At 41.1% G+C, this 57,671-nt stretch carries 40 protein-coding genes, 9 tRNA genes and 3 rRNA genes (2 of these 52 running past the window's edge); 38 read left to right on the forward strand and 14 right to left on the reverse strand.

What is annotated here, in order from left to right; genetic code table 11:
* The 10 genes from uvrC to PISS_RS05685 form a co-directional block, all read left to right on the forward strand.
* Positions 1 to 1,756, forward strand: partial view of an excinuclease ABC subunit UvrC gene (uvrC, locus tag PISS_RS05640; RefSeq protein ID WP_058154408.1) — the 3' portion only. It extends 68 nt beyond the left edge of the window; only the last 1,756 of its 1,824 coding nucleotides appear in the window; the start codon falls outside the window, past its left edge; it ends in the stop codon at positions 1,754 to 1,756.
* Between the two features lie 42 nt (positions 1,757 to 1,798).
* Positions 1,799 to 2,344: a CDP-diacylglycerol--glycerol-3-phosphate 3-phosphatidyltransferase gene (pgsA, locus tag PISS_RS05645; RefSeq protein WP_013464594.1), complete on the forward strand. Its 546-nt coding sequence runs from the start codon at positions 1,799 to 1,801 to the stop codon at positions 2,342 to 2,344.
* Between the two features lie 139 nt (positions 2,345 to 2,483).
* Positions 2,484 to 2,559, forward strand: a tRNA-Gly gene (locus PISS_RS05650).
* 28 nt (positions 2,560 to 2,587) lie between these two features.
* A tRNA-Cys gene (locus tag PISS_RS05655) sits at positions 2,588 to 2,661 on the forward strand.
* A gap of 36 nt (positions 2,662 to 2,697) precedes the next feature.
* Positions 2,698 to 2,784 (forward strand) — tRNA-Leu (locus PISS_RS05660).
* A gap of 66 nt (positions 2,785 to 2,850) precedes the next feature.
* Positions 2,851 to 2,926: transfer RNA gene (locus PISS_RS05665), tRNA-Gly, on the forward strand.
* 39 nt (positions 2,927 to 2,965) lie between these two features.
* A tRNA-Leu gene (locus PISS_RS05670) sits at positions 2,966 to 3,052 on the forward strand.
* A gap of 129 nt (positions 3,053 to 3,181) precedes the next feature.
* Positions 3,182 to 3,257, forward strand: a tRNA-Gly gene (locus PISS_RS05675).
* 18 nt (positions 3,258 to 3,275) lie between these two features.
* A tRNA-Cys gene (locus tag PISS_RS05680) sits at positions 3,276 to 3,349 on the forward strand.
* A 37-nt stretch (positions 3,350 to 3,386) separates the two neighbouring features.
* Positions 3,387 to 3,473, forward strand: a tRNA-Leu gene (locus PISS_RS05685).
* A 672-nt stretch (positions 3,474 to 4,145) separates the two neighbouring features.
* Here the strand turns inward: PISS_RS05685 and PISS_RS05690 are convergent.
* A complete protein-coding gene (locus PISS_RS05690) occupies positions 4,146 to 5,564 on the reverse strand; it encodes an alanine/glycine:cation symporter family protein (protein WP_058154409.1) in 1,419 nt (472 codons plus the stop codon).
* A gap of 621 nt (positions 5,565 to 6,185) precedes the next feature.
* Here PISS_RS05690 and PISS_RS05695 point away from each other — a divergent pair.
* The 8 genes from PISS_RS05695 (at position 6,186) to ihfA (ending at position 17,006) form a co-directional block, all read left to right on the forward strand.
* Positions 6,186 to 7,719: ribosomal RNA gene (locus PISS_RS05695) — 16S ribosomal RNA — on the forward strand.
* A gap of 294 nt (positions 7,720 to 8,013) precedes the next feature.
* Positions 8,014 to 10,900 (forward strand): 23S ribosomal RNA (locus PISS_RS05700).
* 133 nt (positions 10,901 to 11,033) lie between these two features.
* Positions 11,034 to 11,148: ribosomal RNA gene (gene rrf, locus PISS_RS05705) — 5S ribosomal RNA — on the forward strand.
* The 16S, 23S and 5S rRNA genes sit together here, the layout of an rRNA operon.
* A gap of 327 nt (positions 11,149 to 11,475) precedes the next feature.
* Positions 11,476 to 12,531, forward strand: coding sequence for a DUF2066 domain-containing protein (locus tag PISS_RS05710; protein WP_058154410.1), 1,056 nt, complete (start codon positions 11,476 to 11,478; stop codon positions 12,529 to 12,531).
* Positions 12,531 to 13,241, forward strand: a complete 711-nt coding sequence (gene hda, locus PISS_RS05715) for a DnaA inactivator Hda (RefSeq protein WP_024603126.1) — start codon at positions 12,531 to 12,533, stop codon at positions 13,239 to 13,241. The genes PISS_RS05710 and hda overlap by 1 nt, the downstream gene beginning before the upstream one ends.
* An 82-nt stretch (positions 13,242 to 13,323) precedes the next feature.
* The gene (gene pheS, locus PISS_RS05720; RefSeq protein WP_013464600.1) at positions 13,324 to 14,304 is read left to right on the forward strand and encodes a phenylalanine--tRNA ligase subunit alpha; all 981 of its coding nucleotides are present in this window, start codon (positions 13,324 to 13,326) and stop codon (positions 14,302 to 14,304) included.
* 15 nt (positions 14,305 to 14,319) lie between these two features.
* Positions 14,320 to 16,707, forward strand: coding sequence for a phenylalanine--tRNA ligase subunit beta (gene pheT / locus PISS_RS05725; RefSeq protein ID WP_058154411.1), 2,388 nt, complete (start codon positions 14,320 to 14,322; stop codon positions 16,705 to 16,707).
* A 2-nt stretch (positions 16,708 to 16,709) separates the two neighbouring features.
* On the forward strand, positions 16,710 to 17,006 hold the full coding sequence (gene ihfA / locus PISS_RS05730; protein WP_008114070.1) for an integration host factor subunit alpha: 297 nt from the start codon (positions 16,710 to 16,712) through the stop codon (positions 17,004 to 17,006).
* 41 nt (positions 17,007 to 17,047) lie between these two features.
* Here the strand turns inward: ihfA and PISS_RS05735 are convergent, their stop codons facing one another.
* Complete coding sequence (locus PISS_RS05735) at positions 17,048 to 17,845, reverse strand: DUF2989 domain-containing protein (RefSeq protein ID WP_058154412.1); 798 nt, start codon at positions 17,843 to 17,845, stop codon at positions 17,048 to 17,050.
* Positions 17,846 to 18,017: 172 nt separating this feature from the next.
* Here PISS_RS05735 and PISS_RS05740 point away from each other — a divergent pair, with 172 nt between their 5' ends.
* From PISS_RS05740 to ccoG, 10 genes are all read left to right on the forward strand, one after another.
* Positions 18,018 to 19,460 (forward strand): glyceraldehyde-3-phosphate dehydrogenase, encoded by a 1,443-nt coding sequence (locus tag PISS_RS05740; RefSeq protein ID WP_058154413.1) that lies wholly within the window; start codon positions 18,018 to 18,020, stop codon positions 19,458 to 19,460.
* Between the two features lie 193 nt (positions 19,461 to 19,653).
* Entirely contained in the window at positions 19,654 to 20,781 is a 1,128-nt protein-coding gene (locus PISS_RS05745; RefSeq protein WP_013464604.1) for a M14 family metallopeptidase, read from the forward strand.
* A gap of 375 nt (positions 20,782 to 21,156) precedes the next feature.
* Positions 21,157 to 22,659, forward strand: coding sequence for an alanine/glycine:cation symporter family protein (locus tag PISS_RS05750; RefSeq protein WP_013464605.1), 1,503 nt, complete (start codon positions 21,157 to 21,159; stop codon positions 22,657 to 22,659).
* A 123-nt stretch (positions 22,660 to 22,782) separates the two neighbouring features.
* On the forward strand, positions 22,783 to 23,109 hold the full coding sequence (locus PISS_RS05755; RefSeq protein ID WP_013464606.1) for a hypothetical protein: 327 nt from the start codon (positions 22,783 to 22,785) through the stop codon (positions 23,107 to 23,109).
* A gap of 1 nt (position 23,110) precedes the next feature.
* Positions 23,111 to 23,392, forward strand: coding sequence for a YeaC family protein (locus PISS_RS05760; protein ID WP_013464607.1), 282 nt, complete (start codon positions 23,111 to 23,113; stop codon positions 23,390 to 23,392).
* On the forward strand, positions 23,382 to 26,066 hold the full coding sequence (locus PISS_RS05765) for a DUF349 domain-containing protein (protein WP_058154414.1): 2,685 nt from the start codon (positions 23,382 to 23,384) through the stop codon (positions 26,064 to 26,066). The genes PISS_RS05760 and PISS_RS05765 overlap by 11 nt, the downstream gene beginning before the upstream one ends.
* Positions 26,067 to 26,165: 99 nt before the next feature.
* Positions 26,166 to 26,720, forward strand: coding sequence for a YceB family lipoprotein (locus PISS_RS05770; protein ID WP_024601178.1), 555 nt, complete (start codon positions 26,166 to 26,168; stop codon positions 26,718 to 26,720).
* Between the two features lie 64 nt (positions 26,721 to 26,784).
* On the forward strand, positions 26,785 to 28,086 hold the full coding sequence (locus PISS_RS05775; RefSeq protein WP_024601177.1) for an ABC1 kinase family protein: 1,302 nt from the start codon (positions 26,785 to 26,787) through the stop codon (positions 28,084 to 28,086).
* A gap of 55 nt (positions 28,087 to 28,141) precedes the next feature.
* Positions 28,142 to 29,560 (forward strand): sigma-54 interaction domain-containing protein, encoded by a 1,419-nt coding sequence (locus tag PISS_RS05780; protein WP_058154415.1) that lies wholly within the window; start codon positions 28,142 to 28,144, stop codon positions 29,558 to 29,560.
* A 153-nt stretch (positions 29,561 to 29,713) separates the two neighbouring features.
* On the forward strand, positions 29,714 to 31,096 hold the full coding sequence (gene ccoG, locus PISS_RS05785; RefSeq protein WP_024601175.1) for a cytochrome c oxidase accessory protein CcoG: 1,383 nt from the start codon (positions 29,714 to 29,716) through the stop codon (positions 31,094 to 31,096).
* Positions 31,097 to 31,140: 44 nt separating this feature from the next.
* Here ccoG and PISS_RS05790 read toward each other — a convergent pair whose 3' ends face one another.
* The 3 genes from PISS_RS05790 to PISS_RS05800 all read right to left on the reverse strand — a co-directional run bounded on the left by PISS_RS05790 (position 31,141) and on the right by PISS_RS05800 (position 33,164).
* The gene (locus tag PISS_RS05790) at positions 31,141 to 31,548 is read right to left on the reverse strand and encodes a hypothetical protein (RefSeq protein WP_024601174.1); all 408 of its coding nucleotides are present in this window, start codon (positions 31,546 to 31,548) and stop codon (positions 31,141 to 31,143) included.
* A gap of 51 nt (positions 31,549 to 31,599) precedes the next feature.
* Entirely contained in the window at positions 31,600 to 32,514 is a 915-nt protein-coding gene (locus tag PISS_RS05795) for a M14 family metallopeptidase (RefSeq protein WP_036956142.1), read from the reverse strand.
* A gap of 122 nt (positions 32,515 to 32,636) precedes the next feature.
* Complete coding sequence (locus tag PISS_RS05800; RefSeq protein WP_024601172.1) at positions 32,637 to 33,164, reverse strand: helix-turn-helix transcriptional regulator; 528 nt, start codon at positions 33,162 to 33,164, stop codon at positions 32,637 to 32,639.
* 183 nt (positions 33,165 to 33,347) lie between these two features.
* Here PISS_RS05800 and PISS_RS05805 point away from each other — a divergent pair, with 183 nt between their 5' ends.
* The 4 genes from PISS_RS05805 (at position 33,348) to PISS_RS18955 (ending at position 40,167) form a co-directional block, all read left to right on the forward strand.
* Positions 33,348 to 34,400: an RND family efflux transporter gene (locus tag PISS_RS05805; protein ID WP_232311340.1), complete on the forward strand. Its 1,053-nt coding sequence runs from the start codon at positions 33,348 to 33,350 to the stop codon at positions 34,398 to 34,400.
* Positions 34,401 to 37,475 (forward strand): efflux RND transporter permease subunit, encoded by a 3,075-nt coding sequence (locus PISS_RS05810; protein WP_036956145.1) that lies wholly within the window; start codon positions 34,401 to 34,403, stop codon positions 37,473 to 37,475.
* Positions 37,468 to 37,773 carry a DUF3240 family protein gene (locus PISS_RS05815; RefSeq protein ID WP_013464618.1) on the forward strand — a complete coding sequence of 102 codons (306 nt, stop codon included), beginning with the start codon at positions 37,468 to 37,470 and terminating at the stop codon, positions 37,771 to 37,773. The genes PISS_RS05810 and PISS_RS05815 overlap by 8 nt, the downstream gene beginning before the upstream one ends.
* A gap of 120 nt (positions 37,774 to 37,893) precedes the next feature.
* Positions 37,894 to 40,167 (forward strand): EAL domain-containing protein, encoded by a 2,274-nt coding sequence (locus tag PISS_RS18955; protein ID WP_016899758.1) that lies wholly within the window; start codon positions 37,894 to 37,896, stop codon positions 40,165 to 40,167.
* A gap of 117 nt (positions 40,168 to 40,284) precedes the next feature.
* Here the strand turns inward: PISS_RS18955 and iadA are convergent, their stop codons facing one another.
* The 3 genes from iadA to PISS_RS05835 form a co-directional block, all read right to left on the reverse strand.
* A complete protein-coding gene (gene iadA / locus PISS_RS05825; RefSeq protein WP_058154416.1) occupies positions 40,285 to 41,451 on the reverse strand; it encodes a beta-aspartyl-peptidase in 1,167 nt (388 codons plus the stop codon).
* A 12-nt stretch (positions 41,452 to 41,463) separates the two neighbouring features.
* Positions 41,464 to 42,867: a putative basic amino acid antiporter YfcC gene (gene yfcC / locus PISS_RS05830; RefSeq protein WP_058154417.1), complete on the reverse strand. Its 1,404-nt coding sequence runs from the start codon at positions 42,865 to 42,867 to the stop codon at positions 41,464 to 41,466.
* 141 nt (positions 42,868 to 43,008) lie between these two features.
* Positions 43,009 to 45,936 (reverse strand): TonB-dependent receptor domain-containing protein, encoded by a 2,928-nt coding sequence (locus tag PISS_RS05835; protein WP_058154418.1) that lies wholly within the window; start codon positions 45,934 to 45,936, stop codon positions 43,009 to 43,011.
* Positions 45,937 to 46,286: 350 nt separating this feature from the next.
* Here PISS_RS05835 and PISS_RS05840 point away from each other — a divergent pair, with 350 nt between their 5' ends.
* Positions 46,287 to 47,987 (forward strand): cyanophycinase, encoded by a 1,701-nt coding sequence (locus PISS_RS05840; RefSeq protein WP_058154419.1) that lies wholly within the window; start codon positions 46,287 to 46,289, stop codon positions 47,985 to 47,987.
* Positions 47,988 to 48,099: 112 nt separating this feature from the next.
* Positions 48,100 to 48,651, forward strand: a complete 552-nt coding sequence (locus tag PISS_RS05845; RefSeq protein WP_058154420.1) for a flavodoxin family protein — start codon at positions 48,100 to 48,102, stop codon at positions 48,649 to 48,651.
* Positions 48,652 to 48,698: 47 nt separating this feature from the next.
* Here the strand turns inward: PISS_RS05845 and PISS_RS05850 are convergent, their stop codons facing one another.
* Positions 48,699 to 49,295 (reverse strand): hypothetical protein, encoded by a 597-nt coding sequence (locus PISS_RS05850; protein WP_058154421.1) that lies wholly within the window; start codon positions 49,293 to 49,295, stop codon positions 48,699 to 48,701.
* A gap of 388 nt (positions 49,296 to 49,683) precedes the next feature.
* Here PISS_RS05850 and PISS_RS05855 point away from each other — a divergent pair, with 388 nt between their 5' ends.
* The 3 genes from PISS_RS05855 to PISS_RS05865 all read left to right on the forward strand — a co-directional run bounded on the left by PISS_RS05855 (position 49,684) and on the right by PISS_RS05865 (position 52,327).
* Positions 49,684 to 51,177 (forward strand): acetyl-CoA hydrolase/transferase family protein, encoded by a 1,494-nt coding sequence (locus tag PISS_RS05855; RefSeq protein ID WP_058154422.1) that lies wholly within the window; start codon positions 49,684 to 49,686, stop codon positions 51,175 to 51,177.
* A gap of 169 nt (positions 51,178 to 51,346) precedes the next feature.
* Entirely contained in the window at positions 51,347 to 51,595 is a 249-nt protein-coding gene (locus PISS_RS05860; RefSeq protein ID WP_008114111.1) for a hypothetical protein, read from the forward strand.
* 147 nt (positions 51,596 to 51,742) lie between these two features.
* Positions 51,743 to 52,327 (forward strand): class I SAM-dependent methyltransferase, encoded by a 585-nt coding sequence (locus PISS_RS05865; RefSeq protein ID WP_232311341.1) that lies wholly within the window; start codon positions 51,743 to 51,745, stop codon positions 52,325 to 52,327.
* Positions 52,328 to 52,344: 17 nt separating this feature from the next.
* On the opposite strand, the gene PISS_RS05870 is transcribed toward PISS_RS05865, so the two are convergent.
* The 5 genes from PISS_RS05870 to PISS_RS05890 all read right to left on the reverse strand — a co-directional run bounded on the left by PISS_RS05870 (position 52,345) and on the right by PISS_RS05890 (position 57,433).
* Positions 52,345 to 54,072, reverse strand: coding sequence for a GGDEF domain-containing response regulator (locus tag PISS_RS05870; protein WP_058154423.1), 1,728 nt, complete (start codon positions 54,070 to 54,072; stop codon positions 52,345 to 52,347).
* Positions 54,073 to 54,090: 18 nt separating this feature from the next.
* A complete protein-coding gene (locus PISS_RS05875) occupies positions 54,091 to 54,513 on the reverse strand; it encodes a response regulator (protein ID WP_058154424.1) in 423 nt (140 codons plus the stop codon).
* Positions 54,510 to 55,991, reverse strand: coding sequence for a PAS domain-containing sensor histidine kinase (locus PISS_RS05880; RefSeq protein WP_058154425.1), 1,482 nt, complete (start codon positions 55,989 to 55,991; stop codon positions 54,510 to 54,512). The genes PISS_RS05875 and PISS_RS05880 overlap by 4 nt, the downstream gene beginning before the upstream one ends.
* Before the next feature lie 625 nt (positions 55,992 to 56,616).
* Positions 56,617 to 56,693, reverse strand: a tRNA-Pro gene (locus PISS_RS05885).
* A gap of 116 nt (positions 56,694 to 56,809) precedes the next feature.
* Positions 56,810 to 57,433 (reverse strand): arylesterase, encoded by a 624-nt coding sequence (locus tag PISS_RS05890; protein ID WP_058154426.1) that lies wholly within the window; start codon positions 57,431 to 57,433, stop codon positions 56,810 to 56,812.
* On the opposite strand from PISS_RS05890, the gene PISS_RS05895 reads away from it, so the two are divergent.
* Positions 57,434 to 57,671, forward strand: partial view of an ABC transporter ATP-binding protein gene (locus PISS_RS05895; RefSeq protein ID WP_008114127.1) — the beginning only. The gene runs 476 nt beyond the window's last position; only the first 238 of its 714 coding nucleotides appear in the window; the start codon lies at positions 57,434 to 57,436; its stop codon lies off the right edge, out of view.

Here is a 57,671-nt window from a genome sequence, read left to right on the forward strand (position 1 = left end):
CGATAATGACAACCAAGTTATTTATGTCGGTAAAGCTAAAAGTTTAAAAAAACGGGTGAGCAGTTACTTTCGCAGCAACATTACCGACAGCAAAACCCGTGTTTTAGTGAGTAATATTTGTAATATTGAAGTCACACTTACTAATACAGAAACAGAAGCGCTTCTGCTCGAAAATAACCTCATTAAGAAATATCAGCCACGTTATAATATTCTGTTACGTGATGATAAATCGTACCCGTACATATTACTCACGAATCATAAGCACCCTCGTTTAGCCTTTCATCGTGGTAGCAGAAAAGTAAAAGGCGAATATTTTGGCCCGTTTCCAAGCGCTGGAGCCGTATCAGAAAGTTTGCGCTTAATGCAAAAAATATTTCCGGTACGTCAATGTGAAGACGCTTACTACCGTGCGCGTAGTCGGCCATGCTTGCAATACCAATTAAAACGTTGCTCTGCGCCGTGTGTTAATAAAGTCTCTGAAGATGAATACGCGCAGCAAGTTGATTATGTCCGTAAATTTTTAACCGGTAAATCCCATGAAGTAATAGCCGAACTTATCGCTAAAATGGAAAAAGCCAGTGAGCAGTTTAACTTTGAACTCGCAGCTAAAGTTCGCGACCAAATTATGCTATTGCGTAAAATGCAGGAACAGCAGTCTATCTCAGGTAATTTTGCTGAAATGGATGTTGTAGGTTTTGCCCATTTAAATGGCTTAAATGGGATTCATCTACTAATGATCCGCGATCATAAAGTGCTGGGTAGTAAGACTTACTTTCCAAAGGTGCCTAAAGACTCACAGGAGCAGGAAATCTTAACCTCTTTCTTAGGCCAATATTACTTAGCACCGGGAGCAACAGGACGCATTGCCAAAGAAATCATCTTACCATTTGAAATTGAAGAAAGTGATGCGCTCAGCGAAGCACTAACTCAAATTAGTGAACGTAAAGTATCGCTTAAAGTGGTTACCCGTGGTGAGCGAGCACAGTACTTACAGTTAGCCAATAAAAACGCATTAAATAGTATTACGGTTAAGCAAAGCACTCAAGACTCTATAAACAAGCGTTATGCTCAATTAAAGGCTACCTTGCGTCTTGATGACATTAATCGCATGGAATGTTTTGATATCAGCCACACCATGGGCGAAAACACCGTGGCCAGTTGTGTTGTTTTTGATTCTCAAGGGCCTAACAATAAAGAATATCGTCGTTACAACGTCACGGGCATAACCGGTGGCGACGATTACGCCGCTATGGAATTTGCACTAAACAAACGTTATAACAAGTTAGTGGATGAAGATAAAATTCCTGATGTTATTTTTATTGATGGTGGTAAAGGCCAATTAGGTAGGGCAGAACAATACTTTGAAAACTGGCCGCATGCAAAAATGCCACTATTAGTTGGGGTTGCAAAAGGCACTAGCCGTAAACCAGGCCTTGAAACTTTACTTATTGACGGTGGGCGTAAAACTATTCCTATGGATTCGGATGCACCCGCACTGCATTTAATTCAGCATATTCGCGATGAGTCGCATCGCTTTGCTATTGCAGGACATCGAAATAAGCGTCAAAAACAGCGAACTCAGTCGCTATTAGAAGAAATAGATGGCGTTGGTTCAAAGCGTCGACAAACATTATTAAAATATTTAGGGGGCATGCAAGGCGTAAAAGCTGCTAATATAGAACAGCTAAAGAAAGTTCCTGGGATCAGTCCTGACATGGCTGAGAAGATATTTAACCATTTGCATGACAAGGGCTAGCCCTATGTGCGAATATAGAAAAAAAGACATATCCAAGTAGTTATGTGGAATATTCCAAACACACTCACAACGTTTAGACTCTTTCTTATCCCCATTTTTTTGGTGATATTTTATATGCCTTATTCATGGGCATTCTTTGTTGCTGCCTTTATTTTTTGGCTTGCTTCAATCACTGACATACTCGATGGCTATTTAGCGCGTAAGCTTGAACAATCAACGCCTTTTGGTGCGTTTTTAGACCCTGTTGCTGATAAAGTAATGGTGTGCGCTGCCTTGGTTGCTTTATCTGAGCATTATCAATCTTTGTATATGACTATTCCTGCACTTATTATTATAAGCCGTGAAATTGTTATATCGGCGCTACGAGAATGGATGGCTGAGCAAGGCAAACGCGGCAATGTAGCTGTATCCGATATGGGTAAGTTAAAAACCGCAGCGCAAATGTTAGCCATTATTGGCCTAATTTGGCAGTACGATACCTGGATGATGTATTTAAGCTATGGCTTACTTTATATAGCGACGTTTTTAACGCTCAGTTCTATGGTGCAATATTTAGTTGCAGCATGGGCAGAATTGACCAAAAATTGATTGTAAACGTCTAATAACGCACCATTTTAGATAAAAAATAATCAAACAGTTCAAAAGTAGCATTTTTTGTGTTGACGCGTTTAATAATCTCTGTAGAATGCGTCCGTGTTGAGAGGGCATAGCCCCCTAGATAAACAAAGCGGCACTAGCTCAGTTGGTAGAGCGCGACCTTGCCAAGGTCGAGGTCACGAGTTCGAGCCTCGTGTGCCGCTCCAGTTTATCTTAAAGCTAACCTAGTATTGAGGCGGAATGGCAGAGTGGCCATGCACCGGATTGCAAATCCGTTTACCCCGGTTCGACTCCGGGTTCCGCCTCCAATCAACACTCCACACGCTTTAATTAGCAAACTCGATGCCCGAGTGGTGGAATTGGTAGACACAAGGGATTTAAAATCCCTCGACTAACAAGTCGTGCCGGTTCAAGTCCGGCCTCGGGCACCACGTTGTGGTTTGGTTACATACACCAATATGTAACTTATAAAAAATATTATTTAGAATTAATATGATGCGGCACTAGCTCAGTTGGTAGAGCGCGACCTTGCCAAGGTCGAGGTCACGAGTTCGAGCCTCGTGTGCCGCTCCATATTAGTTTTATCCACTTGCTTTAAATAGCAAACTCGATGCCCGAGTGGTGGAATTGGTAGACACAAGGGATTTAAAATCCCTCGACTAACAAGTCGTGCCGGTTCAAGTCCGGCCTCGGGCACCACTTTTAATTATTGACCAAGTTAATTAAAAGTTGATAAATACTTATTTTATGAGGCACTAACTCAGTTGCCAGAACGTTTTACCGCGACATGGTCGCGGACCAACGTACAAATTACTGATAAAGTTTTATGCGGCACTAGCTCAGTTGGTAGAGCGCGACCTTGCCAAGGTCGAGGTCACGAGTTCGAGCCTCGTGTGCCGCTCCAAATTATTTGATATGTTTAGGCGGAATGGCAGAGTGGCCATGCACCGGATTGCAAATCCGTTTACCCCGGTTCGACTCCGGGTTCCGCCTCCAAATAATTACTCCACACGCTTTAACTAGCAAACTCGATGCCCGAGTGGTGGAATTGGTAGACACAAGGGATTTAAAATCCCTCGACTAACAAGTCGTGCCGGTTCAAGTCCGGCCTCGGGCACCACTTTATATTCTTTCCGTAAAATCTAATTAAATCATCATATCTTTATTACTAAGTCCCTTGAAGCACACTAATTTACTACCCCCTGTTGTTAGCAATAATGGTTTGTTGCAAGGTCTGATACATACTCTTGGCTCACCAATAGACTGTCATTGAACACTTCAGACTTTTTTACAAGTTAATCAAGGTGTAGTGTAGGTCGTTAGCTAAATCATAAACTAGACTTTTTAATACCAATTCGCTTAATTAAGCGGTCTATTTTGAGGCAGGAAAAACGGGTTGATAGCTAGGCAAAAAATTCGCTATTTAGTTGTTCTAAATGAGAATTTTTTAACACAGATAGCGACACGTTTAGCCCCGCAAAATGATTGAGTATTATTGCGGATTGGTATAATAAGCGCAGTGTTAGTTATTATGGTTATGCAGTAATGTATATAAACCTAAGCAGGGATGTCGTTATAAGCATTCAGACCTACTACATAGGTTATTAAATTTACTTGTAGGATGCTTATAATGTTTGGATAAGGTGAGCTTATAGGTAGGTTGGGCGGCTTTAATAACGTCTATATTCACACTAGTAATTTATCAGTAACTTTTAGATTAAAGTTAAATCAATAAAAAACCCGAAATGACAATGGCCGTTTCGGGTTTTTAACTTGAAGTTATAAAAACTAATTATTTATGCCAAATACCTTTTGGAATAGTTTTATTGAGTTTGTCGTTCTTACTTGGATCAAACGTCGGTAACTTTCCGGCGCGTCGCTGAGTGTTATAATCTTTAGCAAGCCACACGACAACACCTGAGAGCATAAATAATGCGATTACGTTCACTATTGCCATTAAGCCCATAGATACATCAGCTAATGTCCACACTAGTGGTAATTCGCCCAATGCACCAAACATTACCATACCTAACACTAATAACCTGAAGATCAACATGCCAGATGCGTGGTTATGTTCTAAGAATAATAAGTTCGTTTCAGCATACGAGTAGTTAGCCACAATTGATGTAAATGCAAAAAACAAAATAGCGACTGCTACAAATATGGCACCCCAGCTGCCTACATGTTCTTCAAGGGCTGCTTGTGTAAGCGCTATACCCGTTACATCTGAGCCTGGCACTAATTGCTCTGATAATAAAATAAGAGCAGCAGTTGCAGTACAAATAATAATAGTATCTACAAATACACCCAGCATTTGTACATACCCCTGTGAAGCAGGGTGAGGTGGGTTTGGTGTTGCAGTTGCTGCAGCATTCGCAGCACTACCCATACCGGCTTCGTTTGAGAACAAGCCGCGCTTGATCCCTTGGATCATCGCTTGCATTACACCATAACCAATTGCCCCCGCACCCGCTTGCTCAATACCAAAAGCACTTCTGATCACATGCATAAATACATTAGGTAACTCAGTGTAATTTACAGCACATATATAAAGTGCAACCACAAGGTAAGCAGCAGCCATAAATGGAACGGCTAATTCAGCAAATCGAGAAATGGTTTTTAGACCGCCAAATATAATAATACCTGACCCAATAACAAGAGCGATACCGACTATATAGTTAGGTATACCAAAGGCGACTTCAAAAGCCGCAGCAATAGAATTTGACTGTACTGCGTTAAAAACTAAACCAAAGGCTAAAATTAAGCACAATGAAAAGACAACACCCATCCAACGCTTACCAAGTCCGTACTCCATATAATAGGCCGGACCACCACGGAAGTTACCTTCTTCATCTCGTGTTTTATAAGCTTGTGCCAATGTACTTTCAGCAAAGCTAGTAGCCATACCAATTAAAGCAATTAACCACATCCAAAAAATAGCACCTGCGCCACCTAAATAAAGTGCAACGGCAACACCTGCCATATTACCAGTACCAACACGGGCTGCTAAAGATGTACAAAATGCTTGGAAAGAAGAAATGCCGCCGTCAGAGCCTTGACGACTTTGAAACATGACTTTAATCATATGTGGAAACTGTACAAATTGGATAAAACCAAGACGTATTGTAAAAAATAGCCCTGCTGCTATTAATAAGTACACTAAAATATGACCCCATAAGAGACCACTTATACTATTTATTATATCTGTCATGTGCGTTACCTAGTGAACGAGTTGTAAATATCGGGCGCAACTTACCACAAGCACAGTAAATAGTTTAGTAAACAGCGTAAAAAAATGAGTTATCCACAGGGTTTTGTGGGTAACATGTGTGTCTAGGTGGGGTATCTTTGGGGTAAAAATTAAATGCAAAAAAGCCTTTAAAAACGCTTGCGTTAAAATCGATTCTCCCTATAATGCGACCCCACTGAGACGGCAGAGCGCAACGCATAGCGAGGCACGAGCTACTCAGTGAGTCGAGTAAAACTTAGTTTCGAAAACTTTCAAGTTTAACAAAATTAAGTGTTGACAAAAAAATAGGAAAGCGTAATATGCGCAGCCCTAGCGAGATAAAGTTAAGCGCTTTAATCGCAACGTTCTTTAACAATATAAAGCAATCATCTGTGTGGGCACTCGTACAGATTGAGTTCTAACAGCCAAGCTACTTAGGTAGTGAGGCAAACAAATTTAGAGTCTCAATGTGATTTCTCGAAAGAGAAGCTGAGTGACCAACAGAATAGTTACTCAGGTAATTATTCAGCACAGTCAATTCAATATCGAAAGATATTAAATAAATTCAGAATTCATTGAGCTGTCGAAAGACATAAAACTTTTTAATTGAAGAGTTTGATCATGGCTCAGATTGAACGCTGGCGGCAGGCCTAACACATGCAAGTCGAGCGGTAACATTTCTAGCTTGCTAGAAGATGACGAGCGGCGGACGGGTGAGTAATGCTTGGGAACATGCCTTGAGGTGGGGGACAACAGTTGGAAACGACTGCTAATACCGCATAATGTCTACGGACCAAAGGGGGCTTCGGCTCTCGCCTTTAGATTGGCCCAAGTGGGATTAGCTAGTTGGTGAGGTAATGGCTCACCAAGGCGACGATCCCTAGCTGGTTTGAGAGGATGATCAGCCACACTGGGACTGAGACACGGCCCAGACTCCTACGGGAGGCAGCAGTGGGGAATATTGCACAATGGGCGCAAGCCTGATGCAGCCATGCCGCGTGTGTGAAGAAGGCCTTCGGGTTGTAAAGCACTTTCAGTCAGGAGGAAAGGTTAGTAGTTAATACCTGCTAGCTGTGACGTTACTGACAGAAGAAGCACCGGCTAACTCCGTGCCAGCAGCCGCGGTAATACGGAGGGTGCGAGCGTTAATCGGAATTACTGGGCGTAAAGCGTACGCAGGCGGTTTGTTAAGCGAGATGTGAAAGCCCCGGGCTCAACCTGGGAACTGCATTTCGAACTGGCAAACTAGAGTGTGATAGAGGGTGGTAGAATTTCAGGTGTAGCGGTGAAATGCGTAGAGATCTGAAGGAATACCGATGGCGAAGGCAGCCACCTGGGTCAACACTGACGCTCATGTACGAAAGCGTGGGGAGCAAACAGGATTAGATACCCTGGTAGTCCACGCCGTAAACGATGTCTACTAGAAGCTCGGAACCTCGGTTCTGTTTTTCAAAGCTAACGCATTAAGTAGACCGCCTGGGGAGTACGGCCGCAAGGTTAAAACTCAAATGAATTGACGGGGGCCCGCACAAGCGGTGGAGCATGTGGTTTAATTCGATGCAACGCGAAGAACCTTACCTACACTTGACATACAGAGAACTTACCAGAGATGGTTTGGTGCCTTCGGGAACTCTGATACAGGTGCTGCATGGCTGTCGTCAGCTCGTGTTGTGAGATGTTGGGTTAAGTCCCGCAACGAGCGCAACCCCTATCCTTAGTTGCTAGCAGGTAATGCTGAGAACTCTAAGGAGACTGCCGGTGATAAACCGGAGGAAGGTGGGGACGACGTCAAGTCATCATGGCCCTTACGTGTAGGGCTACACACGTGCTACAATGGCGCATACAGAGTGCTGCGAACTCGCGAGAGTAAGCGAATCACTTAAAGTGCGTCGTAGTCCGGATTGGAGTCTGCAACTCGACTCCATGAAGTCGGAATCGCTAGTAATCGCGTATCAGAATGACGCGGTGAATACGTTCCCGGGCCTTGTACACACCGCCCGTCACACCATGGGAGTGGGTTGCTCCAGAAGTAGATAGTCTAACCCTCGGGAGGACGTTTACCACGGAGTGATTCATGACTGGGGTGAAGTCGTAACAAGGTAGCCCTAGGGGAACCTGGGGCTGGATCACCTCCTTATACGATTTAGAACTTATTTGTTCGTAGTGTCCACACAGATGATTGTTAGTTAGTTTGCTCTTTGAGTTTACTAATTAATATGCTCTTTAAAAATTTGGAAAAGCTGATAATAAAATTCGTATGAATACATTGTATTTGTACAGAGTTTTCAAAAGTAAAAAAGAATGATAGCAGTATCATTCAGTGCCATTTAATAAACGTTTAACGTTTGTTGATTGGTATCTACTTTAGTATTCAATATTAACTTCTGGCGAAGTTAAACTGTCACAAAACAAAGACCCGTTTGGGTTGTATGGTTAAGTGACTAAGCGTACACGGTGGATGCCTTGGCAGTTGGAGGCGATGAAGGACGTATTAACTTGCGATAAGCCTAGTCAAGCTAGTAAAAAGCACTTGAGACTAGGATTTCCGAATGGGGAAACCCACCTGCTTGCAGGTATCGTTAACTGAATACATAGGTTAACGAGGCGAACGCGGAGAACTGAAACATCTAAGTACCCGTAGGAAAAGAAATCAACCGAGATTCCGATAGTAGCGGCGAGCGAAATCGGAACAGCCCTTAAGCTTATTATGTGTTAATGGAAGGCTCTGGAAAGTGCCACGATACAGGGTGATAGTCCCGTACATGAAAACGCATTTTAAGTGAAATCGAGTAGGTCGGAGCACGTGAAACTTTGACTGAATATAGGTGGACCATCATCTAAGGCTAAATACTCCCAACTGACCGATAGTGAACCAGTACCGTGAGGGAAAGGCGAAAAGAACCCCTGTGAGGGGAGTGAAATAGAACCTGAAACCGTGTACGTACAAGCAGTAGGAGCCCACTTGTTGGGTGACTGCGTACCTTTTGTATAATGGGTCAGCGACTTATATTTTGTAGCGAGGTTAACCGATTAGGGTAGCCGTAGGGAAACCGAGTCTTAACTGGGCGAATAGTTGCAAGGTATAGACCCGAAACCCGGTGATCTAGCCATGGGCAGGTTGAAGGTTGAGTAACATCAACTGGAGGACCGAACCCACTAACGTTGAAAAGTTAGGGGATGACCTGTGGTTAGGAGTGAAAGGCTAATCAAACCGGGAGATAGCTGGTTCTCCCCGAAATCTATTTAGGTAGAGCCTCGGACGAATACTTACGGGGGTAGAGCACTGTTAAGGCTAGGGGGTCATCCCGACTTACCAACCCTTTGCAAACTCCGAATACCGTAAAGTAATATCCGGGAGACACACGGCGGGTGCTAACGTCCGTCGTGAAGAGGGAAACAACCCAGACCGCCAGCTAAGGTCCCAAAGTCATAGTTAAGTGGGAAACGATGTGGAAAGGCCCAGACAGCCAGGAGGTTGGCTTAGAAGCAGCCATCCTTTAAAGAAAGCGTAATAGCTCACTGGTCGAGTCGGTCTGCGCGGAAGATGTAACGGGGCTAAACTATGCACCGAAGCTGCGGATTCAGAATTTATTCTGAGTGGTAGGGGAGCGTTCTGTAAGCGGTTGAAGGTGTACCGGGAGGTATGCTGGACGTATCAGAAGTGCGAATGCTGACATGAGTAACGATAATGCGGGTGAAAAACCCGCACGCCGGAAGACCAAGGGTTCCTATCCCATGTTAATCAGGGTAGGGTAAGTCGACCCCTAAGGCGAGGCCGAAAGGCGTAGTCGATGGGAAACGGATTAATATTTCCGTACTTGGTATAATTGCGATGGGGGGACGGAGCAGGCTAAGCAAGCATGGCGATGGTAGTCCATGTGAAAGTGTGTAGGCTAGCGACTTAGGTAAATCCGGGTTGCTGTTAGGCTGAGACACGAGACGAGTCACCAAGGTGATGAAGTTGCTGATGCCATACTTCCAGGAAAAGCCTCTAAGCTTCAGATTATACCGAATCGTACCCCAAACCGACACAGGTGGTCAGGTAGAGAATACTAAGGCGCTTGAGAGAACTCGGGTGAAGGAACTAGGCAAAATCGTACCGTAACTTCGGGAGAAGGTACGCTCCGATTGGTGATGGGACTTGCTCCCTAAGCTGATTGGAGCCGCAGTGACCAGGTGGCTGGGACTGTTTATTAAAAACACAGCACTGTGCAAAATCGCAAGATGACGTATACGGTGTGACACCTGCCCGGTGCCGGAAGGTTAATTGATGGGGTTATCTTCGGAGAAGCTCTTGATCGAAGCCCCGGTAAACGGCGGCCGTAACTATAACGGTCCTAAGGTAGCGAAATTCCTTGTCGGGTAAGTTCCGACCTGCACGAATGGTGTAACCATGGCCACGCTGTCTCCACCCGAGACTCAGTGAAATTGAAATCGCAGTGAAGATGCTGTGTACCCGCGGCTAGACGGAAAGACCCCGTGAACCTTTACTACAGCTTGGCACTGAACATTGAACCTACATGTGTAGGATAGGTGGGAGACTTAGAAGCAGAGACGCTAGTTTTTGTGGAGTCGTCCTTGAAATACCACCCTTGTAGTTTTGATGTTCTAACGTTGGCCCCTGAATCGGGGTTACGGACAGTGCCTGGTGGGTAGTTTGACTGGGGCGGTCTCCTCCCAAAGAGTAACGGAGGAGCACGAAGGTTGGCTAAGTACGGTCGGACATCGTACGGTTAGTGTAATGGTAGAAGCCAGCTTAACTGCGAGACAGACACGTCGAGCAGGTACGAAAGTAGGTCATAGTGATCCGGTGGTTCTGAATGGAAGGGCCATCGCTCAACGGATAAAAGGTACTCCGGGGATAACAGGCTGATACCGCCCAAGAGTTCATATCGACGGCGGTGTTTGGCACCTCGATGTCGGCTCATCACATCCTGGGGCTGAAGTCGGTCCCAAGGGTATGGCTGTTCGCCATTTAAAGTGGTACGCGAGCTGGGTTTAGAACGTCGTGAGACAGTTCGGTCCCTATCTGCCGTGGGCGTTTGAGAATTGAGAGGGGTTGCTCCTAGTACGAGAGGACCGGAGTGAACGAACCGCTGGTGTTCGGGTTGTCATGCCAATGGCATTGCCCGGTAGCTACGTTCGGAACTGATAAGCGCTGAAAGCATCTAAGCGCGAAGCAGGCCTCGAGATGAGTTCTCACTAGACTTTTAAAGTCTCTGAAGGGCCGTTGAAGACTACAACGTTGATAGGCAAGATGTGGAAGTGGTGTGAGCCATTAAGCTAACTTGTACTAATTACCCGTGAGGCTTAACCATACAACGCCAAACGCGTTTTATGTGATAGTTTAAGCGCAGAAGTTAATATAACTAAAGTAGATTTACGATACTCTTTATTATCAGAATTCCAAATTTTAGTAAGCTTGATTAAATCGAACTTACACCAAATTTGCTTGGTGACAATAGCGTTTTGGACCCACCTGACCCCATGCCGAACTCAGTAGTGAAACGAAACAGCGCCGATGATAGTGTAGCATTTGCTATGTGAAAGTAGGACATTACCAGGCTCCAAATACAAGAAAGCCCGATTCGAAAGAGTCGGGCTTTTTTACGTCTGCAGAAAAGTGAAAATGCAGATGCAAGATAAAAGGTAACAGGTTAAAGGAAGAGAATTGATCAGAGACTAATGCCTACTCCATGCATCGGTTATGCATTCTCTATCGTTGTCGGCACCATGATATTCTACTGCCTTATAGCTACGAAGTAGCGCAGCGACTCTTAATACAAGAAAGTTCGACTTAATCAGCAGCTTTAGTCACTGTAAAAATATAATTTTGCTTTGTTAGTGGCTTTGATTTAGGATCAAAACAGTTTAAACCAATATTGATTTGCCTGTGTATAGATTATTAATTAGCGCCTTATCCATTTTCTTTTGTATTTCTGTATCTGCAGTTGAAGTAACTGATCTATATCAAGATATTTTGGTTGTAGAAGATAAATCTCGTGATGCGCGTTTAGACGCTAGTCGCAAAGCGCTTCTTAACGTACTAGTAAAAGTGAGTGGTGATAAAAGTGCAGATGAAAATCAGATAGCACAGCAACGCACCAAAGATATATCTGATTATATGCTTAAATTTGAATACGATGAGCGTATTCCCGGAACGCTTAAGTTACTAGTTAAATTTGAAGCGCGAAAGATCAATGCACTAATAAAGGATCTTAATTTGCCGTTGTGGGGAGCTCAACGCCCACTGGTTGCTATCTGGTTAGGCATTGAAGATAACAGGCAGCGAGAGCTGGTTACTCAAGAGAGTTATCCTCAGTTAGAGCAACTGATTTACGACAAAGCAAGCCGCCGCGGTTTACCGGTTGTTGTGCCTTTACTCGATTTACAAGACAGACGGCTTGTTGGTGTCCCTGAAGTTTGGGGAAATTTTTCTGGGCCTGTAGAAGAGGCATCTAAACGCTACAGTGCTGAGCGAAGTATTACTGCTAGAATGTATCAAGCGTTTAACTCTGATAATTGGGTACTAGATTGGCGCTTTACAAATGATGAAATGTTTGAATCTAACCGTATCACTGGCTATAGACAGCAAATTGTTGCGCAAATGATTGATGATTTAGCACAAGGTTTAGCTGGTGAATATGCGATTGATCCTAATGCTTATTATGAGCAGCGTACTGCCAATTTAACTTTAAAAGGGACTGAGAGCTTTGTTGATATTGAATTGGCTAAGCGCCGCTTAATGAATTTAAGCGTAGTAACTCAAGCTGTTATTTTACGCAAAACACCCGATTCGGTTGAGTTTGAGCTTCATCATACGGGGACTGTGAGTGACCTTAAAAAAGCCCTTGGCCTGGATAACGCCTTTAAAGACTATGTTGATCCTCGTGCTTTTTATCACATAGTTGATGAGCAAAGCCTAGAGTATCAATGGGTTGTAAATTAATGCTAACTCAAGAGCCAATACAAATGGCATTGCCGGTTACTTTACCGGACGATGAAACATTTGCATCCTACTTTGGCGGTGAAGACTCACTCGAGGTAAATCATCTCAAAGATAGCTTTTCTAAGCTTGCTCACTCTTTTCAGTATACCTATTTGTGTGGCTTAGGAGATTCTGGTAAATCTCACTTACTATATGCCACTTGTATTCAGGCACAAGAGCGTGGCTTATCTAATATGCTGCTTTCCATGCGCGAGGTCATTCATTTTGGACCAATGGTTTTAGATGGGCTTGAAGCATTGGATGTATTGTGTATTGATGATGTGCACTTGGTAGCAGGCAATGATGCATGGGAAAAAGCGTTATTTAACTTTTTTAATCGCTTTAATGAGCCCAATAAAATGCTGGTAGTGACTGCCGATTTACTGCCTAACATGCTTAATATTAGCTTGCCCGACTTAGAATCCCGTTTAAAGTGGGGCACTACGTTTCAAATTCGTTCTATGAGTGACGATGATAAAGCACAGGCGCTGGTTAAGCGTGCAAATATGCGTGGGCTTGAACTGAGCGATGAATGTGCGCGATTTTTATTAACGCGTTTGAGTCGTGATATGCGTGCTTTATTGGATGTATTAGACAAATTAGATCACGCATCCATGGCTGCACAACGAAAATTGACTATTCCTTTTATAAAATCAACGCTAAAGCTGTAGTAGGTCTAGAATCTAGACCCTGCTTTCAGTTATCATTAGCTAACTAAATTGTAATCACCTTCTGTGAAAGATCAGGTATCGAATGAACTTAGAAAACATATTAGCGCAAGCACTTGAGGCGGTAGCCAGTGCCAGTGAAATCGCGCAGCTAGAAGAGATCAGGGTTAACTATCTTGGTAAAAAAGGCGAAATTACCAGCTTACTTAAAACGTTAGGTAAAATTGCCCCTGAAGAACGTAAAGAAGCAGGCCAAGTAATTAACCAAGCTAAGCAAGACGTGCAAGTTGCGATTAATGACAAGCGTGAATTGTTAGCAAGTAAAGCATTAGAAGAAAAACTAGCAGCAGAAACAATCGATGTAACTTTACCTGGGCGTGTTATGCCATCGGGTGGTTTGCACCCAGTAACTCGCACCATTGAGCGTATTGAAAGCTTCTTTGGTGAACTTGGCTTTGCTGTTAAATCAGGCCCTGAAGTTGAAGATGATTTTCATAACTTTGATGCGTTAAATATACCAGAGCATCACCCAGCTCGCGCCGATCACGATACCTTTTACTTTAATCCTAAGCTGGTTTTACGTACTCAAACCAGTGGTGTACAAATTCGTACTATGGAAACTGAGCAACCGCCACTGCGTATTATTTCGCCAGGGCGTGTATACCGTAATGACTACGACCAAACACATACGCCTATGTTCCATCAGGTGGAAGGGTTGATGGTTGATACTGATGTAAGCTTCACTGAGCTTAAAGGTATTTTACATGACTTTTTACGTAACTTTTTTGAAGAAGACATGGAAATTCGTTTTCGTCCTTCATTCTTCCCGTTTACAGAGCCTTCAGCCGAAGTGGACGTGATGGGTAAAGACGGTAAATGGTTAGAAGTATTAGGCTGCGGCATGGTTCATCCTAACGTACTTAAGTCTGTAGGCATCGATCCTGAAAAATACACAGGTTTCGCTTTTGGTATGGGTGTTGAGCGCTTAACCATGTTGCGTTACGGCGTAAACGATTTACGTGCGTTTTTCGAAAATGACTTAAAATTCCTAAACCAGTTCCGTTAAGAGTGAAGAGATAAAATGAAATTTAGTGAAAAGTGGTTAAGAGAGTGGGTAAATCCTGCAATTGATACGCAAGCTCTTTCGGAACAGCTTTCAATGGCTGGTTTAGAAGTAGATGGCGTTGAGCCGGCAGCAGCCAAATTTAATGGCGTTGTGGTAGGTGAAGTGGTTGAGTGTGGCCAACACCCTGATGCAGATAAACTACGTGTAACAAAAATTAATGTTGGTGGTGATGAACTGCTTGATATTGTTTGTGGTGCACCAAATTGCCGCCAAGGTACTAAAGTTGCAGTTGCCACTGTTGGCGCAGTGTTACCAGGCGATTTCAAAATTAAAAAAGCCAAACTTCGTGGTCAGCCTTCACACGGCATGTTATGTGCGTTTGATGAGCTAGGTATTAGTGAAGAAGGCGATGGCATTATGGAATTGCCACTTGATGCGCCTATTGGTGCCGATTTACGCGAATATTTAGCGCTTGATGACAACATTATTGACGTAGATTTAACACCTAACCGTGGCGACTGTTTAGGTATTAAAGGGCTTGCCCGCGAAGTCGGCGTACTTAACAGTATTGATGTAAATACATTAAGCATTCCAGCGGTAACCCCGACAATTGAAGACAAAGTATCTATTGAGTTGGTTAACGATGATGCCTGTCCTCGCTATTTAGGGCGTGTTATTAAGGGCATTAACCTAGACGCTGAGACGCCATTATGGATGGTTGAAAAGCTACGTCGTAGTGGTGTACGTTCAATCGATCCGGTTGTTGATGTGACTAACTTTGTATTATTAGAGCTTGGCCACCCAATGCATGCATTTGATTTAAATGCGATTGATGGTGGAATTAAAGTACGTAGTGCAACCCCAGGTGAAGAGCTGGTTTTATTAGACGGTAATACGGCTAAATTAAATGAATCGACATTAGTGATTGCCGATCATCATAAAGCGCTAGCAATTGCTGGTATTTTTGGCGGTGAGCAATCGGGTGTTACTGAAAAAACAACTGATATTTTACTAGAAAGTGCATTCTTCAACCCAGTGGCTATTGCAGGACAAGCACGCAGCTATGGTTTGCACACTGATGCATCTCATCGCTATGAGCGTGGCGTCGACTTTGCACTACAACACGATGCCATGGAGCGCGCTACAGCGTTACTTCTGGAGATTGTAGGTGGTAACGCAGGTCCAATCGTTGAAGCTGTTGCTGCAGATAAACTACCAAAAGTAACTGAAGTGCGTTTACGTCGTTCACGTTTAGACCGTGTTATTGGTCATCACATTGACGATGCTAAAGTAACCGATATACTTACGCGTTTAGGTCTTGATGTTAAATTTGACAATGATAGCTGGAGCGCTGATGTACCAAGCTACCGTTTTGATATTCGTATTGAAGAAGATTTAATTGAAGAAGTAGCACGTGTATACGGTTATAACAGTATTCCTAATGTGGCACCAACTGCAAAACTTAAAATGACCACACATGATGAGTCAACTGTTGCACTGAGCCGTTTTCGTAATGCGCTAGTAACCCGTGGCTATCAAGAAGCCATTACTTACAGTTTTGTTGATCCTAAAGCGCAAGCTATTTTACACCCTGAGTGTAATGCATTGGTATTGCCGCACCCAATTTCAATTGAAATGTCAGCGATGCGTGTAAGTTTAATGCCTGGCTTATTAGCATCTGTTGCCTATAACCAAAACCGCCAGCAACCACGTATTCGCTTATTTGAACATGGCCTTAAATTTATCAGCGATGAAAGCGCAGAAAATGGCGTTTACCAAGTGCCGGTTATTGGTGGTGTTATTACTGGGCTTGTGCATGGCGAGCATTGGGTTGAAGAAAAACGTAACGTTGATTTTTACGACCTAAAAGGGGATGTTGAAGCATTACTTGCTATTACCAATGATGTTAGCCGCTTTGAAATTAAAGCCGAGCAATCAGATGGCCTTCATCCTGGTCAATCAGCTGTTATTTATGTTGATGGCAAAAAAGTAGGTTTCTTTGGTGCATTACACCCTCAGGCGCAAAAATCGTTAGATATCAATAACGCTACTTTTGTGTTTGAAATTGAAATGTCAGCATTAGAAAAAAGAAATTTACCGCAGGCTGTTGGGGTGTCTAAATTCCCATCAAATCGCCGCGACATCGCTATTTTAGTACAAGACAGCGTTAAAATAGGTGATATTTTAAACGTCATCGGAAAAGTTGGCGGAAATCAATTGGTTGACCTAAACTTATTCGATGTGTATAAGGGCAAAGGTATTGAGCCAAATTATAAGAGTTTGGCGATTGCTCTAACACTGCAAGCGGTTGATAGAACACTCGAAGAGAAAGATATCAATCAGGTAGTTGATAACGTGGTGGCCGCACTGGCCGAAAAGTTTAATGCATCGTTGAGGGACTAGATATGGCGCTTACTAAAGCCGACATAGCTGAACACCTATTTGAAAAGCTCGGGATCAATAAAAAAGATGCCAAAGATTTAGTTGAAGCGTTTTTTGAAGAAATCCGCTCAGCGCTTGAAAAAGGCGAGCAGATTAAGCTCTCTGGATTTGGTAACTTTGATCTTCGAGATAAGAAAGAAAGGCCGGGACGTAATCCGAAAACGGGAGAAGATATCCCAATTTCAGCACGTCGCGTAGTTACCTTTAGACCGGGGCAAAAGTTAAAAACCCGTGTCGAAGTAGGCACTAGCAAAAAATAAACAAAAAGGCAGCGTAAGCTGCCTTTTTTGTATCTGTTTTATTATTTCCGGGGGGAAATAAACGTTCCTTGATCTATTTGCTGCAAAGTCTGCTCGGCTAACCTATCTAAACTCTCTAAATTCTTTCCTTGTGCTATTAACTGCTGCTCAATTAACAGTATATCAATATGTTCAATACCAGAAAGCTGAGCTATTTTGGCAAAAATATAAGCATGTTTATATTGTTGATGTTTATAAAACAGGCTGATCAAAGACATATATATTTCAGGGTTCGGTTCATGCTTGGCTTTATTCAGTGCTAGCGTGTTGTATAAAAAATTAATCGCTTTTTCTTCATCAACTTTAATGTAATAAGACGCCAAGTAAAATTGCATCTCAGCACTTTGTTCAACTTCTGCAGTATGTTCTAAAGCGAGCAAACGTGTTAATGCACTTTCGTCATTGTTTCTTGACCAATGATAATAAAGCAAGCCCGGGTGGCTGGTGTGTTTTGTCTGTTGATAAATCCGCGCTATTTCCCTCATGCTCGTTAAGTGGGCACGTCGGCGAGCCGTGGTTTTGCTTTTTAGTTTTATGTGCTGAATGTTGGCTGCCAAAGCAATACATTGATTGTAATGCTCAAACGCTTTAAGTAATTGATATTTGCGTTCATCGGTTGGTTGTAAAGATTCAAGGTGACGAGAAACAATAGTACGTTCTCGCTGCGCTTTACAGTGACTATCTTGGTTAAGATCATTACACATGGCCGGCGATTGAACGCAAATATCTTCAACGGTTAAAGATTCTTCACAGCCTGTAAGCAACATTGCAAAGGCGAGGATTATGCGCTTAAAAGCCATCCGAGTCTCTCAATTATCAATAAAGTATTATTCTAGCCTAAACTTTAGTCTCTAACAGTAGAGAATAAAATGAGATTAAATTAGAATAGGCCTGCCCGAAGGAATGCGTTGCTCTCAAAATTCGATGCATTCTTAGGCTATCCGTTCAAAATTGTTTAATTAGGTAAAAAAAATGACCTCATCTCACGAGTTAGAATACACAAGTAGCTGGCAAGAACGTCAAGATTACGCAGAAAGCATGCAGCCTATTATTGGTAAATTGTACCGTAATCGTGGTATCGAAATCGCTGTTTACGGCCGTCCATTAGTAAATTCAAGCACTATTGATATTATCAAGTCTCACAAATCAGTAGCTCAATTTGAAGGGACTAAACTGCGCCTACGTGAAAGCTTCCCATTCTTAGAAGCTATCAGCAAAATGGAATTAAATTCTGCCCGTATCGATATTGGTAAATTAGCATACAGCTATTTATACACAGATGCAGCGAATGGTCGTTCAGTAGAAGAGTTTGTTAAAGATGAACTTGCTGAAATTGTTAACTCTAAACCAAAAGCACCACGTGACGTTGTACTTTATGGTTTTGGTCGTATCGGTCGCTTATTAGCGCGTTTATTAATTGAAAAATCAGGCCCGTATGCCGATTTAAACCTTCGCGCTATTGTTGTGCGTGGCGGTAAAGATGGCGATTTAGAGAAACGTGCAAGCTTATTACGTCGTGACTCTATCCATGGTCCATTTAATGGTTCTATCACTATCGATAAAGAGCGTAATGCAATTAAAGCGAACGGTAGCTACATTCAAGTTATCTACGCTAACTCGCCAAGTGAAGTTGATTACAGCGCCTACGGCATCGAAAACGCATTAGTCGTTGATAACACAGGTATCTGGAAAGATGAAGCCGGCCTTGGTCAGCATTTAGAATCTAAAGGGGCTGCAAAAGTATTATTAACAGCGCCTGCTAAAGGTAATATTAAAAATATCGTTTACGGTGTAAACAACCAAGATATTTTACCGGAAGACAAAATTGTCTGTGCAGCAAGCTGTACAACCAATGCGATTACGCCAACACTTAAAGCATTAAACGATCAGTTTGGTATTAAGAATGGTCACGTTGAAACGGTTCACTCGTACACTAATGACCAAAACTTAATTGATAACTACCACAAAGCGGAACGTCGTGGTCGTGCTGCGGCGCTAAACATGGTTATCACTGAAACAGGTGCTGCGAAAGCGGTTTCTAAAGCATTACCAGAGCTTGAAGGTAAACTAACAGGTAACGCAATCCGTGTACCCACACCAAACGTATCGTTAGCTATCTTAAACTTGAACCTTGAAAAGAGTACAACGGTTGAAGAGCTTAATGCGTTTTTACGTGAAACAGCACTTCACTCAGACCTACGTGATCAAATTGATTACACAGCATCAACTGAAATCGTCTCTACCGATTTAGTGGGTAGCCGTTACGCAGGTGTTGTTGATTCTCAAGCAACGATTGTTGATGATAACCGCGTAGTACTTTACGTATGGTACGACAATGAGTTTGGTTATAGCTGTCAGGTAGTTCGCTGTATGCGCGACATGGCAGAAGTCTCATTCCCAAGTTTACCTCGATAAACATATGAGCAATTAAGAAAAGCCAGCACTTGCTGGCTTTTTTAGGCCTGAAGATTTTTAAAGTGAAGCGGTTATGGTACGCTTTATTAAATTGGGTACGCGTTTATACACTTTTAAAGTGCAGTGACACGTATTTACCTCTTGGCTAAATGCCTTAGTCAAAGACACACAGTTAACTAATAGGTTTGTTGTAATGAAAATCAGTAGCAATTTCGACAGTGGTAATATTAAAGTTATTGAAGCCACCGATCCGTTAAATATTCAGCTAGAAATTAATAAAGATCACCAGTCTGAGTTTTATCAGTGGTTTCACTTTCGCCTTGAAACAACGCCTTATCAACTTCATCAGTTAAATATTAATAATCTTGATAAGTCTGCATACCCTGATGGTTGGGTAGACTACCAAGCTGTCGCTTCATACGACCGTCAAACATGGTTCCGTGTACCGTCTTCGTATGAAAATGGCACATTAACATTTGAGCTTGAGCCTGAGTGCAGCAGCGTTTACTTCGCCTACTTTGCTCCTTACAGCTACGATCGTCATTTAGACTTATTAGCATGGGCACAAAGCCAAGAAATTTGCCAACTAGAAACACTAGGCCAAACACTTGATGGGCGTGACATGAGCGTGCTTAAAATTGGTCAGCCAAGCGCCGATAAAAAAGTAATTTGGATCACTGCTCGTCAACACCCAGGTGAAACAATGGCAGAGTGGTTTGTAGAAGGCTTAGTACACAAGCTACTTGATGATGAAGACCCTCATGCAGCAGCGTTACTATCAAAAGCGGTATTTTATATCGTGCCAAACATGAATCCAGATGGCAGTGCACGCGGTCACCTACGCACTAACGCTAAAGGGGTTAACTTAAACCGTGAATGGCAAACACCCAGCATGGAAAACAGCCCAGAAGTTTACTTAGTGCTTAATAAAATGCGCGAAGCCGGCTTAGACATGCACCTAGACATTCATGGTGATGAAGCCATTCCATATAATTTTGTTGCCGGTAGCGAAGGCATACCAAGCTATGATGCACGCCTAAAAGGCTTAGAGGATAGCTTTAAGGCCGCGCTTTTAACTATTACTCCAGAGTTTCAAGATACGCATGGCTACGATAAAGACGAACCAGGTCAAGCTAACCTAACAGTAGGTTCATCAGCGACAGCAGAAGAATTTAAAGCACTAACTTACACAGTTGAAATGCCATTTAAAGATAATAATGACTTACCCGATCCAGATTATGGTTGGTCAGATCGTCGTTCATATCAATTTGGTCAAGATACTTTAGCAGCCATTGTTAATGTTGTAGACAACTTAAGATAAAACGTTTGTTTCAAAGGGTATCAATAAATATTGATACCCTTTTTACTTTTAGCTAAACCAACCGTACCAAAAAATAAGAATCATTTACCCACCACAGCACTAAAACGTTTCAATACACCTTCTCGACAGATTTAATACCATATAGTCTAAATCAATTTGCACTTAGTTAAACGTTGATCTGGAAGGCTCAATATAAATAAACAATAAGTTGTTTTGAAAATTAACTGTTAACAAGGTTGGTCACTTAAGTTAATATCGATTGAACAATAAGAAAAACGGAAAAGATTAACCCCTTATTTCGTAAAGCTTATGACAGGTATTCTGAGTAGCAGAGTATGGTAATTAATAATAATAAATATAACTGTGAGGATGTTCATGGAAGCTTTTGTAAGCGCCGTTAATGATGTTGTTTGGAGTGATGCACTCATCTATTTATGCCTAGGCGCAGGTTTATTTTACTCCGTACTAACTCGATTTGCTCAAGTTAGACATTTTAAAGAAATGTGTAAGCTATTATTTAGCCCTAACACCTCAGAAAAAGGAATTTCATCTTTTCAAGCTCTTGCTGTTTCATTATCTGGCCGAGTAGGGGTTGGTAATATTGCCGGTGTGGCAGCCGCAATTGGTTTTGGAGGCCCTGGCGCTATTTTCTGGATGTGGGTTGTTGCTTTTTTAGGTGCAAGTACTGCATACGCGGAGTCAACATTAGGTCAAATTTATAAGTTAGAAGAAGACGGCCAATACCGCGGTGGTCCAGCGTATTATTTTGATCGTTGTTTAGGGCAAAAGTGGCTGGCTGTATTATTTGCTGTGTCGGCAATTATAGCATGTGGGGTTTTCCTGCCGGGCGTGCAAGCAAATGCTGTGGGCAACGCATTCACTCAAGTATTTGGCAATGGCACTATGGTGTCTACAAGTTTTGGTGACGTAGGTAGTTTTAAACTGGTTGCGTTGGCCATTATTCTAATCGTTTTAGCGTTTATTATCTTTGGTGGTATAAAGCGCATTGCTAATTTTACGCAAATTGTAGTGCCATTTATGGCGCTTGGTTACATCGTATTGGCCTTAATTATCGTATTTTTAAATATAGACAAAGTCCCGGGTATTTTCTCGCTCATTATTGGTGATGCATTTACAGCCCAAGCAGGTTTTGGTGCTGCAATTGGCTGGGGTGTTAAGCGTGGAATATACTCTAATGAAGCCGGCCAAGGTACAGGTCCTCATGCTGCTGCTGCGGCAGAAGTTGATCACCCTGCACAGCAAGGTTTAGTGCAAGCTTTTTCTGTTTATGTTGATACACTTTTTGTATGTACAGCAACGGCATTAATGATTTTAATGACGCAGCAATACAATGTAGTCGGTACTTTGCCAGAAGGGCAATTCATTATACAAAATGTGGATGCGGCAACTGAAGTGGGATCAGCAGCATTCACCCAAATGGCGTTGTTTAGTGTATTTGGTAGCTTTGGAGAAGCGTTTGTAGGTATCGCTTTATTCTTCTTTGCTTTTACCACCATACTGGCTTATTACTTCATTGCTGAGACAAATATCGCGTACTTAAATCGCTACTTTAAAGGAAGTATTCCGCTTGTAGTGGTAAAACTTATGATTATGTTTATGGTAGCCTACGGCATGGTTAACAGTTCCGGTTATATTTGGACTATTGGCGACATAGGCGTTGGCTTAATGGCGTGGATCAACATATTGGGTATATTAGCCATTTTCTTTGTCGCTAAACCGGCCTTAACATGTTTGAGTGATTATGAAGACCAGAAGAAAAAAGGTGGCCAAATCACATTTGATCCCGTTAAGTTAGGGATTAAAAACGCCACCTTCTGGGAAAAACGTCTTGAAAAGCAATCTAAAGACGCTGAATAAACAGATCCCAATAACCTAATATCATCTATTGGGTTAAATTCAAAAAAGACAAAGAGCAATAAAACAAGTACAATGAAAAGCGCCGAAAGGCGCTTTTTTTATGCGTAGTATGGAGAGAGATGTATGGCGATTATTCGTTGCCCCAAATGTGCAAAATCAATTTCAGATAAACATTCGCAGTGTCCACATTGCCAAAGTAACGTTGCTGAATTAAATGCCGAGCAAGTTCAACAACTTCAACGTGAGCAGCGAATTAAAAAGCAGCAAATGTTTATGAACCACTCCTTTTTAGCGCTGATCTTATTTTTAGGTGGCTTCTTTTGTTTGTACTTCCTACAACCTCAAGAAAAAACACTTCAGTGGTATGCGTATACCTCGGCCATTGGCATTGGCTGTATTTGGTACCTTATTAACCGTATTATTTTAGTGACTCTGAAAAAGAAAAAATGACATGAATATTGACAACCTAGTACAGAATATTACTCCAGAATTATTTGAGCGCTTACAGTATGGCGCGGCAACGGGAAAGTGGCCAGATGGCACGCCTTTATCAGATGAGCAAAAGCAACAAACAGTGCAACTAGTGATGTTGTACCAAGCAAAAGTAGCACAATCAAACGAGCAGTTTACCATTGGTGCAAATGGAGAAATGATCCAAAAAACCAAAGCGCAACTACAAAAAGAATTCAAATCAGATAACGAAATAGCTAGGTTCAGTGAAAATGATCTTTAAACACCTTTTTACACCAAAATGGAAACACCCAAAGCAACAAGTTCGTTTAGATGCGATTGAAAAACTTGATGTGGCACGTGACGTAACAATTTTAAGCACCTTAGCCCTTGAAGACTCATCGGCTGAAATTCGTCGTAAAGCACTGCAAAAAGTAAACGACTTACCACTGTGGTGGAAAGCTTACAAACAAGATCAGGCATTGAAAGATGTTGCTGAACAACAAATCTCATCGGCTGTATTAAACAGTGAAAGTAGCTTGTCGGCGCAGATTAAAAATGAGTACATTGAACGCTTTGCACCGGTTAAAACCCTTGAAAAACTAGCATTTGCTGAAAAAGAACTGCAAGTGAGAGTTAAGCTATTAAAACGCCTAGCTAACCCTAAACTGATTGAAAAAGCCTTTAAAGAAGCAAATGAAGAGCTGCAAAAACAGTTAGTTGATTTAGTCATTACTCAGCAGTTAACTAAAGCACTGTTAAAGCATGCTCAAGGTGAAGCCAAAGTTGCGCTAGAAAGTCATCTTGAAAACGAGCGTTTAGCGCTTGAAATGCCATCGCAAGTTGAAAACGCAACCCGTGTTATTTTAGCCAAGCTTAATGCACTTCGTGATAAAAATGACTACGCTATTGTTGACCCACAAGCTGCAGAACTCATGGCGCAGTGGCAAGCTCTTGAATTAAAATGGCTAAGTGAAGAACATGTAAAAACCCTTGATGCTAAATATATATCAATTACTGATAAGCTTGATGCTCACATTGCAACATTAAAAGCGCAACATGAAATAGAGCAGCAACGTTTAGCGCAGCAACAGCGCCAAGTGTTAGCGTTAGCTACGTTAGAAGCATTAAGTGAAGAAATTGAAAATGCATTGCAACTTGGATTAGAAACCCCAGAGCAAATTCAGCAAGATTGGCTTAATGCAAAAGTAGCACAAGCAAAAGACACACTAGATAAAACGCAATTGATGGCTGATCAGCAATCAAAACAAGTGATTAATAAGCTTGAGCAACTATTTTTACAAGTAGCCAAGTTACCTGAGCTAACTACGGCGATTAAAGAATATAAAATTGCTTATAGTGCGCTGTGCGAAATAAAACCCGCCGAGCAGCTCAGTGATTACGATCAACAACTAAGTGCCTTTAATCACACATATAAAGAGGCACGCAGCCATTTAGATGTACTTAGCACTGATTTACAAGCGTCATTTAAAACCCAACTTAATGCGCATAAAAAGCAATTTTTAGCTGCAATGAGCGAACTCACTAAGCCGCTTGAAAAAACGCAAAGCCAAGCTAAACGCAAGGCACGTGATGTAAAACGTTTAATTGAAGGAGGGCGCTTTAACGTTGCATTTGGTGTATTTAAAGGCTTCGAAGAGTTATTTAATGCCCTAACTGAGAAATACCAACAGCCGCTGGTTAACTTAAAAGCAGACCTAGAAGCGCAATTAGCCGATGCTAAAGATTGGCAAAAATATGCGGCCGCACCAAAACGTGCAGCACTTTTAGAAGAAGTAACAGCGTTAGTTGATGAGCCGTGTAACGATCCACAACAGCGCGCTGATCAAGTTAAAGTACTTCGCAAGCGTTGGAACGAGCTAGGACGCCTTGATACAGAGCAAGAGAAACAACAGGGCAACGAGTTTGATGAAAAAATTGAGCTTTTATTTGCTCCTTGTCGCAGCTACTTCGCGGAGCAAGAAGTGCAACGTGAGGCAGCAAAAGCAGAGCGCGAGCAATTGATTGCTGATATGCATGCACTGCATTTACAAGCAACTGATACGGCTGATTTAGATTGGAAACAACTAGAAAGCAACTATAACCGTTTGCAAAAAGCATGGCGAAGTGTGGGTAAAGTTGACCCGAAAACATACCGCGTATTAAACGAGCGTTATAAGGCAGAGCAGCAACAGGTTGTAGCGTCACTTAACGCGTTTCATAAAGGCAATGCCGCACTTAAAAATGAGCTCGTTGAACAAGCACAGCAATTATCACAAAGCGATAATTTAGCAGACGCTTGTCAACAGCTAAAACAGTTACAGCAACAGTGGCAAACTATAGGGTTTGCAGGCTTAAAAGCTGAAAACGCATTGTGGCAAAAATTCCGTCAGTTTAATGATGCAACTTTCACTAAACGAAGCGAAGAATTTGAACAGCAAAAACGCGAACAAAGTGAGTCAGATAAGCTGGCAACAACTGAACTGAATGAGCTTGAAGCAGCATTAAATAGTGTAGAAGGTAAAGCCCAATTACTTGATTTACAAACCAAAGTTAAAGGGTATACACAGTTTAAATCGTTAACCCCTAAAGTGTCTGCTTTGTTATCAGCCATAGATGAAAAACTGACAGGCTTAGCGGCTAAAAATGAGCAAGCTAATTTAGATGCTTTATTTGTTGCACTTGAAAACAACGAGCCAGTCCCGAGTCAATTTAATGGTGCAGTTAAAACAGCATTGAGCTGTGAGCAGCTGTTAACGCGTATGGAAATACTTGCGAGCGTAAGTTCGCAAAACTCAGCGCAAAGAATGGTAGAGCAAGTAGCCATGCTTGATGATAAGCACCGTGGCGAACACGCTGATTTAAATTATTATTTAAAGCAGTTATTAGCACTCAGCGAGGGTTCAGTCACAGCTGACACACTAGAAAGGTTAAAAGTTATTTTTGCTGTAAATTAAGCGCAATCACTTTTATCAACTAAAATGAAAAAGCCGCTATTAAAGCGGCTTTTTATTATGGTTACTTACTGCCTATACGATTAACCAATAGGGTTTTGCATGAAAATTTTTGTTTTTATTTCACTACTATTTTTAACTGCCTGTAACAGTACGCAAGGTATTTCGGTTTATTCATTTACAAATTCAGAGGTTGAGTCGTTACTAAATAAAGAGTTACCTAAATTAAGTGAAAAAGTTAGCCTGATGGGCTTACCTGTGCAGTTTGATGTGAATGATTTAAGCGTTAATATTGGCCCAGATAATAGTGATTATGTTTTATTAGGTGCAGATTCTAGCGCCGAGATTAATGCTTTTGCATTAAAGTACCCAGTGCGCTTAAAGCTGCAAATACAGGGCACCCCTTTTTATGACAGCGAGAAAAAAGCGGTATTTTTACGTAATGTTAAGTTACTCGACTCAAGCATCGATGCCGGTGGCTTTAAAGGTAATTTAGAAGTGCTGGATAACGAGGCCATGGATGTAATGAATGCTTTTTTAGCCGTTAACCCCGTTTATAAGTTAAATATGAACGATCCTAAAATGGCATTATTAAGTAATTTACCTTTAGATTTAAAAGTAGTAGAAGGCGCTATTAAGCTAGTCCCTCGGTTATAATTTAGATCCAATAGGCGTAATAAAACGTATTAGTTGACCTTATTATTAATAGATTAGGTTAATTATGGCTAATGAGCGATCCGTTCCCACATCTCGACTTTCACGTTTTGCAAAGTTAGGCTCATTAGCCACTGGCGTCGCCACGAATATGTTAGTGGGCGGGGCTAAAAGTGCGCTTTCTGGTAAAGGCTGGGATAATAAAAGCTTATTGCTTCAGCCTAAAAATATTGAAAACCTAGCCACTCAACTCTCACACCTGCGCGGTGCGGCAATGAAGCTTGGGCAGCTGCTTTCAATGGATGCTGGCGACTTACTAACCCCCGAACTTGCTCAATTGCTGTCTTTACTGCGCTCAGATGCCAACCCGATGCCACATAAGCAACTGGTTAGTGTTTTAAAAGAGCAGTGGGGAGAGGATTGGTTATCGCGTTTTTCTCATATTGAGCTTAGGCCGTTTGCGGCGGCGTCCATTGGCCAGGTTCATTTAGCTTATAAAGAAAATGGCGCGCAGCTGGCAGTTAAAATTCAATATCCTGGAATTGCAAAAAGTGTGGTGAGTGACGTAGATAACGTGATCACTTTACTTACCCTATCGCGGTTATTACCTAAAGAGCTGGATATTAAACCCTTAGTGGCAGAAGCCAAGGCACAGCTATTAGCAGAGGCCGACTACACTCGAGAAGCTGAGTATTTAGCACGTTACAAAAATCTGTTAGCAGATAACGCGCATTTCAAAGTCCCTAGCGTGTATCCTCAGCACAGTACTGCGCAAGTGCTAACCATGGAGTATGTAGATGCCAAGCCGATAGAGGGCATTACATATTTACCACAATCAGAGCGAAGTCGGGTTGCTGAGCAACTGATTGATTTATTTTTTAAAGAAATGTTTGTCTTTAATTTAATCCAAACCGACCCTAACTTTGCAAATTTTCATTACCAACCTGAATCACAAAAAATAGTATTATTTGACTTTGGTGCCACACGAGAAATTACCCCAGCACTAAGTAATGCCTATCTAGCTTTATTTAAAGCTGGTAGTAATAACGATCGTGAAGGGGTGCTCAATGCCGCCACCGATATTGGCTATTTTAAAGATTCCCTCAAAGACAATTACAAAGAAAAAGTGATTGATTTATTTTTAATGGCCTGCGAGCCACTGCGCTATAACGGCGAGTTTGATTTTAAAAATAGCGCGCTTGCTAGCAATATTAAAGATGCAGGCTTGCAGTTAAGCGCACAGTCGCAGCAATGGCATACGCCTCCTGTTGATGCGTTGTTTATTCACCGTAAGCTAGCGGGCTTGTATTTAATCGCAGCACGGCTAGAAGCAAAAATAGATATTAAGGCATTATTTAGCCATTACTAGGTGCTAAAGCAAGAGAGAACTGGCATAATACTCGCGATATTTCGCGAGGTCTGCAATGATAAAAAACTTTTTAAACGATCCTACTTTATTACTTAATGCGGTAGGTGAGGGCATATATGGATTTGATTTATCTGGTAATGCGGTATTTGTAAACCCAGCCGCAGAGCGAATGACGGGTTGGACAGCCGATGAATTGCTGGGTAAAAAAATACATCAATATCATCATCACAGTCATGCAGATGGCACGCCTTACCCTGCCGATGAATGCCAAATTTACTGCACCATGTTTGATGGTAAACGCCGCGAGGTTAAAAACGAAGTATTTTGGCGTAAAGATGGCAGCGCCTTTGCTGTTGAATATACCTCCACGCCTGTTTATAAAAATAGCCAGCTTATTGGTGCCGTGGCCGTTTTTCGCGATATATCAGCGCAGCAGCGAACCCAAACCGCGCTCCAAGATGCTTTAGCGCAAGTAAAGCATTTAAGCGAGCAGCTCAAAGATGAAAACGACTACCTTACTGCCGAGCTAAATCAAGATTGGCAAGACTCAGGGCTAGTAGGGCGCAGTGATGTATTTCAACGTATGTTGCAGCAAATACAGTTAGTGAGCGAAACCGACAGTACGGTGTTGATACTTGGCGAAAACGGTACTGGCAAAGAGCTGGTGGCGCGTAACTTACATAGATTAAGCAAGCGCAATGAGCAGGCGTTTATAAAAGTTAATTGTGCGGCGTTTACCCCTAGCTTATTAGAATCAGAGTTGTTTGGACACGAACGAGGCTCGTTTACCGGCGCAAATGAGCGACGTAAAGGGCGTTTTGAACTTGCTGATAAGGGCACTCTATTTTTAGATGAAGTGGCAGAGCTGCCGTTAGAGTCACAAAGTAAATTATTACGAGTATTACAAGAGCGCGAATTTGAGCGAGTAGGGGGCAGCCAAACCCTAAAAGTCGATATTCGTATCATTGCTGCAACCAATCGTAACTTGTGGGAAATGGTACAAGCAGGGCTGTTTAGAATGGACTTATATTACCGTTTGAACGTGTTTCCTATCAAAGTGCCAGCACTAAAAGAGCGAAAAGAAGATATACCTTTTTTATGTCAAAACTTAATTGCTCAAATAAACAAGCGGCTAGGTAAGCAATTACAGGGGTTAAGTAACAAAGCTATCAGGCAACTACAGGCCTATGACTGGCCAGGCAATATCAGAGAGCTGCAAAACGTGTTAGAGAGAGAAGCTATTTTATCTACACAGCCCACACTGCAGTTAAGTCAGCCGCTAAAAGCTGGTGATGCGAATGCTGTTAACCCAACGCTTACACTGGATGAGGCGCAAAGACAGCATATTATCTCCGTACTGATGTTATGTAACTGGAAAATTGCAGGCGAACAAGGCGCGGCAAATAAGTTGGGCTTACCAGAGAGTACGCTTCGCTCAAAAATGCGAAAATTAGCAGTGCATCGTACTCGTTAACTCGCGATATATCGTGCATGTCGTTAAATGTCGCGAATTTTCGCTTGGTTAGTATATGTAAAATCAATTAATATCAATAAGTTAAATTAACTTTCACTGTGGTCTGAAAGTTGCAAAATCGTACTTAATACCCGTCACTATTAAGTAAGTAACATGAAGTTTGATATTAAAGAAGAAGACATGATCATTAAGCCCTACAAAGAAGAAGGGCCGATTTATATACGCGAGCAAAAAGGGTTTTTTCAGCGTATACGCCGTAATTTAGGTTGGCTGCTAATGCTCAGCTTTATCGCCATTCCTTGGATTCAATATAACGGTCAGCAAGCGGTTTTATTGGATGTGGCCACCCAAAAGTTTACTATTTTTGGCCTAACCTTATTACCTCAAGACTTTATGATTCTCGCCATGTTATTTATGGTGGGGGCGTTTGCCTTATTTTTTGTGACCAATTGGCTTGGCCGTGTGTGGTGCGGCTATACTTGCCCGCAAACAATTTGGATGTTGATGTTCTCTTGGGTGGAACAACGTATTGAGGGGACGCGTAACCAGCGTATTAAGCTTGATAAAAGCCCATGGGATATTACCAAGTGGCGTAAAAAAATCACTAAGCACAGTGCATGGCTGGTTATTTCACTCTTAACTGCCACTTCTTTTTTAGCGTATTTTATTCCAGCTAAAACCTTATACTTAGAAATGGTTAATTTTGAATGGTCTGGAATTACCAGTTTTTGGGTGTTTTTATTTGCGTTTTGTACCTATGGCAACGCAGGTTTCTTACGAGAAAAAATGTGCACAGTGGCGTGTCCGTATTCGCGCTTTCAATCGGTAATGTTTGATAAAGACACGCTGGTGGTAACCTACGATAGCGAACGAGGTGAAAACCGCGGCCCACGTAAACGCAAAGCCGATCCTAAAGCGCTTAATTTAGGTGACTGTGTAGACTGTAACTTATGTGTTGAAGTATGTCCTGCTGGGATTGATATTCGCAATGGACTGCAATATGAATGTATTAACTGTGGCTTATGTATTGATGCCTGTGACGATACCATGGATAAGTTTGGCTACGGAAAAGGCTTAATTAAATACGCCAGTGAAAAGCAAATGGCGGGGCAAAAAACTAATCCATTTAGGCTCAAGTTAGTGGGCTATGGCGCTTTAACTGCGCTGTTAATTATTTCTATGTTTGCTTGGATGCTACAACGTACGCCTATCGAAGCCTCTGTGCTTAGAGACAGAAATGCACTGTATCGGGTAAATTATGAAGGGTTAGTAGAAAACCCTTATACACTCACCATCATTAACAAAACGCAGCAACCTCTGCATTATTCTATTTCAATTAGTGGGTTAGAAGGTGCGAGCTTGCAAAGTCCTAACGCTGTGTTGGTAGAGCCAGGGTTGATGAAAAGTGTTCCTGTAACGGTTACTGCCGATGGATATGATATACCCACGAAGGTGAGTAAGCTGCAGTTTAAAATTACCGCACAAGAGGACAATAGCATTTCAATTACTAAAGAGAGTCAGTTTTATAAAAACTAGCCCATTCGGTTTTTCGTTGACTATACCTCGGTCGTGTAATTAATTTACTCGGCTGAGGTAAGCTGACTTTTTATAAATGCCTTAGCGCTTGGCAAGTCATCAAATAAGCAATCTTGTAAATGAGCGTCACGTCCTGAGCTGTGCATAATACGTTGTAGTTGCCTTATGGCTATGGGAGAGGTGAGTATAAAGGCACTCATTATGCAATTATTTATCCCCATTGTTTGGCTAACATCGATCATATTTTTTTCAGCGTCAGGGGTGGCGGCCACAACGTCGGGCGAGTGGCTAATATAGCCCCAAGGTTGATGTTTAAACGTTGCAATGGTGTCTAACAGAGCGGCTTTAAAGTGATTTAATAACTCAGGGTTTAAGTTGCCTTTAAATTGCGCAATAACAATATTACCCTCAACATAAAAACTGTAACTGCCGTAATTATTTTTAAATTCCAATAACCGCTCCTTTGTCTGCACCTTACTATGTGCTGATGAATACCATAACTATTACTTATTAATAATGTAGTCCAACGCACCCGAAATTGCCGCAACTTGCGCTAATATGCACTCTTCAGGGTTGGCCGTTGCACTATCTGGGTAAACTTCAGTGGTTGTAACGTAGGTTGCATCAGATAACCCCATGCATAAACCTAACTCTTTTGCTGCATAGTTTATTACCCCAAATTGTTCTTGAGGTACACCAATTAATTGTTTATTTTCATCGCTTGGAGCGATGTGTGTGACCTTTTCAACACATTCAATAATAGCTTTTTGAAAAGCAGGCTCTGGTTTGTTGCTGTCAGCGACTAAATAAAAACCGTCTGGTATATTCCAATTAGTATTTATTTTACCTTCGCGCGCTGCAAGTGCAGGGCGAAATTCACTGTTATCTGAATCAGTGGTTTCATGCAAATCGATATGCGCGATTAAATCAGTATTTAAAGATTGCACATAATTCATTACCAATGCAGATTCTTGCGCTGGGCTGCCTTCATAAAAAGAACGGTTTGGATCAATTGCCTCTGGGTTCCAGCGGTTTATTGTTTCATAACCCCATGGGCTAATGCAGGGAGTAATCACTAGATTAAATTTCTCTGCGTATTGAGTTGCCAATGTTTTTGCAAACCTTAACGCACCGTGTACTCCGCTGGTTTCGTAGCCATGTACGCCGCCAGTGATTAGCACTGTGTGTTTATTTTTATCAAAGTGTTGGGTTTTTAATGCAAACAAAGGGTAACTGTTTTGAGCATAATTAAGTTCACCATATTGATCTACAACAAGCGTATCTTTTAGCTCATTAATTAGCGTTAATACTTCATCGTTATAACTACGTTTAATTTTCTGGGCTTCAAGCCATTGGAGTTTATGATTGTTATTCCACTTTTCACCAGGGTTGCCAATAGGGTAGGTACTGTTATTCATATTAAACCTTTACGTTGAATTATCTCTGCGGGCTATAGAGCACATAGACCATAATGACGAAAATAAAGCGTTAGCTTAACGCTGACTAAAATAGCGCGCAAGTATATGCGATAGTCACTGCATTAGTTAATGGCTGAGCTTGAATGCGGATAGTGCCTTTGTTGCATAAAGTCTTCTAAAAACCATGCAGCAAATTCATGTCGGCCTTCTACATCGGCTTTGCTGTAAATATCGGACGCTTGTTGGCGTACGGTTTTTTCTTTTGTGTTTCTTAGTGCGCTTATTTCTTTAAAGCTTAAGCCTTTAAGTAATAACATCGCGACTTCTTGCTCACTGCGAGTCAATGTCCATTGTGAAAATTGGGTTTGAATAACACCACTGTATTCATGACGCGCATCCATCATTGCCTGTGATATGTTTTTAAGTTCTTTTTTTGAATGCACTAATTCTTGTTTCAGCGCATTAATATTGGCAGTACGCGCACGAATATCGCTAATTAAGTAAATAGCACAGGCTGCAGAAATGACAACGATTAAGCCCTCAGAAAAAATATGCCACTGCGGCACGCCTAAATGTATATCCGTTAGTACATCAAAAAAGTTTAGCACCATTATTATTAACAAGGTGGCTGCTATTAACTTGTCTCTCATTAAAACCTCTATTATCAATGCCTTATAAATACAATGGACAAATGTACCATAGCGTAATTTTCGCTATTTTTGGGTACGTTAAGGCGTTTGCCTGATGATTTAACCGTCTAAAAAAGTCATGGTTGATTCTATAAAATTAATCAAATGTGAACAAACGAAATGCTGTTAAATTTTACAAAAAAAATGCGTCATTTTTTGCGTATTCAATATACGTTATTTTTCTTCTTTACGGTGACTTTATTAACATTTAATCCTGTGTTTGCTTCGCAAAATTTAGCACCTGTAAGGCTTTCGTCACTCAGTGGTTTTGATGTTGAATTTGCGCCGATTCAAAAAACAGAGTTTATTAACGGGCAAAGTTTAATTGGTGAAGTCAATTTCAAACCTGGGGTCAATTATACGGTGCTGTTTGCGTTTGATGTACAGCAGGTTCGTTACTTATACCCTAACGGCAGCATGGTTGAAAAGGGCGCCACTATTGCAAGCGTTGAGGGCAGTGATGTACACCATTTTTTAGATGCCTATCAATCAGCAAAAGACATGCTCGCTATTGCTAAAAGCCATTACGACATAAACCAACAACACTTAAAAAACAAAATAATAAGAAGTTCTGAATGGGTTGAAATCACAAAAAGCTATTTTGAAGCCAAGCTAAATTTTGAACATATGCAACATCAAATGGCATTTTTAAACATTGATGATAATGAAAACGTGACCTTAGTGAGTCCAAAAACGGGCATTTTAAAACTCACTAATGAGTCGGGAAACCGTGTGATGGGTGACACCGCGTTTGATATTATCGATGCAAGTAGTATTCGCGTTAAGATTAAAGTCCCTCTTAGTTTTTCCAACACGTTAGCGCATTTCAAGCTGTCACAAAGTTGCAGCTTAAATATTGAGAGCTATGACAGTATTGCAGATAAATACCATCAAATAGTGTGGGCGTCGCCAAGCTCAAATGAGTGCCAGCTTAGACTGGGGCAAACTATCAAAGTCACACCGGTAAATAAATTAACGGGCTTTAAAATAGCAAAGTCAGCGGTGTTTGAATTTGAAGATGTTAATTACATTGCTTTAAAGTCTGGCGATAAGCTTGAGTTACTGCCGATTGAGCTCAAGGGTACACAAGGCAAAGACTATGTATTTACTGCTAACAAAAACCTAGATGATCAGCAGGTACTAATAAGCTCGGTAAGTGCGCTACAGGGTATGTTGCTTCACTTAGGGAGAGAGTAAATGTTAAACCAGCTTATTAAGTTTTCACTTACTCAGCGTTTGTTTGTTAGTATTTTTGTTATTGTTGCTATGGCCATTGGTGCTAAATCTTGGTTAAGTATTCCGGTGGATGCTTTTCCAGAAATATCGCCCACCCAAGTTAAAATAGTTTACAAATTACCCGGCATGAACGCCCTTGAAATAGAATCGCAAGTAACACGGGTGATTGAAACCGAATTACTGGGTATTCCGTCACAGCAAATGCTGCGCTCTACCACTAAGTATTCTATTACCGATATTACCATTGACTTTGAAGAGGGCACCGACATTTATTGGGCCCGTCAGCAAGTTAATGAGCGTTTATTAAATATTTTGCCCACCTTGCCCAGTAATATTAGTGGCGGCATGGCGCCAATGAGCACGCCTTTGAGCGAGGTGTTCATGTTTACTATAGAAAGTACTCACTTATCGCTGATTGAAAAAAGAGAGCTTTTAGATTGGCAAATTCGTCCATTACTGCGCACTGTAACCGGCGTTGCTGATGTAAATAGCCTTGGCGGCTTTTCAAAAACCTATGAAATACTTCCCAATACTTTATTGATGCAACAGCATCAAGTCAGCTTTGATGAAATGAAGTTGGCAATCACGCAAACGAATCAAAACGGTGGCATAGGGCGCTTAGAAAAAGGCAACGACACCTTAATTCTGCGCACTGAGGGCAAATACACCGATATAACCGCCATTGAAAATACCGTGATTAAGTCCACTCAAAATAAGGTTATTCGGTTAAGTGATATTGCCACGGTACATGTTGGCAGTTTAACCCGTTATGGCGCAGTCACTAAAAACAGTGAAGAGGCGGTACAAGGGCTTATAATTGCGCTTAAAAATAGTAATACAGCGCAAGTTGTTGCAGATGTAAAAGATAAACTTCGCACTATTGAAGCGTCATTACCGCAAGGCACAAAAATTAATGTGTTTTACGACCGTTCTAACTTAATAAATACCGCAATTAGCACCATTACCAGCGCATTAGGCCAAGCGATTATTTTAGTGATAGTGCTACTTGCCTTGTTTTTAGGTGATATTCGCTCTTCATTGGTGGTGTCTTTGTCTTTACCTATGTCGGCATTGCTGACATTTATAATGATGAAGCAGTTTGATTTATCGGCTAATTTAATGAGTTTAGGCGGCTTAGTGATTGCCATTGGTATGCTGGTGGACTCATCGGTAGTTATTGTTGAAAATATAGTGAATCGGTTGGCTAACAATCAGCACCTCCCTCGGCTGCATGTTATTTATCGCGCCTGTAAAGAAGTCGCGGCGCCAGTGTTCTCAGGCACAATTATTATTATTATCGTGTTTTCACCGCTATTAATGTTAACAGGGTTAGAGGGCAAGTTATTTACCCCAGTGGCGCTCACTATCGTTTTTGCCATGCTAAGTGCGCTGTTGTTGTCGTTAACGGTTATTCCAATTTTAGCCTCATTGTTATTAAAAAATGAACCCGTAACCCAGCCTAAAATGGTCACGCTATTACAAGGTTTTTATACTAAAACACTTGCCCAAGCAATTAAAAAGCCGGTGGCTATTAGTGTTATATCGGTAGCTGTTTTAGTGCTCAGTGGGGTGTTATTTCAGGGACTTGGTAAAAGCTTTATGCCCGTTTTAGATGAAGGCGACATTATTGTGCAACTGGAAAAATCGCCGAGTATTTCCTTGCAAGCCTCGCTGGATATCGATAAACAAATTGAAGCCACACTGTTAAAAAACACCCCAGAAATCGTACAAATTGTTGCCCGTACCGGATCCGATGAACTCGGGCTTGATCCTATGGGTTTAAACGAAACCGATGTGTTTATGGAATTAGCGCCAAAAGATACGTGGCGTTTTGACTCCAAAGCGCTGCTAATCGAGGATATTCGACAAACACTTACGCAATTTCCAGGGGTAAATATTGGCTTTACTCAGCCAATACAAATGCGGGTATCAGAAATGCTCACCGGTGGCACCGGTGATATTTCGATTAAAGTATTCGGTAATAACATTGCGACACTTGCCTCATTAGCTGAAAAAATCACGGCACTTGCCACTAATATTGACGGTGCAAGTGATGTGCAAATGGCGCTTATCGAAGGGGGTAAATACGTAAATATTAAACTTATTCCTGAGATTGCCAGTCAGTTTGGTTTAACCACCGAAGGATTAAGCGATTATTTAAAGTCGCAATTAGAAGGCCTACAGGTATCGGCACTGCAAGAAGGAAACCGGGTGATCCCTATTGTGTTTAATGCACAAAAAGGCGAAAGCGCAGCACACTTTGAGTTATCGTCAATGAGCGCATTAAAACAAAAGTTAATTTTAATGCCCGACAACAGCCTACTACCACTTGAAGAGGTGGCTAATATTAGCTTTAAAACGGGGCCATTGTTAATAGAGCGAGAAAAAGCAAAGCGCTTTGCTTCTGTAAGCGTTAATGTGGATAACCGCGATGTGGTTAGTTATGTAAATGAACTGGAAGCTAAAATTAATAGCAGCATAAAGTTACCCAGTGGTTTTACCTTGTCGTTTGGTGGCGAATTTGAAAGCCAGCAACGTGCAACACAAAACTTGCTGGTGCTTATTCCTGTGGCATTAATACTGATTTTCATTATTTTATTTACCACGTTTAAATCCTTATCTAAATCAACGCTGATAATTGCTAATATTCCGTTTGCATTAATGGGGGGAGTGATTGCCCTATTTATTAGTAATGAATACCTCTCGGTGCCTGCATCGGTTGGTTTTGTTGCTTTACTTGGCGTAGCGGTACTCAATGGTATTGTGATGATCAGCTACTTTGAGCAAATAAAAATGTTTTCTGCCAATGTAACGCAGCGCATTTTAGATGGCGCAAGCAGACGCCTTCGCCCAGTGTTAATGACAGCCACAACCGCCATGTTTGGTTTACTGCCACTGGTATTTGCCACCGGCCCCGGCGCTGAGATTCAAAAGCCATTGGCGATTGTGGTTATTGGCGGGTTAATTACCTCAACAATTACAACACTTTATTTATTACCTATCTTTTATGGTTGGTTGGAGAAAAAACATGGCTGAACAGTTACTTTTTACCCTAAATGTACCCACAAACATAAAAGATGACGTGGTTGATATATTAATTGGCATAGACTGCATTACCGGCTTTAACTTAAAAAACATTGAAGGCTACAGTAAAGAGCACAGTGAATTTGACATTGCCGAGCAAGTAGAAGGGCATCGCAGCTTTTATCAGTTTGAGGTGCATATATTATTACCTGAACTTGCCATAGTAAAAACGGCGTTAAGCCCTGTTTGTAAGTACACGCCGTTAAAATATTGGGTTACGCCTATAGTTGAAAGCGGGCATATTGTTTAGCTTTTTGTATTAGGTTTATTTTATAAGCTACTTCAATTGGATTGATATTTGAGCTTATTTAATTGATCTTAACAACTTATCAATGTTTAATGAGGCGATATGTCTTAACTGATTTTTATTATGCACTTTCTCAATAAGTACTTCTTACTTAACGATCATCATACTGCCCATGATGAAGTCGCACACTGGCGGGTGAGTGCACTACGGATAATTTTAACGCTCGTTACTTTGCTCTGTTTTTTGGTCGTTTGTTATACATACACCCGCGCAATTGAATTTAACCTAATTTATATTGCAGTTATTACTATTAGTTTTTTCACTATTGCTTTTAGTCTTTTATTAGCAAGTAAGCGATTTTACACATTTAGTGCAAATGCACTCCTATTAACTATCGTTGCCGGTAGTTTATCAATGAATTTATTTTTAACTGACTTAGAGCTTGCCAAGGTGGGTTCTATGTTTATGTATTCATGTCCCATCATTGCTCTTATGCTACTCGGTTACAGAACGGCTTTGGCCTACGGTATTTTAAACATCATACCTTTTTACATGATTATTAATAATGTTGATTTATCCGGCTATTCAGGAATAGCAAGCCAATTACCAGAAGCTGACTTATATATTACAGGCCTAATATTTTTATTTTTTAATATTTGTATCCCACTTGCCACTGCGCGAACAATTGTTGCTGCCAAACGTTTAAACAAAACCATGTTAAATGCCAATAGCTTCCTTAAAGATAAAAACGAGCTTTATCGCACCTTATTTACTGAATCTAATAAAGCTAAAATTATTGTCGACGAAAATTTAGTAATTACAGATTTAAATCAACATGCTATTGAAATGTTTGGATTAAAAAACAGCTTGAAAGAAAAGGCTGTCAGAATTGATGGGTTATTCCCTGCACTTAATAGCAAAGAGTTAAATATAAAAAATCAAATCATAGAATATAAGAGTCGCTACTATAAGAGTAATTATCAGCAAATAGCAATGAGTACAAATTATCGAGTGTATGACTTTTATGATTGCACGCAAGAGCAGTTAATTAAACAAAACTTGTCTATGATGGAGCAAGAGAACAAACGTCTAAGGTTTAGAGACTCGCAAACGAAATTGCCTAATCGAGAGTGGTTTGAAATGCAATGCGATAGGTTAACGTCTAAATACCAAAAAGGGTTTTATATTGTCGTTACACAAAGCGCAAATAGTGAATATTTAAATTTAAAACTTAACAAAGCTGACTCGCAATCATTGCTAATTACTGCTTATAAGCGCTTAAAAGCAATGTCAGAGGGGCCTTTGCTTTGTGCGTCTATAGAAGGTGGCAAACTTGGCTTTATTATTGGTTCAAGCTCAAGTGAACAGCAAAACAAGTTATTAATACAAATTAAAAGCACCTTAGATCAAGCTTATGATGTGTTTGGTACTAATTACCAACAATCATTTTTATTTGGTTTTGCTAAGTGTCCTGAGCATGGTGAAAATAGTGCGATTGTTCTTAGTAATGCGTGTGAGGCGCTCAAACTCGCAGACTATAACTCGCCATTTAATGGTTACAATCAAAAACAATCACAGGCCTTTATGGAAAAGTATGAAATTTCCATGTTACTTGATGAAGCTTTGCAACAAAATGATCTGTCAGTACATTATCAACCTAAAGTGAATGCAAAAGGTGAATGTATAGGGCTTGAAGCATTAGCTCGTTGGCATAGCTCTGTACTTGGCAGTGTATCGCCCGCTGTATTTATTCCTATTGCAGAAGAGTATAGAATGATTAGCCGATTAACGGACTTAATTATTCAAAAAGTCTGCGCTCAAATTGCCCAATGGAGTAAAGTTGGTTTGCCACTTTTACCCGTAGCAATAAACATATCTTTACTCGATTTTAGCCAAGCTGATTTTATGTCAAAGTTGGTAAAATATTTGGCGGATTTTAATGTAAAACCGAATCAAATAGAATTAGAGCTTACTGAAACGTCACTTGAGGCTAACCAAGTTCACTCTCTAAAACTTATGCAAACTCTGCAAGATTGGGGGTTCACTATTACAGTGGATGATTTTGGTGTTGGATACTCGAATATTGCACGACTTGCTGATTATCCCATTGATAAACTTAAATTGGATCGCTCTTTAATAAGTAAGGTTACAAGCTCTACACGCCAAAAAAGCTTAGTTAAAGCCGTGCATGTGATGTGTGATGAACTTAATATTAAGTGTGTAGCCGAGGGAGTAGAAACCGAAGAACAGGTCCTAATAATGTCCGAAATGGGATGTAAAGAGTTTCAAGGCTATTACTTTTCTAAACCTATGAGTGCTCAGGTTTATGCTGAATATATAAATCAAAATGGTCTGCTTTTTACGACAAAAAACTTAGCTACGGCGAAAAGTAGCTGAATTTAACAACTAGGTTCTAGTGACCTTGTTGGATTGATATTTGTTTAAACTAGGGTAAAAAACTCTTTGGTGTTAAATGCTGCTGAAATATCTCAGCAGCATTTTAGCTGTACTAGCTTATTCAAACACTCCTTTTATAACTGCATGGGTGTTTTGCACCATTAATGTGCCGTTAGCCCATACATACTCAGGGGTTAGGGTCTCTTTATCGAGAAGGACAACATCCGCGTCGCTCGCTGCTTTAAGACGGCCTTTATCAACTCCTAAAATATCGGCAGGATTACTGGTTATGCTCATTAAAGCGTGCTCAATAGGGACGTTATATTCTTTGACTGCTTGCTGAAACGAGGTTAATAAAGATGCCTCTTTGCCCACCTCAAGCCCTAATAAATTAAAGTCTTTATCAAAAATAGGTAAACTGGCATGGCCATCTGAGCTCATAGTGAGTTGATTTGGTGCTACGCCTTGTTCTAAGCAGTAGGCAAGGGCATGGGCTGCTGCATATTCACCATGGGCTAAATCATAGTCGGTTGTGCTGGTGGTAAAGTCGATAGTACCGCCCTGATCACAAAAGTGAATACCGGCATCAAGAAGTGCTTTATTGCGGTTCATATGCGTAGGATAAAACTGTTTAAGCTTAATATCACTTTGCTCAGCCACCTGATGTAAAATAGTTAAATGGCTATCAACAGGGCCAACATGAATACTCACAGTGCCTTTTTTACCACTGAGCATACCGGCTACTTTGGCCTCTGCTGCCAATTCTGCTAATTGCTGTACCGTAGGTTGGCTACTACGATGATCAGAAATCGCCACTTCGCCAACACCTATAAACTCCTCTATATACATGATGTCGTCAATAATTGAGTGGGTGAGTGTTTTCGCGGGTAAATGATACGAACCGGTATGGCAAAATACATTCAGCCCTTGCTCTTTTAGGCCTTTTGCTTTGGCAACCAAGTTGGTCAGTGTACGTGAGCTTGAATCGGTACCCAGTGCGGCCACCACCGTGGTGGTGCCCGATAAGGTTGCATCGGTTAGGTTCATTTCAGGGGTGCGGCTGGCAAATCCAGCCTCGCCACCGCCACCGGTAATATGCACTAAAGAATCAACAAACCCCGGCGCAACCAGCTTATTTTTACCGGCAATCCGTTTGACGAGTACACTGCTGTCGAGGGTTATATTTTCGTCAATAGCAATGATTTTACCACCGCCAATTAAAACATCTTGTGTGCCTAGGAAGGTAGGTGCATAAACGGTTGCACCTTGAATTAAAGTTAACATAACAAATTCTTTTTATTGATAATTAATAAAGTAAGCAAGAAATATAAAGCCGCTTGCTAATACAAAAAGTGCTAGGGCAAAGCGCCAAATAAACGCAGCCCATTCTCCCCAATCTAATTTCACTACCCCTAAACAACCAATTAAACTAGCTGAGGTGGGAATTAAAATGTTGGTTAATCCATCGCCTAATTGAAAGGCCAATACCACAATTTGCCTTGATACATTGAGCAAATCGCCAAGTGGAGACATCAGTGGCATAGTGATGGCAGCTTGCCCTGAACCCGATGAAACAAAAAAGTTAAATACACTTTGAAACACCAGCATTCCCCAAGCTGCAATGTAATCTGGCACACTGGCTATGCTGCTTGCACAGTAATAAAGCAGGGTGTTGAGGGTTGAGGGAGTGGTTAAATCACTACCCCCTAATAGTAATACAATGCCTTTAGCCAATGCGACCAATAACGCCGCTGGCAATAATTCTTGTGCACCGTGCTTAAACGCATCCGCGCACTCATTCGCGGTTAGCTTTTTAAACACGATGGCAATTATTGCACTGATAAGGCCAATGCAAAAAAACTGTGCAGCAAGCTCAGGAATATAATATTGGCGCGCCATCACCCCCCATACAACCCAAGCTATGCCCAATACAAACACTAATAATGTGAGTGCATCGGCTAGGCTAAGTTTAATCGTTGGCTGATCACCCGTTTTTTGGGGTTGTGTTTTTATCCGTTTTGCATAGCGTATAGTAAACACAAGGCCTACAAGGGTAAAACAAGCCCATGCTAACATACGAAAGCCCGCACCTGAAAACACTGGGATTTCAGCTATCGATTGCGCTATAGCAATGCTAAAAGGGTTCATCCATGAGGTGGCAAAGCCTATTTGCGTGGCCACATAAGTTGTAAGTACAGTGACTTTAGCGTCGTAGCCAAGTTGTTGCATAATAGGGAGCAGCACAATACAAAAGGCAATAGCCTCTTCGCCCATACCAAATACCGCGCCGCCTAACGAAAATAGTAAAAACAGTAAGGGAATAAACAGCCATTCAACCCGCTGGGTCTTATTAATAAGTGCCATAATACCGTTATTAATCGCACCGGTTTTCATAATAATGCCAAAGGCACCGCCAGTGATTAAAATAAACGCCATTACGCCAATCGCTGCACCATATTTATCACCCGACACGAGGCCTTCAAACAATACATTAGCTAAACCAATCTCGCCACCTTGTGCAAAAATAGGTGGTGATTGTTGGTCGTTAACGGCTTGATATTGTGAAAGCTGCACAGTATGGCTGTCAGGCTCTGCATTAAATACCCCAGGGGTAATAAATACCGTGGCCATATAGGCAATCACTGCCACGCAAAGCAAAATGATGCTTGCATCGGGCATAGAAAATTGTTTTTGTTTCATAATTTCACTTTAATAAAAGGTCATTGTGTTGATGCGTAAATAAACGCTTAAACGTACTTTAGCACTTAATAGGCAGTGTCACTGTAGCCATGACCTGTAATAAAAGGAATGCCGCAAAGCGTTTGCTTTGCGGCTAAGCGGTTAAAAACGGTAGCTAATACTTAATTTGTAATTAGCACCTAGGGCATTATGGTTGATTGAATCAAAGCCACGGCTTGAACCATAAAGTGTGGGTGGCTCTTTATCAAAAATATTATTGATGCGCGCGCGCAAAGTCAGCGATTTATTAACATAGTAACCCGCTGATAAATCCCAAACGAGCCAGTCATCAACCTGATGCTCACCTTTTGAGTCTAATACGCCAAGTGAATCTAGCTCATCAATTTCACGGCTACGCAGGCCTTCTATATCATCTTCGTAGCTGCTGGTGTAGTTTGCACCTAAGTTAAGGTAGTAACTTTGCGCTTCCCAATCTATTGACATACGCGCAATATTTTCAGGGTAGCGATAAGTTCCCACCAGCTTCTCTAACGAGTCAGACCCCGGTTTATTACGTTCAAACTCAAGGTAATGAGTGCCGTCAAAGGCAAAGGTCAAATCGCCGCTTGGTAATACAAACCTATGGTCAAACTTAAAGTCTATGCCAGCTAATGTTTGTGTACCAGTGTTTTCAAGTGGGATTGCATGATCGCGAAACAACGGTAAAAATAGCTCGTCATCACGTGGGTTAAATTCATCTATATAACTGCTTAAAATCTCAGTTAAATTAGCGCCGTCTTGCTCTATGTTTAAACCACTGTTGTCGGTGACATCACATAATGCTTCATCGTACGATATGCCTTGCTCGCCCGGTGGTACAATGCCACAGTGACGAAGTGATGCATCGGTTATGGCGCGATCTAACACAGCGGTCATGTTGGTATCGATTACTTCTTCATGATCAAACTGCCAATAATCAATGGTTAAATTAGTATTAGCCGAGGGACTCCATGCAAAACCAACACTAATAGCCTCAGATTCTTCTGCATTTAGGTTTGGGTTACCTAACTCTAACGAATTAACACTCACTTGGGTGCCATCACCCATACAGTATAAATCGGCTACAGCTTGGTTTGCACCACAGTCAAAAGTAGATTGTGTGGTTCTTAATTTAACGCCAGCCTGTGTTAATGATGGTGCTCTAAACGAGGTTGACCATGAACCACGAACAACTAACGAATCAGTTGGGCGATAGCTCAAACCTATTTTAGGATTAAAGGTGCCACCAAAATCATCGTAATGATCGTATCGACCTGCTGCTTGCAGCTCTATTTGCTCTGTGAGTGAAATACTTAATTCAGCAAACGCTGCATATTGAGTGCGATCGGCTTCTGATAAACTAGAGCCAAAGCCAAATACATCAACAAGGTAGTCTTTATCTGCTTGAGCTTGTGAATCAAGCGAAGGAATGTCGCTTAGCTCTTCACGGCGTGCTTCTACCCCAAATGAGGCATAGGCAGGTAGGTCATTAAAGGTAAATAGCTCACCATTAAAATTAGCATCCCAGCCGTAAACTGTACTTTCTCCGCTGCGTGTTGGGCGAGCTTGCGCTGTTGCTAAAACGGCATCATTAGCGGCGTCGCCTTGAAGGAAAGGGTTGTAAAAAGGCAGCAGTTCTCCCGATGCACAGTTTAAGTCAGAACCGTCAAAACTTGCCAGCGTACCGTCTGAACATAGCTCGCCGGTGATCGCGCCATGGAACTGGTAACGATTATAAACCCCTGCAATCGCCTCCTGCTCTGAACGTGAGCGAGAAAAGGTTACCCCAGATTCCCAACCCCAGTCACCAATTTCACCACTTAGACTGCTTACCAAGCGAAAGTTTTTCGTTTCTACTTCCACCGTTCTTGGGGCATTAAAGCGCGCATCAAATGCAAAACCATACACTTCTCGACCACTTTGGGTATCAAATGGGTCAATGTAGAGTTGATCTAATAAATCATTACTACCATCGGCATTATCGTAAATAAATAAGGCGTCTTCTAAAACATACGGGCCGTCGTCGTCATTAATTTGGTTAATAGGTGAGGGCGATGAGTACGCTTTTGCCTTGGTCTGACTGTAAAAAAAGTCAGTATGCCATTGCATACCACCAAGCTCACTATTAAACATAAAGCCGGTTGAAATGCTTTCAAATGGCGTTTCTAGGTAATCATCTTGATTAGGGTAGTAAGCACAAATTTGTTCATCTAATTCAGTAGTAACTAATTCGGTTTTGCAGTTTGGTGATGGAAGTTCGTTACCATCTCGGCTGCTGAAATAATAAATATTAGGTGAGTTCTCCAGCTTAGGTAAATAGGAGTAACCATTCACTAAAGAGGGAGAGGCCGTGTAATTACGATCGGTCGCTTTAAAAGCGTTACGGTCATATATATCAGCAAATACCGTTAAATTACTTTCGCCTATTTTTGTACCATAAACTAAGTTTAATTGTTTTTTACTTTCGTCATGCTGATCAAAGCTATCGGCAAACGAAGTATTGATTTCAGCGCCTTCAAAATCATCTTTTAAAATATAGTTAATAACACCTGCCACAGCATCGGCACCATAAACGGCTGATGCGCCTGTGGCTAAAATATCAATGCGCTCAATGGCGGCTAGTGGAATAGAGTTTACATCTACAAAGTTTTCAGTACCTGCAGCAAATGAACTAGGTGCAACTCTTCGCCCATTTATTAATGTCAGCGTTGCTGATGGCCCCATGCCTCTTAAGCTCGCTGCTGATTGACCCGCTGGTGTTGAAGTAGACGTACCGCCACTTTCAGAGGTTGAAAATGTGCCGCTTCCGCCCTTAAAAACAGATAAATCTTTGAGTAATTCATGAATGGTATTAGCGCCAGAGCGTTTGATTGCATCTTGGTCTAGTACGGTTAATGGGATAGTTCCCTCAAGATCAACGCCTTTTAAGCGAGATCCTGTTACTTCTACTCGTTCAATGTTGGTGTCGGTGTTGGTTTCTTGTGCATGTGCAAAAGTGATCGGGTTCAGTAATGCGCTTACTGTGGCCGCAATTGTTAGTTGACGAAACATCTTAAATACCTTTTGTCTTTTTAAGCGCACAAAAACGTACAAACAGATCTGTGGCTTTTAATTGTTATATTTTTAGACAGGGCAGTGGTGAAATGACACGCTAAGCCCCTCACTGTGAAAAAGTGAGGTGGTGGGCTACTCGTCAAACCACTCCGAAAGGTAGTGTGGTGAGTAGAAATATGTTGTAAGCAAACGTGCTTTTTTAAACATAATTCTCATTCCAAAAGGTTTTTGACAAAGCCAGCAAAGGGGTGCTAGCTTACTCGCGTTTTAAAGTTCCTTTTTTTTATAGCAAGTGAGAGACGCTCTCGCAAGTTATTTCTTATAATTTTTTACATGAGTATAACATAATGGAACGAATATATTTACCAAACAAACGGTTAGCTAAATCGCGCATAATAACGGCTCTTTTTTCGTTTTTCATTGCTTTTTCGCTGCAGTTAAGCGCAAAAGAATCTGAACAAACGTTAGTATTAGTCGGCGGTGCACTCACAACGTGTGCTAGTTTAAGCCCTAAAAATTGTGAAAAAAATACACAAATTCCGGGTAAAATACATAATGTATTTGCGCTCTCCCACGCTAAAATTAGTCAAATAAAGCAACAATGGCCAAGTAAAAATACGCAAGCTAAAAACAAAACTATTAAAAATTTAGCAACAATGCAGGCTAAATCATCACCCACATTGTCAAAAAAAGAGCTGTTATGGTTATGGCGCGATATTGATAGTAAACAGCTCAATAGTTTAACGGATCAAGAATATAATTTTGTAATAGATATGCTTGAAGTAGCGCAGCTGCAGAGCGACGATACGCGACTAAAAGAGCAGGTCAATACCGCGCTTAATAGCGAATCCGCCGCGACAGATATTTTGAAATTTATATCGGGCAGTTTAAAAGTAAAAAGTACTAATCCAAGTATACTAGCCATTACCGCCTCAAGCAGAGACCCTTATGAATCTGCTGATTTTTACGAAGGATTACTTCGTTTTCCCAATGTAAATTCACAATGGCTTGCATTAACCCCTGCGCTTGCTAAAGCAATAACCACCAATAAATGTGATGATTTAAACACGCTTAGGCACTCTGAAATGGGGCTATATCAACGTGAACATATTTACCCTGATCGCACTCAAGCAGAATATTTGCTGTGTAAAAGTGGCACAGACGCTCTAGTGCAGCTAATCAAAAATAGTACCGGTGTTATGTTTAATGGCGGCGATCAAAGCTTAACGCGCAAGGTATTGTTTGATGAAAATAATCAGCCATATCCATGGACAAAAGCGTTACAGTCTCTTCCTGTTGTTGTAGGTACAAGTGCAGGCACCGCAGTGCAAAGTGGCGGGCAAGCGCACGGTGGTAATGTGGTTATGATCACTAATGGCACAAGTTTATCGGCATTGAAAGAAGGCGCGCAAGCCATTGATGCGCCCAGTGAGCGCTCAAACAGCGATAGTTTAACTTACAACCGCTTTGGGGGTTTAGGCACATTTAGTTACGGTGTACTCGATACACACTTTAGCGAGCGAAACCGTACATTAAGACTAGGCACTTTGCTCGACAGCTTTGGTGCAAATCAAGCTCAACCCGCATTTGGTTTTGGTGTAGACGAAACCACCGCCTTAGTGGTTATTAAATCTGAATCAGGGAATTTAATGACCGTAATTGGTAAAAATGGTGTGGTGATGGTTAAATCAACAGGGCAGGCTCAGGCTGAAACTAAAACCTACAGTTACTCGTACTGGCCTGCTGGCAGTGTGATTGATATTAAAAATAATGATTTTACCTTAAGTCAGCGCAGTATTAGCCAAGCATTGCCAGCAATTAAAATACCGCCTTTGCCGGTTCAGCGTTTCGGCAATATTTTAACGGATGCCAAATTGCGCTCTTTAACGCAAGCCATGTGCTTGAGCCAAGAACAAACAGCTGTTGGTCAGCAAGATGCGTTTATTATTAGTCTATCAACTAAGCCTGAGTCGGCTTATCACCGTATTAGTGCTGCGCAGTATGGCTGTGCGGTGAGTAATTTAGAAATTGCAGTGAGTACCTTTTAATTTAATGCCACGCAAGCTAATTTAATTAAACACGCTGCTTAGTTGATTTTAGATTAAGCGGCCATACTATAGTTACAAGCGTGTTTATTAAATCACAACAAAAGGAAGGTTCATGAGTAAAGTAGCGGTTATTTATTTTTCGGGATATGGCCATACCAAAAAAGTGGCTGAATTTGTAGCTGATGGAGCAAACGCTCAGCTTATTGCAATCGATGAGAATGGCGACATAAAAGACACCGATTGGGATGCATTAAACAATGCAGATGCCATTATATTTGGCGCACCTACCTATATGGGCTCATATCCTTGGCAGTTTAAAAAGTTTGTTGATGCTACCTCTAAAGTTTGGTTTACCATGGGGTGGAAAGACAAAGTATTTGGCGGGTTTACCAATAGCGGCAGCCTAAATGGCGACAAACAAGTCACCCTAATTAGTATGCAAACGTTGGCTTCGCAACATGGTGGAATTTGGGTAAGTCTGGGGTTACCACCGGCCAATAAATTGGAATCAACTCGTAAAGATATCAATAACTTAGGAGGTTCGGTTGGTGTATTAGTGCAATCACCTACTGATGCAGATGAATCTGCAATTCCATCAGGCGATTTAGAAACGGCTCGTTTATACGGCGAACGTGTAGCTGATGTAGCCAAACGCTTAAAGTAAAAGTCACTCGATAAAATAAGTTAAAAAAGCCACATTGTGTGGCTTTTTTAGTTTGATAATTCCAATTTTTGTTGTTTGTGCTCTAGCTGGTATAAGCTTGAAAATTGACGTTTATGCACTTCAAATAAATACGCTCTTAACTGCTCTTTACCATGGTGAATATGCTTTATTTTAGCTGCTATGCCACACTCACTGTGCCTAACGGGTTCTATGTCTAATGATATAGCCGCTTCATTGGGTAAAATAAATTGCATATTTTGTAACTCATCAAGTTCACTGTTTATTGATGTGGGTTTTAAAAATATTCCTGTGCTTGAGATAGATTCAATGCAAAAACCTTGGCTTTGAATATTTAATTCACTTAATCGCCAGCTACGTTGAGTGCCTTTAGTATCAATCACTTCTGGGGCTGCTAACACAGTACTGAAATGGCCTAATTCATCGGTTTTAAATTGAAGTGGAAACCACAGTTGGTAATGAGCTACTTCTGCTAATAGGGTTAATTTAGCCTGACCAAGTAAATGCGCAATACCATCTGGTATTGATGTTTGTACTGTTAGTTTTGTTTCATTAATTAATGCTGTACTTTGACTAGGTTCAAACAACCCAGATAAAAAGTTAATTTCTTCGTCAGACAAATCCATGTATTTTCCTTAATACGTAAATCGTAGATTCTATTCCTTACAAGGTTACTGCCCAATGAATGACCAGTTTATTATTTTGTAAGATTTGGCCTATACGGCTTTATTTTTATACAATTTATAATCTCAGCTTTCCTGGCTGAATTTATAAGTAATTGATTTAAAGTAATTATATTTGTTTTTAAGCTTGTTTAGTTAAATGATTGAATAGATTTTTTGGTATTCTAACCCCAATAACAGCAATAAGTTAAGTAATAAAGTGTACAAAATTAAAGCGCTCTGCAACGTTTTTATACCAACAATGCGTAAATGAGACTTAGGTCTAGCTTACGAAGCATAAGGAAATACTTAGAATAGCGCCCAAATAATAATGGGGTTTAAGGGGTTCCAAATGCAATTAGAACGAATTCGTCGTAGTGACTTACACAACAAAGTGATGTCTGCAGAGCAGGCCAGTTTATTTATTAAAGACGGCATGACCGTGGGCATGAGTGGCTTTACTCGTGCTGGTGAAGCGAAAGCTGTACCACGTGCACTTGCCGAGCGTGTACTTGAAAACCCAATGAAAATTAACCTAATGACGGGCGCGTCATTAGGTAACGACTTAGATAAGCTACTTACTGAATCAGGTGCGTTAGCGCGTCGTATGCCATTTCAGGTAGACAGCACATTACGTAAAGCAATTAACAACGGTGAGGTCATGTTTATTGACCAGCATTTATCAGAAACTGTTGAACAGTTACGTAATCATCAGTTAACTATGCCTGATGTAGCGGTGATTGAAGCCGTTGCTATTACAGAAGAAGGCCACATAGTACCTACAACGTCAGTGGGCAACTCAGCAAGCTTTGCTATTTTTGCTAAAGAAGTAATTGTAGAAATTAACATGTTACATCAGCCAGAGCTTGAAGGGCTGCACGACATATACATTCCATCGTATCGTCCAACGCGTACTCCAGTGCCGCTAGTGAAAGTAGATGACCGTATCGGTAGTACTGCTATTCCAATCGATCCGGCTAAAATTGTGGGTATTGTATTTACCAATCAAAGTGACTCATTTTCAACAGTAACCGACCCAGATGCCGATACCGCCTCTATTGCCCGCCATTTAGTTAACTTTTTTAAAGAAGAAGTAGCGCAACAGCGCATGCCTGCAAACTTAGGCCCATTACAAGCGGGTATTGGTAACATAGCCAATGCAGTCATGATGGGTTTATTAGACTCAGATTTTAAAGACCTCACTATGTACTCAGAGGTACTACAAGATTCTACCTTTGATTTAATTGATGCGGGTAAACTTAATTTTGCTTCTGGGTGTTCAATTATTTTATCAGAGCGTTGTAACGCACAAGTATTTAATAACCTTGAAAAGTACCGCGATAAGCTAGTACTTCGCCCACAAGAAATGTCGAATCACCCTGAAATTGTGCGTCGTTTAGGTATTATTGCAATTAACACGGCACTTGAGTTTGATATATATGGCAACGTTAACTCAACCCATGTATGCGGTACTAAAATGATGAACGGTATTGGTGGTTCAGGCGACTTTGCACGTAATGCGCATGTATCAGTGTTTGTAACTAAATCAATTGCTAAAGGCGGCGCTATTTCAAGCGTGGTACCTATGGTAAGCCACGTCGATCATACCGAGCACGATGTTGATATTTTAGTGACCGAGCAAGGCCTTGCTGATTTACGTGGATTAGCGCCACGCGAACGGGCTGTTGAAGTAATTAAACACTGTGTACACCCAGATTATCGCAACGCTATGCTTGATTACTACGAGCGTGCTTGTGTACGTGGCGGCCATACGCCTCATATTTTAGAAGAAGCATTCAGCTGGCATACCCGCCTTGAACAACAAGGCACAATGAAGCAAAGCTAATACTTAAAACCCCGCATTTGCGGGGTTTTTACAAATACTTTTAATTTTGCTTTACAGAATGTTGTTATGACTTTGCCTATAAGGTGGTTTAAGTTTTTACTGTGTGCTGTAAAATAACCGCATATTATTGACAGACTCGCTATGGCGAGCAACACATAGAGCAACCACAATGGAAAACAAACTAACCGCAATCGACACTCTCGCTGAACTTGAAAGCTTTTTACTGCAAGTGGAAAACGGCGGTTTAGGTTTAACTGGCGTAGCAGGCGTCGGCATGGCAACTAACAATGCCGACGGCAGCCGTTTTGTCGCGGTGTTTGATGACAAGCAACAACTTTTATTAGCCCGTGAAATTACCGAAGAGATTTTTCAAAGCGGCCAAGATATGGTGCGCAACGGCGTAGGGCGTAAGCACTAATACCTTACTACTAATTTAAAAAGCGCCAAATGGCGCTTTTTTTGTGGTTTTATTTTAAACAGGTGTTAAATATAAAATAAATTTAAACAAATGGCACACTATGTAATGGTTTCACTAGTTTTATTATGTAAAAGCGAAATAGCTCAGGTGAAATCATCAATATTCAACCGTTATCAGGTGTTAGTTAGTATGGACTTTATTGCTATCGGACTTTTCTTTTTAGTCCTTCTAATCGCTTTATCTATTGTTTGGGGAACGCTAAAAACGGGAATTTCACCGATGATGAGCTCAAGCAAAGCGCGCCAAACTATGCTTGCTGCAATAAGCATGGATGAAAAAGGCGCATTAATTGATTTAGGTTCAGGTTGGGGAACGCTTGTTATACCGGTTGCCAAAAGGCATCCTAATAAACAGGTTATTGGCTATGAGTTATCGTGGTTTCCTTGGTTAATTTCAATGCTTTTTAAATATAGTTTAGGTTTAAATAACCTTACCCTCTATCGTAAAGACTTTAAAAATGCCGATTTTAGTACAGTGTCTACTCTGGTGTGTTACTTGTTTCCAGGTGGTATGGTAGCGCTTGAAGAAAAGTTAAAACATGACGTAGTTAATAATAAAATCACTATTGTGAGTAACACCTTCGCTTTGCCATCATATAAACCAACTAGAATGATCAAGCTTAAAGATTTTTACCAAACACCAATTTATGTGTATCACTGGCAACCCAAATAGAGGAATATTATTTAGGGTCAGTGCTTAGTTGATGTCATATTTTTTATCCATAAGTTCATCTTCTCTGCAGACATTGGTTTGGCAATATAATAGCCTTGCCCATGATAGCAACCCATGCCTATAAGTACTTTTTCGAGCTCTTGTGACTCTATCCCCTCTGCAACTAGGTTATACCCAAATGCTTTACTTAGCGCCACGATACACGTAACGATGGACTTGTCTTCATGGTCTGATAGGAGCTTTTTAACAAAGCTTTGATCTATTTTTAATGTATCTAAAGGTAATTTTTTTAAATAACTCAACGAAGCGTAACCTGTACCAAAGTCGTCTAACGCAATACTTACACCTAAATTTCGACAACCATTGAGAACGTCGACTGCCTGTTCAACGTTTCCAATTGTAGTGCTCTCTAAAATTTCTAATTCGAGGGTTTTTGGTTTTATATTATTAGTGCTGATGAGTAACTCTCTGAGGTTTTCAACAAAGCCCTCACTAAGCAAATGAGCTGGAGAGATGTTTACACTCATAGAAAGATGATTTCTTGTCCAAATTTTATGTTGTTTTAAGGCCTCAGCAAGTACCCATTCACCAATTAATATACCAATGTGTGGGTGCTCTAATGCCTCTGAAAAGTGACCAGGGTAAAGTAAACCCAAAGTAGGGTGATTCCAGCGTATTAAGGCTTCAACGCCAATCAACTGGTGATCCATCAAATTGACCTTTGGTTGATAATGAAGAATAAACTCTTTGCGAGCAATGCCTTTTTCAGCAGCCAATAATAAATCATGTTTTGCATGCCTTAGGCTTTCTTCTTCTGGATCAAAAAACAGAATTCGGTTTGTTCCTGATCTTTTTGCTTGGTACATTGTTTGATCGGCTCTGCGTAAAATGTCATCACAAGTTAAGCCATCATCACTGGGAAGTGCTACGCCGATGCTGACTGAAATTTGAACGGAGCACGAAAACTCTGCTAATTTTATTGGGTCGTTTACCTCAATCAGCACCTCTTGTAACAGAGTCTCATATTCTTGTATCGTGTGCGCAGCCCCTCTTAATAAAAAGATAAACTCATCTCCGCCAATACGCGCGAGTGTATCTTCTTTGCGTAATGTGCTTTTTAGTCTTTGGGCAATAGTTTTCAAAACGAAGTCACCGGTTTCGTGACCGTATTTGTCATTAATGGGTTTAAAATTATCTAAATCTAAATAGGCAACGGCGAGCTTTTGCTCAGATGTAATGGCCTGTTGGAGTTGATCAATTAAAATAGGGCGGCTTGCTAAGCCTGTTAGGCTATCGTAGTGTGCCATGTCATGAAGTTTTTTTTCTAAGTTTGCGCGTTGAATGGAGCTAGATATAGAGTGTATCAACTGATCGCTTTTTAATTGATTTTTAAGTAAATAATCGCTTGCTCCTAGCCGCATAGCTTCTGCTGCTATTTTTTCATCTCCTAAGCCCGTGATCATAATCACAGCACAGTGGTTATTTTCAGTCTTTCTAATATTATTTAGCAGGGTAAGCCCCGATCCGATACCTAATCGGTAATCAACAATGACACAATCAAACTCACCATGTTCAAGATAAGACATCGAGCTTTCAATAGAGGATGCCTCTGAAATTTTCGCCTGTATATTTGAGCGAGATATCATACGACGTATTTGTTCTCTATCAACCGCATCGTCATCAACAATGAGTAGGTTAATACTGTCGCAGGTTTCAAAATTATCTATTGAAGTTATCATATTCATATCTCTTGCTAAGATGGCTTATTCAAGCTCAACGGCATGTATATAAGCATCCATAAGTGTCGCTAATTTGGCAAACTGCGGGCCAATTGCATGTTTCACCATATAACCTGCTACGTTGTTATGGTACGCGCGAGTGCGGTCGTTATCCTCATTGGAGGTTGTTAGTATAAATACAACGGTATCGTTTAATTTTTTATCTTTACGAATGTGCTCTAAAAATTCAAACCCATTCATTACTGGCATATTCAGATCTAGCAATACTAAGTAGGGCTCTGATATTTCTTTTTGTTGTGCTTTTTCTCGTAACGCATCTAACGCCAGTTTTCCATTTTGTTTCCAAATTATTTTAATTTTAGGATCTACTTTTTTTAGGCTTCTTGTTACGGCTTCCGCGGCAACATCATCGTCCTCAACAAGCAGTATAGATAGATTTTTAATCATAAATTCTCTTTCCTTGCAAAGCGCGGCCACCAAACATGAAATGTAGACCCTTTTTGCGGTTCATTTGAGCTAACGGAAATGCGCCCACCATGAGCTTGTGCCAGACGCCGACTAATAGACAGCCCAATACCTGAGCCCGACTTATCATCAGAGGTTGTTTGAAACAAACTAAAAATACGCTCGTAAGCCTCTGCTGGTATACCGGGGCCATCATCAGTCACAGTGATATGGCAAAGCGTATTTTCTGCTACACAACGAATCTCTATAGTTCCCTCTTTACTGTCGTGGTGTTTAATAGCGTTACTTAACAAATTGCGAACAACGGTTTCAAGCGGCGTCCATGCAGTGACGATGGTATTTAATTGAATGTCTTTATGAAGCTTCATTCCAGCAGGTAAATCTAACAGTTCGGTGACGTTAGAGATTAATTTATGAATATCGATTACTTGAGTATCTTGGGTAGCTTTCCCCGCCCTTGCATAGGCCAATAAATTATCAATTAACGTCTCCATTTTATGAATACGATCATCAATACGCGTTAAGTTGTATTCTACTTCAGGCGTGGTAGTGCCCAAATCTTCTTTTATCCATTCAATTAAGTTTGAAATCCCCCGCAATGGAGAGCGTAAATCATGAGAAGCTACATAGGTAAACTCCTTCAAACTTGTGTTATTTTCTTTTAACTCAGTTTCCATTCGTTTTCGTTCTGTTATATCTAACAACGAAACAAATACCATGTCTTCATCATTGGTGTTTATAAAAGGACTCAAGCCTACTTCAACCGGGAATTCTTTACCGTCTCTGTGTAACGCGGTTAAATCTCTGCCTACTCCCATCCTTCTGACACTGGGTTCACGATGAAATGAATGACGAAGTGCTGAATGATGTCCTTGGTAGCGCTGCGGTAATAACATTTCCATTTTTTTATCGAGTAGTTCTATTTCACTGTAGCCAAAAGATTTGCATAACGATTGATTTACCGCTTGTATAATGCCTGCTTGGTCAACTATTAACACACCATGTGGCGCAGCCTGAATAGATCGTTGAAACATATTATTTGCGCGCAGCCTTTGCGATATATCAACCAATGTAGCTAAAACTAATTCTTGTTGTCCGTGTATTGGGTTTAAACCTATTTCAATTGGGATTTGCTTACCACTTTTTTGACTCGCAAATAACTCACGGCCTTCACCCATTAAGCGTTTTCGAGGGTTAGCAAAAAACTGACTCATCAAGTGGGTATGATTGGCTTTAAATTGAGCTGGAAGTAAACTATCTATGTTCATCCCTATGAGTTCTGAATCCTCATAGCCCAGTATTTCAGATAGTTGACTATTGGCAAAAAGGATCTGAGCATCAGTATTAACTACCATTGCCCCCATGGGTAAACAACTAACTAGTTGAGTTAAAAAGGCTTCGTTCATATTTACATTTGAGCTAGGTGAATTAGATTTTTTATTTACTTTTTTAAGGTCCATCAAGCATCCCGCAAGTAAATGTAGTTCCTATAATATAGTAATAGCCGAACAATTATTGAACAGCAAATTTAGCGGAAGATCCTGTTATTTAAATGCTCATTTTAATAGTTTCTTCTTATATTTTAGCGAGTCATCATGGGTGAAAAAGGTGCATTGATTTAGGGTTGGGGTGGGGAATATTAGTTGTAGTGCTTATTAGATATAGCTTTGTTTAGATAACCCTAAACTCTATCGCAAAGGATTCAAAAATGCTGATTTTAGTTCTGCTACTATTTGTGTTAACTGTTTATTGGCGCTCGGCATGGCTTGAAAACAAACTAATGTATAGAAAAGGCCCAAATCTTGACTTCAGACATCATAATTATTGAGTGCCTGCCCACAGCTGCATATCAACGAACTCAAGCCAATACATCAAAAATTAAAAGTAGGTATGTGCTTCTTTATTATTTGAAAAGTATTTAACTGTGGCGTCACATAATCTCAATACCTCTGAAATCAAAAAGCAGGAAAACAGCTAATAAATTGGTTGGTGCGATAAATGTGCGATATTTTTTATTATTAAATTAGGTAGTGCGAAAGGGAAATGGTTTTTACTGGATAAAACTGAGTTTTGAAAGGATTTAAATGGTCGGTATGGAGAGATTCGAACTCTCGACCCCTGCCACCCCATGACAGTGCGCTACCAAGCTGCGCCACATACCGACTTCGACTGCAATAGTACGTGTATTTTTAAAAAAATCAATAAGCATTTGTTTGTTTGGATGTTTATTGCGCAAGCGTTTAATATTAAGCGCTTGCGCCAGAAGTTTTACACGGCCTTACTCTTTATTTAACCACTGGTTGATCGTGTTATACATTTCATCTCGTAGTATTGGTTGCGCAGTTTTGTTAGGGTGTAAGTTATCGTTTTGCATTAGCTCGCTTTTGCCTGCTACTTTAAGTACAAAAAACGGCATTAAATACGAGCCTGTGGCTTTGCTAACACTGGCAAAACTATCGGTGAACATTTTACTGTAACGTGGGCCATAGTTAGGTGGAATATAAATTTCCATTAGCGCGGTTTGTGCATCTATTGCTTGGCTTTTTTCAATTAGAGCGGTCAAGTTGTCTTGCATTTTAGTAACTGGAAAACCGCGTAGGCCGTCATTAGCGCCAAGCTCTATGAGCACATGAGTTGGTTGATATTGCTCAAGCAATGTATCAAGTCTGCGCAGGGCGCCACCAGTGGTTTCACCACTAATACTGGCATTAACTAAGTTGATATTACGTTGCTCGGCATCGTATTTATCTTGTAACAATTGCACCCAGCCTTGTTCTTGTTTTAAGCCATAGGCTGCGCTTAAACTGTCACCAAGTATTAAAATCGTGTTGTTAGCTGCCGCAGTAAGGGGGTTAATAACTAAAAATAAAATAAATACAAAACGTAGGATTGAATGAGTCATATGTCAGCGCTTTCTCAATTAAATATAATTCAAGTAAATGGTTTGTCTAAAGTTGTATCTACCCTTGAAGGTGAGTTGTCCATCCTCAGCGACATCAGCTTTAATGTCAAGCACGGTGAGTCTGTTGCTGTTGTTGGCACGTCGGGCTCAGGTAAATCCACTTTATTAAGTTTATTAGCAGGGCTTGATACGGCAAGCAGCGGCGAAGTAATGTTAGATGGGGAGCCGCTGCACGAAT

Origin of the sequence: Pseudoalteromonas issachenkonii, from assembly GCF_002310795.1 — a bacterium.
Lineage (GTDB): Bacteria > Pseudomonadota > Gammaproteobacteria > Enterobacterales > Alteromonadaceae > Pseudoalteromonas > Pseudoalteromonas tetraodonis.

Bases quoted from the DNA above. Each gene is read 5' to 3' on its own strand.
- pgsA (WP_013464594.1), top strand. From the start codon at position 1,799: ATGTGGAATATTCCAAACACACTCACAACGTTTAGACTCTTTCTTATC.
- PISS_RS05690 (WP_058154409.1), bottom strand. From the start codon at position 5,564: ATGACAGATATAATAAATAGTATAAGTGGTCTCTTATGGGGTCATATT.
- hda (WP_024603126.1), top strand. From the start codon at position 12,531: ATGCTAACTCAAGAGCCAATACAAATGGCATTGCCGGTTACTTTACCG.
- pheS (WP_013464600.1), top strand. From the start codon at position 13,324: ATGAACTTAGAAAACATATTAGCGCAAGCACTTGAGGCGGTAGCCAGT.
- pheT (WP_058154411.1), top strand. From the start codon at position 14,320: ATGAAATTTAGTGAAAAGTGGTTAAGAGAGTGGGTAAATCCTGCAATT.
- ihfA (WP_008114070.1), top strand. From the start codon at position 16,710: ATGGCGCTTACTAAAGCCGACATAGCTGAACACCTATTTGAAAAGCTC.
- PISS_RS05735 (WP_058154412.1), bottom strand. From the start codon at position 17,845: ATGGCTTTTAAGCGCATAATCCTCGCCTTTGCAATGTTGCTTACAGGC.
- PISS_RS05740 (WP_058154413.1), top strand. From the start codon at position 18,018: ATGACCTCATCTCACGAGTTAGAATACACAAGTAGCTGGCAAGAACGT.
- PISS_RS05745 (WP_013464604.1), top strand. From the start codon at position 19,654: ATGAAAATCAGTAGCAATTTCGACAGTGGTAATATTAAAGTTATTGAA.
- PISS_RS05750 (WP_013464605.1), top strand. From the start codon at position 21,157: ATGGAAGCTTTTGTAAGCGCCGTTAATGATGTTGTTTGGAGTGATGCA.
- PISS_RS05755 (WP_013464606.1), top strand. From the start codon at position 22,783: ATGGCGATTATTCGTTGCCCCAAATGTGCAAAATCAATTTCAGATAAA.
- PISS_RS05760 (WP_013464607.1), top strand. From the start codon at position 23,111: ATGAATATTGACAACCTAGTACAGAATATTACTCCAGAATTATTTGAG.
- PISS_RS05765 (WP_058154414.1), top strand. From the start codon at position 23,382: ATGATCTTTAAACACCTTTTTACACCAAAATGGAAACACCCAAAGCAA.
- PISS_RS05770 (WP_024601178.1), top strand. From the start codon at position 26,166: ATGAAAATTTTTGTTTTTATTTCACTACTATTTTTAACTGCCTGTAAC.
- PISS_RS05775 (WP_024601177.1), top strand. From the start codon at position 26,785: ATGGCTAATGAGCGATCCGTTCCCACATCTCGACTTTCACGTTTTGCA.
- PISS_RS05780 (WP_058154415.1), top strand. From the start codon at position 28,142: ATGATAAAAAACTTTTTAAACGATCCTACTTTATTACTTAATGCGGTA.
- ccoG (WP_024601175.1), top strand. From the start codon at position 29,714: ATGAAGTTTGATATTAAAGAAGAAGACATGATCATTAAGCCCTACAAA.
- PISS_RS05795 (WP_036956142.1), bottom strand. From the start codon at position 32,514: ATGAATAACAGTACCTACCCTATTGGCAACCCTGGTGAAAAGTGGAAT.
- PISS_RS05800 (WP_024601172.1), bottom strand. From the start codon at position 33,164: ATGAGAGACAAGTTAATAGCAGCCACCTTGTTAATAATAATGGTGCTA.
- PISS_RS05805 (WP_232311340.1), top strand. From the start codon at position 33,348: ATGCGTCATTTTTTGCGTATTCAATATACGTTATTTTTCTTCTTTACG.
- PISS_RS05810 (WP_036956145.1), top strand. From the start codon at position 34,401: ATGTTAAACCAGCTTATTAAGTTTTCACTTACTCAGCGTTTGTTTGTT.
- PISS_RS05815 (WP_013464618.1), top strand. From the start codon at position 37,468: ATGGCTGAACAGTTACTTTTTACCCTAAATGTACCCACAAACATAAAA.
- PISS_RS18955 (WP_016899758.1), top strand. From the start codon at position 37,894: ATGCACTTTCTCAATAAGTACTTCTTACTTAACGATCATCATACTGCC.
- iadA (WP_058154416.1), bottom strand. From the start codon at position 41,451: ATGTTAACTTTAATTCAAGGTGCAACCGTTTATGCACCTACCTTCCTA.
- yfcC (WP_058154417.1), bottom strand. From the start codon at position 42,867: ATGAAACAAAAACAATTTTCTATGCCCGATGCAAGCATCATTTTGCTT.
- PISS_RS05835 (WP_058154418.1), bottom strand. From the start codon at position 45,936: ATGTTTCGTCAACTAACAATTGCGGCCACAGTAAGCGCATTACTGAAC.
- PISS_RS05840 (WP_058154419.1), top strand. From the start codon at position 46,287: ATGGAACGAATATATTTACCAAACAAACGGTTAGCTAAATCGCGCATA.
- PISS_RS05845 (WP_058154420.1), top strand. From the start codon at position 48,100: ATGAGTAAAGTAGCGGTTATTTATTTTTCGGGATATGGCCATACCAAA.
- PISS_RS05850 (WP_058154421.1), bottom strand. From the start codon at position 49,295: ATGGATTTGTCTGACGAAGAAATTAACTTTTTATCTGGGTTGTTTGAA.
- PISS_RS05855 (WP_058154422.1), top strand. From the start codon at position 49,684: ATGCAATTAGAACGAATTCGTCGTAGTGACTTACACAACAAAGTGATG.
- PISS_RS05860 (WP_008114111.1), top strand. From the start codon at position 51,347: ATGGAAAACAAACTAACCGCAATCGACACTCTCGCTGAACTTGAAAGC.
- PISS_RS05870 (WP_058154423.1), bottom strand. From the start codon at position 54,072: ATGAATATGATAACTTCAATAGATAATTTTGAAACCTGCGACAGTATT.
- PISS_RS05875 (WP_058154424.1), bottom strand. From the start codon at position 54,513: ATGATTAAAAATCTATCTATACTGCTTGTTGAGGACGATGATGTTGCC.
- PISS_RS05880 (WP_058154425.1), bottom strand. From the start codon at position 55,991: ATGGACCTTAAAAAAGTAAATAAAAAATCTAATTCACCTAGCTCAAAT.
- PISS_RS05890 (WP_058154426.1), bottom strand. From the start codon at position 57,433: ATGACTCATTCAATCCTACGTTTTGTATTTATTTTATTTTTAGTTATT.